At 44.5% G+C, this 47,099-nt stretch carries 36 protein-coding genes, 1 tRNA gene, 1 pseudogene and 1 riboswitch; of the genes and pseudogenes, 26 read left to right on the forward strand and 12 right to left on the reverse strand.

The features are described 5' to 3' along the window. Both IQQ51_RS05595 and melB read left to right on the forward strand, forming a co-directional pair. On the forward strand, window positions 1-1,480 hold a 1,480-nt coding region (locus tag IQQ51_RS05595; RefSeq protein WP_228012691.1), incomplete at its 5' end, for an alpha-galactosidase. 475 nt (window positions 1,481-1,955) lie between these two features. Next, a complete protein-coding gene (gene melB / locus IQQ51_RS05600; protein WP_193840563.1) occupies window positions 1,956-3,329 on the forward strand; it encodes a melibiose:sodium transporter MelB in 1,374 nt (457 codons plus the stop codon). A 290-nt stretch (window positions 3,330-3,619) separates the two neighbouring features. On the opposite strand, the gene IQQ51_RS05605 is transcribed toward melB, so the two are convergent. Next, a tRNA-Asn gene (locus IQQ51_RS05605) sits at window positions 3,620-3,695 on the reverse strand. A 509-nt stretch (window positions 3,696-4,204) separates the two neighbouring features. Between IQQ51_RS05605 and uvrB the strand changes: the two genes are divergently transcribed. The 3 genes from uvrB to luxU all read left to right on the forward strand — a co-directional run bounded on the left by uvrB (window position 4,205) and on the right by luxU (window position 8,295). Beyond that, complete coding sequence (gene uvrB, locus IQQ51_RS05610; RefSeq protein ID WP_193840564.1) at window positions 4,205-6,235, forward strand: excinuclease ABC subunit UvrB; 2,031 nt, start codon at window positions 4,205-4,207, stop codon at window positions 6,233-6,235. A 302-nt stretch (window positions 6,236-6,537) separates the two neighbouring features. Next, the gene (gene luxO, locus IQQ51_RS05615; RefSeq protein WP_004734031.1) at window positions 6,538-7,926 is read left to right on the forward strand and encodes a quorum-sensing sigma-54 dependent transcriptional regulator LuxO; all 1,389 of its coding nucleotides are present in this window, start codon (window positions 6,538-6,540) and stop codon (window positions 7,924-7,926) included. Window positions 7,927-7,950: 24 nt separating this feature from the next. Further along, the gene (luxU, locus tag IQQ51_RS05620) at window positions 7,951-8,295 is read left to right on the forward strand and encodes a quorum-sensing phosphorelay protein LuxU (protein ID WP_017066591.1); all 345 of its coding nucleotides are present in this window, start codon (window positions 7,951-7,953) and stop codon (window positions 8,293-8,295) included. 74 nt (window positions 8,296-8,369) lie between these two features. On the opposite strand, the gene IQQ51_RS05625 is transcribed toward luxU, so the two are convergent. Then, on the reverse strand, window positions 8,370-9,257 hold the full coding sequence (locus IQQ51_RS05625) for a YvcK family protein (RefSeq protein WP_050651567.1): 888 nt from the start codon (window positions 9,255-9,257) through the stop codon (window positions 8,370-8,372). Between the two features lie 194 nt (window positions 9,258-9,451). Beyond that, window positions 9,452-9,604, forward strand: a riboswitch (molybdenum cofactor riboswitch). Between IQQ51_RS05625 and moaA the strand changes: the two genes are divergently transcribed. From moaA to IQQ51_RS05680, 11 genes are all read left to right on the forward strand, one after another. Next, window positions 9,593-10,582, forward strand: a complete 990-nt coding sequence (moaA, locus tag IQQ51_RS05630; protein WP_009848642.1) for a GTP 3',8-cyclase MoaA — start codon at window positions 9,593-9,595, stop codon at window positions 10,580-10,582. It overlaps the preceding riboswitch by 12 nt. Window positions 10,583-10,668: 86 nt before the next feature. Continuing rightward, the gene (gene moaB, locus IQQ51_RS05635; RefSeq protein WP_004734027.1) at window positions 10,669-11,181 is read left to right on the forward strand and encodes a molybdenum cofactor biosynthesis protein B; all 513 of its coding nucleotides are present in this window, start codon (window positions 10,669-10,671) and stop codon (window positions 11,179-11,181) included. Between the two features lie 12 nt (window positions 11,182-11,193). Then, window positions 11,194-11,673, forward strand: coding sequence for a cyclic pyranopterin monophosphate synthase MoaC (moaC, locus tag IQQ51_RS05640; RefSeq protein ID WP_004734026.1), 480 nt, complete (start codon window positions 11,194-11,196; stop codon window positions 11,671-11,673). Further along, window positions 11,670-11,915, forward strand: a complete 246-nt coding sequence (moaD, locus tag IQQ51_RS05645; RefSeq protein WP_050651565.1) for a molybdopterin synthase sulfur carrier subunit — start codon at window positions 11,670-11,672, stop codon at window positions 11,913-11,915. Before moaC ends, moaD begins: the two co-directional genes overlap by 4 nt. 1 nt (window position 11,916) lies before the next feature. Beyond that, the gene (gene moaE, locus IQQ51_RS05650) at window positions 11,917-12,372 is read left to right on the forward strand and encodes a molybdopterin synthase catalytic subunit MoaE (RefSeq protein WP_017062176.1); all 456 of its coding nucleotides are present in this window, start codon (window positions 11,917-11,919) and stop codon (window positions 12,370-12,372) included. Between the two features lie 650 nt (window positions 12,373-13,022). Continuing rightward, the gene (locus IQQ51_RS05655) at window positions 13,023-14,654 is read left to right on the forward strand and encodes an ABC transporter substrate-binding protein (protein WP_048610543.1); all 1,632 of its coding nucleotides are present in this window, start codon (window positions 13,023-13,025) and stop codon (window positions 14,652-14,654) included. 114 nt (window positions 14,655-14,768) lie between these two features. Further along, a complete protein-coding gene (gene oppB, locus IQQ51_RS05660; RefSeq protein ID WP_017062174.1) occupies window positions 14,769-15,689 on the forward strand; it encodes an oligopeptide ABC transporter permease OppB in 921 nt (306 codons plus the stop codon). 15 nt (window positions 15,690-15,704) lie between these two features. Beyond that, entirely contained in the window at window positions 15,705-16,607 is a 903-nt protein-coding gene (gene oppC, locus IQQ51_RS05665; RefSeq protein WP_017062173.1) for an oligopeptide ABC transporter permease OppC, read from the forward strand. Window positions 16,608-16,649: 42 nt separating this feature from the next. Beyond that, entirely contained in the window at window positions 16,650-17,621 is a 972-nt protein-coding gene (locus IQQ51_RS05670; RefSeq protein WP_012603544.1) for an ABC transporter ATP-binding protein, read from the forward strand. Then, the gene (gene oppF, locus IQQ51_RS05675; protein ID WP_009848634.1) at window positions 17,618-18,604 is read left to right on the forward strand and encodes a murein tripeptide/oligopeptide ABC transporter ATP binding protein OppF; all 987 of its coding nucleotides are present in this window, start codon (window positions 17,618-17,620) and stop codon (window positions 18,602-18,604) included. Before IQQ51_RS05670 ends, oppF begins: the two co-directional genes overlap by 4 nt. Before the next feature lie 182 nt (window positions 18,605-18,786). Beyond that, window positions 18,787-19,725, forward strand: a complete 939-nt coding sequence (locus tag IQQ51_RS05680) for a glutathione S-transferase family protein (protein WP_193840565.1) — start codon at window positions 18,787-18,789, stop codon at window positions 19,723-19,725. Between the two features lie 82 nt (window positions 19,726-19,807). Here IQQ51_RS05680 and pta read toward each other — a convergent pair whose 3' ends face one another. Together pta and IQQ51_RS05690 are read right to left on the reverse strand one after the other, a co-directional pair. Next, window positions 19,808-21,973 (reverse strand): phosphate acetyltransferase, encoded by a 2,166-nt coding sequence (gene pta, locus IQQ51_RS05685; protein ID WP_017069189.1) that lies wholly within the window; start codon window positions 21,971-21,973, stop codon window positions 19,808-19,810. 146 nt (window positions 21,974-22,119) lie between these two features. Beyond that, entirely contained in the window at window positions 22,120-23,316 is a 1,197-nt protein-coding gene (locus tag IQQ51_RS05690) for an acetate kinase (protein WP_017107306.1), read from the reverse strand. 341 nt (window positions 23,317-23,657) lie between these two features. On the opposite strand from IQQ51_RS05690, the gene yfbV reads away from it, so the two are divergent. The 4 genes from yfbV (at window position 23,658) to IQQ51_RS05710 (ending at window position 29,074) form a co-directional block, all read left to right on the forward strand. Further along, window positions 23,658-24,110: a terminus macrodomain insulation protein YfbV gene (gene yfbV, locus IQQ51_RS05695; protein WP_017062168.1), complete on the forward strand. Its 453-nt coding sequence runs from the start codon at window positions 23,658-23,660 to the stop codon at window positions 24,108-24,110. Window positions 24,111-24,412: 302 nt separating this feature from the next. Further along, window positions 24,413-25,378, forward strand: coding sequence for an ABC transporter substrate-binding protein (locus IQQ51_RS05700; RefSeq protein WP_193840566.1), 966 nt, complete (start codon window positions 24,413-24,415; stop codon window positions 25,376-25,378). A gap of 190 nt (window positions 25,379-25,568) precedes the next feature. Next, window positions 25,569-27,416: a maltodextrin glucosidase gene (gene malZ / locus IQQ51_RS05705; protein ID WP_193840567.1), complete on the forward strand. Its 1,848-nt coding sequence runs from the start codon at window positions 25,569-25,571 to the stop codon at window positions 27,414-27,416. A 191-nt stretch (window positions 27,417-27,607) separates the two neighbouring features. After that, entirely contained in the window at window positions 27,608-29,074 is a 1,467-nt protein-coding gene (locus tag IQQ51_RS05710) for a GGDEF domain-containing protein (protein ID WP_193840568.1), read from the forward strand. 126 nt (window positions 29,075-29,200) lie between these two features. Here the strand turns inward: IQQ51_RS05710 and dusC are convergent, their stop codons facing one another. Next, window positions 29,201-30,157: a tRNA dihydrouridine(16) synthase DusC gene (gene dusC / locus IQQ51_RS05715; protein WP_017069187.1), complete on the reverse strand. Its 957-nt coding sequence runs from the start codon at window positions 30,155-30,157 to the stop codon at window positions 29,201-29,203. A 175-nt stretch (window positions 30,158-30,332) separates the two neighbouring features. Here dusC and IQQ51_RS05720 point away from each other — a divergent pair, with 175 nt between their 5' ends. Then, window positions 30,333-30,953, forward strand: coding sequence for an SEC-C metal-binding domain-containing protein (locus IQQ51_RS05720; RefSeq protein WP_193840569.1), 621 nt, complete (start codon window positions 30,333-30,335; stop codon window positions 30,951-30,953). A 125-nt stretch (window positions 30,954-31,078) separates the two neighbouring features. On the opposite strand, the gene dsbB is transcribed toward IQQ51_RS05720, so the two are convergent. Further along, on the reverse strand, window positions 31,079-31,588 hold the full coding sequence (gene dsbB, locus IQQ51_RS05725; protein ID WP_032545975.1) for a disulfide bond formation protein DsbB: 510 nt from the start codon (window positions 31,586-31,588) through the stop codon (window positions 31,079-31,081). 147 nt (window positions 31,589-31,735) lie between these two features. Further along, window positions 31,736-33,328: a Na(+)/H(+) antiporter NhaB gene (gene nhaB, locus IQQ51_RS05730; protein ID WP_048610560.1), complete on the reverse strand. Its 1,593-nt coding sequence runs from the start codon at window positions 33,326-33,328 to the stop codon at window positions 31,736-31,738. A gap of 640 nt (window positions 33,329-33,968) precedes the next feature. On the opposite strand from nhaB, the gene fadR reads away from it, so the two are divergent. Next, on the forward strand, window positions 33,969-34,808 hold the full coding sequence (gene fadR / locus IQQ51_RS05735; RefSeq protein WP_193840570.1) for a fatty acid metabolism transcriptional regulator FadR: 840 nt from the start codon (window positions 33,969-33,971) through the stop codon (window positions 34,806-34,808). A 193-nt stretch (window positions 34,809-35,001) separates the two neighbouring features. On the opposite strand, the gene IQQ51_RS05740 is transcribed toward fadR, so the two are convergent. Next, window positions 35,002-35,481, reverse strand: coding sequence for a DUF1456 family protein (locus IQQ51_RS05740; protein WP_193840571.1), 480 nt, complete (start codon window positions 35,479-35,481; stop codon window positions 35,002-35,004). A gap of 221 nt (window positions 35,482-35,702) precedes the next feature. Continuing rightward, window positions 35,703-37,763 carry a methionine--tRNA ligase gene (gene metG / locus IQQ51_RS05745; protein ID WP_017062160.1) on the reverse strand — a complete coding sequence of 687 codons (2,061 nt, stop codon included), beginning with the start codon at window positions 37,761-37,763 and terminating at the stop codon, window positions 35,703-35,705. A 157-nt stretch (window positions 37,764-37,920) separates the two neighbouring features. Here metG and apbC point away from each other — a divergent pair, with 157 nt between their 5' ends. From apbC to IQQ51_RS05760, 3 genes are all read left to right on the forward strand, one after another. After that, window positions 37,921-38,997: an iron-sulfur cluster carrier protein ApbC gene (gene apbC, locus IQQ51_RS05750; protein ID WP_048613198.1), complete on the forward strand. Its 1,077-nt coding sequence runs from the start codon at window positions 37,921-37,923 to the stop codon at window positions 38,995-38,997. A gap of 257 nt (window positions 38,998-39,254) precedes the next feature. Next, complete coding sequence (gene udk, locus IQQ51_RS05755) at window positions 39,255-39,896, forward strand: uridine kinase (protein ID WP_004734002.1); 642 nt, start codon at window positions 39,255-39,257, stop codon at window positions 39,894-39,896. Between the two features lie 106 nt (window positions 39,897-40,002). Further along, window positions 40,003-42,129 carry an AsmA family protein gene (locus IQQ51_RS05760; RefSeq protein WP_193840572.1) on the forward strand — a complete coding sequence of 709 codons (2,127 nt, stop codon included), beginning with the start codon at window positions 40,003-40,005 and terminating at the stop codon, window positions 42,127-42,129. Window positions 42,130-42,351: 222 nt separating this feature from the next. Here the strand turns inward: IQQ51_RS05760 and cobO are convergent, their stop codons facing one another. Further along, on the reverse strand, window positions 42,352-42,957 hold the full coding sequence (cobO, locus tag IQQ51_RS05765; protein ID WP_048610567.1) for a cob(I)yrinic acid a,c-diamide adenosyltransferase: 606 nt from the start codon (window positions 42,955-42,957) through the stop codon (window positions 42,352-42,354). 84 nt (window positions 42,958-43,041) lie between these two features. Here cobO and IQQ51_RS05770 point away from each other — a divergent pair, with 84 nt between their 5' ends. Continuing rightward, on the forward strand, window positions 43,042-43,491 hold the full coding sequence (locus tag IQQ51_RS05770; RefSeq protein WP_193840573.1) for a low molecular weight protein-tyrosine-phosphatase: 450 nt from the start codon (window positions 43,042-43,044) through the stop codon (window positions 43,489-43,491). Window positions 43,492-43,605: 114 nt separating this feature from the next. Here IQQ51_RS05770 and IQQ51_RS05775 read toward each other — a convergent pair whose 3' ends face one another. Together IQQ51_RS05775 and IQQ51_RS26695 are read right to left on the reverse strand one after the other, a co-directional pair. Continuing rightward, complete coding sequence (locus IQQ51_RS05775; RefSeq protein ID WP_019823563.1) at window positions 43,606-45,153, reverse strand: SulP family inorganic anion transporter; 1,548 nt, start codon at window positions 45,151-45,153, stop codon at window positions 43,606-43,608. Window positions 45,154-45,411: 258 nt separating this feature from the next. Next, window positions 45,412-47,099 (reverse strand): annotated as a pseudogene (locus IQQ51_RS26695) (ribonuclease E); the annotation flags it as partial.

Below are 47,099 nucleotides of genomic sequence, written 5' to 3' on the forward strand. Positions count from 1 at the left end.
CGTTCACTTCGCTTGGAGTGGTAACCACAGATTGCGCGCTGATGTAAAAGCAGACGGTCGTCGCTACGTGCAAGCTGAAGTTATTTATCTACCGGGCGAGATTGCATTGGATGAAGGTGAAAGCTTAACGACACCTTGGTTGTATGCAAGTTTCAGTTCGGAAGGCCTAAATGGAATGAGCCACCAGTTCCACTCCCATGTGCGTGGTTCCATCTTGCCGGAGTCTTTCGTACAAAAGCCTCGACCTATCCATCTTAATACATGGGAAGGCATCTATTTTGACCATGATCCTGATTATATTATGTCGATGGCTAGCCAAGCCGCTGATATGGGAGTAGAGCGCTTTATCATTGACGATGGTTGGTTCAAAGGGCGCTGCGGAGACAAGGCTGCACTTGGGGATTGGTTCTTAGATGAAGAAAAATACCCAAATGGTTTAGAGCCGATAGTTGAACACGTTAATCAATTGGGTATGGAGTTTGGATTGTGGTTCGAACCTGAGATGATCAATAAGGATTCTGACTTATACCGCGCCCATCCAGACTGGTTGCTTGCGGTTGACGGCTATGACCAACCAACGGGTCGCAATCAATATGTTATCGATCTTCAGAATCAACAAGCATTCGACTTTCTGTTTGAGCGCCTTGACCACTTCTTAAGTCAGTACAACATTGCTTACATTAAGTGGGATATGAACCGAGAGGTTGTACAACCTGCACATCTAGGCAGGGCTGCGGCTCATCAACAAACCGCTCGTTATTATGAGTTGGTCGATAAAGTCCGAGAGAAGCACCCAATGGTTGATATTGAATCTTGCGCGGCTGGTGGTGGTCGTATCGATTTTGAGGTTCTTAAGCGTACGCAACGTTTTTGGGCTTCAGATAATAACGATGCCTTAGAAAGACAAACGATTCAGCGCGGGATGAGTTACTTCTTCCCTCCTGAGGTAATGGGAAGCCATATTGGCGCGAGCCACTGCCACAGCACTCGTCGTCGTCATAGTATTGAGTTTCGTGGCCTAACAGCACTGTTTGGTCATATGGGAATTGAATTAGACCCTGTGAAAGAAGTTCAAGAAGAGAAGCAGGGCTTTGAACACTACATCAAGCTACATAAGATGCTGCGCCCGTTACTGCATAGCGGGAGAACTTGGCGAGTTCCAACGGACGATAGTGCCCATCAAATCCATGCGGTCGTCTCCGAAGATGTGTCAGAAGCTGTGGTGATGATTGCACAGATGGCGATGCCAACCAATTCGTTGAGTGGTCATTTGCGTATACCTGGGCTAGATCCACAAAGTTTATACAAGGTATCTGTGATTGATAAACCGTCAAATTACGATGATATTGTGAATTATCAACCGCCATGGACAGAGTCTGGCTGTGAATTATCAGGTGCTTGGTGTGCCGAGGTGGGGCTGACGATGCCAATACTCGATGCAGAAACAGCAATGTTAATTAAGTTTGAACGTATCGAGTAAGTTTTAGCATAGGCCTTATATTTGATGAACCGCGTAGGTGAAATTACGCGGTTTTTTATTGCCTTTAATAAGTCGTCATGAACTATCTAATCAATTTGATGTGCCCTTAGAGATCGGAGATCTGTAGGTATTCCCACCGCGACACTGCACTTATGTAATCGTTCTCATGCCTCACTTCACACTACGAACTGTTTTTAGCACTTTAATTAGCGATATTCTCTGTCAATTCGAGGGTTTTATTGTTCGATCTCTCACTTTAGATATTTGACTGAAAACGTTTCCATTGAATGGTTGTTGATCACAGTATCTGTGCGTTGGAATGGTTACATTAGCGTCGGACTTGATACTTGAGTGTTTTAAGAAGCGACCACAGAGTGGCTCTAAAACAGAACTTGAGTGGATAAATTATTATAAATAAAAGGTAAGCGTTTCAACGTCTGTTAGGAGATGAAGTTACGCGCCTGAAGGAAATACTATGTCTGATCAAATTACTCTACAAACCAAATTATCGTATGGACTTGGGGCTTTAGGTAAAGACTTTGCCTGTGCTCCAATCTACATCTTTTTAATGTTTTACTTCACTGATGTTGCTGGGCTGTCAGCGGCGTTCGTGGGTACTATCTTTTTGGCCGCGCGCATTATCGACGCGGTGACCGACCCAATGATGGGCGTTATCGTTGATAACACGCGCTCTAAGTTTGGTAAATTCCGTCCTTGGATAGTGATTGGAACTCTGTTGAATGCTGTAGTGCTTGTTGGCCTTTTTAGTACGCATATGTTTGAAGGCACTACGTTATACATTTATGCAGCGGCTGCTTATATTCTGTGGGGCCTTACCTACACTATTATGGACATTCCATACTGGTCTTTGATTCCTGCACTATCGAGCTCTCGTCAAGAACGTGAAAAGCTGGTTGTTTGGCCACGATTGTTTGCTAGCTTGGCGTGGTTTATTACGGGTACTTACGGGCTACACATTGTCGGTAAACTGGGTGATGGCGACCAAGGACAAGGTTTCTTCAACGTTGCTATGTTGATTGCTGTGCTGTTCGTGATGAGTGCATTCTTGATTGCTCGCAACGTAAAAGAAAAATCTGCACCAGCAAATGCCAAACCAGCTGAGCGTTTCAGCTTTAAAGATGTAATGGTTATCATTGGTAAGAATGACCAACTAAAAGCACTTATTGGTACCGTATTGTCGTTCCAAATAGCAAACTTGCTGGTGGGTGGTTTTGCGATTTACTACTTCTCTTACGCTTTAGGCAACGCTGACTTGTTCCCCGTTTATATGATGGTGGCAGGTATCGCTGAAGTTGCAGGTGTATTCTTGTTCCCTCGTATTGCATCAGTGTTACCACGCAAGCACCTATGGGTTATCGCTTGTGGCTTCCCAGTGCTGTCTTGTATCACTCTACTTATCATGGGCTTTATCGCTCCAGGTAACGCGATTCTAATCGGTATCGCAGGTGCTGCTATCAAGTTTGGTGTGGGTATCGCTAACGCACTGCAAACTGTAATGCTGGCAGATGTTGTTGATTACGGTGAACATAAAACAGGTCGTCGCAGTGAGAGTGTTATCTTCTCTGTTCAAACGATGCTTGTTAAGTTTGCAGGCGCGGCTGGTGGTTTTATTGTTGGTATGGGCTTGTCTGTGGTGGGTTATGTACCAAACGTGGAACAGTCTGACAGCACTATCATGGGACTGCAGTTTATGATGGTAGGTTTACCAGCGATTCTAATGACGGTAAGTGCACTTGTTTATAAGCGCTACTACCACCTGCATGAAGGATTTGATCAAGACCAAGCCGGTAAAGAGACTCAGACGAATGTTGTTACAGCAGAAGCATAACCGTTAAAACGACGTCTAATCTAGAATAAAGCTCAGTTTAGTCACTAAGCCCAAACGCCTCCTTGTGAGGCGTTTTTTTATGGATGTGAGTTAATCAAAGCTGTGCCTGTAGGGCTTTTGTTTCGACTAAAACGCAAAAAGCCGCATCGAATGATGCGGCTTCTTTAAATTTGGCCCCCTTGTCGAGACTTGAACGCGGGCGGCTAGGTTTGTGACATTAACTTGGAACAAGTTAGTCGCAGTTATATACGAAAAAAGCCCAATCTTTCGATTGAGCTTTTTTCTGAATTTGGCTCCCCTTGCAAGACTTGAACTTGCGACATACGGATTAACAGTCCGCCGTTCTACCAACTGAACTAAAGGGGAATTGCTTGTTAGCGACGCGAATTCTAATAATTGTCCGGATTTCTGTCAATAAAAAAGATCAGAAAAAAGTAAGATAAAAAACTTTACTTTCTTGAACGCCTTATAGGATTTAGCTTTGCTTTAGTTATCCACCAAAATTGTGGATAAGTGTGTGTGTGAAACTTTAACAACAATAATCGGGATAAATCGAAAAATGTAAAAATCTTATCTAACGTAATGTATTTAAAAGATTTATAGCAAAATGTCGCAATTGTATAACTTTTGTAGATTATAAAACGAACAGTAAAACAAGCGGTATTTTTAGGTTTTTTGGGGAAAAGTAGTGGATTAAAATTCGAGTAATTTAGCAGGGGAAACTTTGCAGGGGCACGGATAATACCAAGTTCTAAAAATAAAAGCTATAACTGATCTCTGATCTTAAGATGCATTTCTCTAGATAATTGTTGCAACGACACTCCTCCTAGAGTGACAATGACCTGATTAAAAAAACAGTATGGAAATGGCGACCTATGAGTAAACTCTTTGACTTGGTATCGGACTACAGCCCGTCCGGTGATCAGCCGACAGCGATAACCAAATTACTAGACGGATTAGATTCTGGTTTGGCACATCAAACTCTACTAGGGGTAACGGGCTCAGGTAAAACCTTTACCCTTGCCAACGTCATTTCCCAATCTCAAAGACCTGCGATTCTGTTAGCGCCTAACAAGACATTGGCGGCTCAACTTTACGGTGAGATGAAATCTTTCTTTCCAAACAATGCCGTTGAGTATTTCGTTTCTTACTACGATTACTACCAACCTGAAGCCTACGTTCCAACCACGGACACGTTCATCGAGAAAGATGCGTCTGTGAACGCTCATATCGAACAAATGAGGCTTTCGGCAACCAAAGCCTTATTAGAACGAAAAGACGCCATCATTGTGGCTTCTGTGTCGGCTATCTACGGTCTGGGTGATCCTAAGTCTTATTTGAAGATGATGCTTCATTTGAGTCGTGGCGAGGTGATGGATCAGCGAGACATCCTGCGTCGATTGGCTGAGCTGCAATATTCAAGAAACGATGTCGCCTTTGAACGTGGTCAGTTCCGTGTTCGTGGTGAGGTGATTGATATCTTTCCGGCTGAATCTGACCAAGATGCGGTTCGAATTGAGATGTTCGATGACGAAGTGGACTGCATTAGTATTTTTGATCCTCTGACTGGTGCGGTGAAACAAAGAGACTTGCCGCGCTTTACGGTTTATCCAAAAACTCACTATGTAACCCCAAGAGAAAAAATCCTTGAGGCGATTGAGAACATCAAGGACGAACTGCGCGATCGTGCTCAATACTTAAAAGACAACAATAAGCTTTTGGAAGAGCAGCGTATCTCTCAAAGAACTCAGTTTGATATTGAGATGATGACTGAGCTTGGCTTCTGTTCCGGTATCGAAAACTATTCACGATACTTGAGCGGCCGTGCGGAAGGGGAAGCGCCGCCAACGTTATTTGACTACCTGCCTGATGATGGTTTGCTGATCATCGATGAGTCACACGTGACTGTGCCGCAAATTGGTGCGATGTATAAAGGTGACCGTTCTCGTAAAGAAACCTTGGTCGAGTTTGGTTTTAGACTGCCTTCTGCATTGGATAACCGTCCAATGAAGTTTGAAGAATTTGAGTCTATAGCCCCACAAACGATTTTTGTGTCGGCAACACCAGGTAATTACGAGATTGAAAAATCAGATGGCGAGATTGCTGATCAAGTGGTACGTCCTACTGGTCTGTTAGACCCAATCATCGAAGTAAGACCTGTCGCGACGCAGGTGGATGACTTGCTGTCTGAAATCAGAATCCGTTCAATGAAAGAAGAGCGTGTTTTGGTTACCACGTTGACCAAGAGAATGGCAGAAGACTTAACCGAATACCTAAGTGAGCACGGCGTTAAAGTGCGTTACTTGCACTCGGATATCGATACCGTTGAGCGTGTAGAGATCATCCGAGACCTACGTTTGGGCGAGTTCGATGTGTTAGTGGGCATTAACTTACTTCGTGAAGGTTTGGATATGCCTGAAGTGTCGCTGGTGGCGATTCTTGATGCAGATAAAGAGGGCTTCTTGCGTTCTGAGCGTTCTCTGATTCAAACCATTGGTCGTGCTGCGCGTAACTTGGAAGGTAGAGCGATCCTTTATGGTGATTCGATTACTAAGTCGATGAGAAAAGCGATTGATGAAACCGATCGTCGTCGCGAGAAACAGCAAGCCTACAACGAAGAGCAAGGTATCACGCCACAAGCGTTGAAACGCAATATTAAAGACATTATGGAACTGGGTGATCTAACCAAGTCGAAGCAGCAGCGCCAATCGAAGCAAGTTCCTTTATCTAAGGTGGCTGAGCCTTCTGAAAGTTATGCCGTACTTACGCCGCAACAGCTTGATAAAGAGATCAGTAAGCTAGAAGCTGCGATGTATCAGCATGCTCAGAATCTGGAATTTGAATTGGCCGCACAGAAGCGTGATGAAATTGAGCAGCTAAGAAAGCAGTTTATTACCAACAGCTAATCTCTCTTTTCGCTCGAGAAGTGATCCCTCTCAGCACAAGAATTGAGAGTGTTTCAGACAAAAAAACAGCCAGTAGTAAATGTTCTACTGGCTTACGTTTGTGAACACTCGGTCCACTAACAACGTCAGTTGGCTAGGTGACCCGAAGGTCATTGATACCGTTGCATCGTTCGTGCCAGATAGATAAAACATTGATTGTTTGAAGTAAGTAAAAAAACACACTACAAATATTGTGGCTAATTTGCATAATGCAAAGCGGAATGCGACTATAATAATAAATGCAAATTATAAATGGCTAGGATATGCAATCAAAAACGCTAGATAACAAATCGAAGTATTTGTTGATGGTAGAGGATACCGCTTCGGTAGCAGCTTTATATCGCTCGTATCTTACACCGCTCGAAATTGATATCAACATTGTCGGCACTGGCCGCGATGCAATCGAGAGTTTGAATCATCGAATCCCAGACCTTATTTTATTAGATCTACGTCTACCTGATATGACGGGTATGGACGTGCTATTTGCTGTAAAACAGAAGTACCCTGAAGTTCCGGTTATCTTCATGACGGCTCATGGCTCTATCGATACCGCGGTAGAAGCGATGCGTCATGGTTCTCAAGATTTCCTTATCAAACCGTGTGAAGCCGATCGACTCCGTATTACGGTGAACAACGCGATCCGCAAAGCCACCAAGCTTAAAAATAGCTCGGAACACCCGGGAAACCAAAATTACCAAGGCTTTATCGGCAGTAGCCAAACCATGCAGCAGGTTTACCGAACGATAGATTCTGCTGCATCGAGTAAGGCGAGCATTTTCATTACTGGTGAAAGTGGTACCGGTAAAGAGGTATGTGCAGAAGCCATTCATGCGGCGAGTAAGCGTGGCGATAAGCCTTTCATCGCGATTAACTGTGCCGCTATCCCTAAAGATCTGATTGAAAGTGAATTGTTTGGTCACGTTAAAGGTGCCTTTACCGGTGCTGCGACCGATCGTCAAGGTGCTGCTGAGCTTGCTGATGGCGGAACACTGTTCCTTGATGAATTGTGCGAAATGGACTTAGAGCTACAGACTAAGCTGCTGCGCTTTATCCAAACCGGTACTTTTCAAAAAGTGGGTTCTTCAAAGATGAAAAGTGTCGACGTTCGTTTTGTGTGTGCGACCAACCGTGACCCTTGGAAAGAAGTACAAGAAGGTCGCTTTAGAGAAGATTTATACTATCGTTTATACGTGATTCCATTGCACCTGCCGCCATTGCGTGAGCGTGGTGAAGATGTCATTGAGATTGCGTATTCTCTGCTAGGCTATATGTCGGTCGAGGAGGGGAAGGCGTTTGTACGTTTTGCTCAGGAAGTACTTGATCGCTTTAATCAATATGAGTGGCCGGGTAACGTTCGTCAGCTACAAAACGTGTTGCGAAACGTGGTGGTTTTGAATAACGGCAAAGAGATTACTCTCAACATGCTTCCACCACCGTTGAACCAACCGATTGAAAACAGTCTGCGATTGAAAGAGAAGCAGAATGAAGACATCACGGTAAAAGATATTTTCCCATTGTGGATCACTGAGAAAACGGCTATCGAACAAGCCATTAAAGCGTGTGATGGCAACATCCCCCGTGCGGCAGGTTTCTTAGATGTCAGTCCATCGACGATATACCGTAAGTTGCAAACGTGGAATGCGAAGCAGTAATCACCAAACAATAAGAAAATAATAATGACGAAAGTATTAAATCAGCAAAAAGTTGATGAGCTTGCCGGCGAAATTGGGCAAGAGAATGTCCCGGTTTTACTTGAAATCTTTTTAGGTGAGTTGAAAGGCTACTACGAACACCTAGAGATAAATAAAGAGTCGGATACCTCTAAGTACTTGGCTGATATCAGTCATGCACTTAAGAGCAGCGCAGCAAGTTTTGGTGCGGATTCTTTGTGTAGTTTTGCGATTAGCTTAGATGCAAAAGTGAAGCAAGCGTTGCCGGTGACAGAGGTTGATTTTCAAGATATGCAAGACCTCCTGTTATCAACGTACACTGAATATCAGCAGTTGATGACGGATCTTTAAAACGGCGAGTTATTACTGAGATAAAAAAGGAGCATGATGCTCCTTTTTTGTTGTCTGCGATTTTAACTTATGGCTTAAGCCAACTGAGCTTCAATGGCTTGTTGAAGCTTCACACGGTCGTGTCGCCAATCTCGGTTTGCAGATGCAAGATCTGTGGTCACACAATTCCATTGCCCTTCTAATTCAGGGTGTGGTTCATTGCCCAACACTATATCTATTTTTCTTGCTTTACAGGTACGTTCACACCACTCCAATTGTTCTTGAAGTGTCATTTTCCCTGCAGGGCCGTGTTCTGGAGACAGGTTTTCAATGAAGATAACTTTTGCCTTGGTGTTTTCTGAGATTGCTTTACCAATCTCTGGTAATAACAACGGAGGCATCACACTGGTTAAAAAGCTTCCAGGGCCAAGGACAATGCAGTCTGCTTGCTCAACGGCAGCAACGGCTTCTTTGGTTGCTGGCACTTCTGGAGACAAGTCCATCATGCGCAGCTTTTCCGTCATGTCATCAACGTTGGTTTCGCCGGTTACCCAGCGGCCGTCCATTGATAGAGCCGTGAGGTCTGAAGGATGCTCGGTCATCGGGACGATATTGACATCGACCTTGAGCATATTTCGAATCAGGTTAATCGCTTCCAATGGGCGAACGGAAAGGTTGTCTAACGCCGTCAGCATTAGGTTACCCAAGTTATGACCGTCTAGCTCACCTTGACCACGAAAGCGGTATTCGAACATCATCGAACTGATTGAAGGTTCTGTGATTAATTGGTTGATACAGTTGCGTGTATCTCCCCATGCGATGCCACCTTGGCAATCTCGAATACGTCCGGTGGAACCGCCGTTATCTGTCGTTGCAACAATGCCAGTTGCGTTGTTACCAAAGTCTTTTAATGCAGCTAACATGCGACCTAAGCCATGGCCACCGCCGATTGCTACGACTTTCTTTGAAGAGTAAATATTCATTTATTGTTCTTGTTAGGTTATTACCAACTATAATTTAGGTTAAATGCTTCTCGCTATATACTCAACAAGAGTTATTTTGAGCGTTTGATACGTTTTTTTTGCCGATGTGACCCGTTTTTTACCATCAGAGCTAGATTCACGTACAAATATTAAGTATTTTATTACTCAGCTACTGCGCGTGTGAATATAACGCTCAGTTGCCATAACTCCGAGCTCTCGTATGCTAAGTCGCACAGTGGTATTTGCTGTACCGATACGCATCAAGAGCCAGTGACATGTTGTCACAAGGGCTTAATTGGAAATGATTATGCCTCCCGTGTTTGGAAAGGTGTTCCGTGGCGCAACAATTCGAAGATAGATTCCATCGCAAGTTTTATTACTTGCGCTTGTCGGTTACAGACGTCTGTAACTTTAAATGTACTTACTGCTTGCCAGATGGCTATAAACCGTCAGGGCAAAAAAACTCGTCTTTTTTAAGTGTTCCCGAGATCAAACGCGTTGTTAAAGCGTTTGCAGATTGTGGTACCTCAAAGATCCGCATTACAGGCGGAGAGCCGAGTCTGCGTAAAGACTTTCCTGAAATCATACATACCGTTGCTTCTACTCCAGGCATCGAAAAAGTGGCCACCACAACCAATGGCTACCGCATGGAGAAACAAGTAGGGCAGTGGCGTGATGCTGGTTTAACCCATATAAACGTGAGCGTGGATAGTTTAGATTCGCGCATGTTCCATCAGATCACTGGTGAGAATAAGTTTACTGAGGTTATGCGAGGTATTGATAAAGCGTTTGAGGTTGGCTTTGAACAAGTCAAAGTAAACGTTGTATTAATGAAAGACCTCAACAGTCAGGAATTACCAGCCTTCCTTAATTGGATCAAAGACAAACCTATTCAATTACGTTTTATCGAGCTGATGAAAACCGGCGAGATGGACGAGTTGTTCGATAAACATCATGTGTCTGGCGTTGCGATTCGCAACCAGCTTATTGCTAATGGTTGGCTGTTAAAAGTCAAAGCCGTTAACGATGGCCCGGCGCAAGTGTTTGTCCATCCAGACTACAAGGGTGAAATCGGTTTGATCATGCCTTACGAGAAAGACTTTTGTGAGAGTTGTAACCGTCTGCGCGTTTCTGCTACCGGTAAGCTTCACCTATGTCTGTTTGGCGACCATGGTGTTGAACTGAGAGATCTGATTCAAGAAGATCAACAAGAGCAAGAGCTCATTGATCGAATTCAGGCTCAGCTTCAAACCAAGTCCGTTAGCCACTTCTTACATGATGGCAACAGCGGCATGACTCCAAACTTGGCGTCAATCGGCGGTTAACCCGCTATATAGTCTAAAGCATTTTATCGCTCAGCTTCTTTAAGCTGGGCGAATCAGTCTAATGAAAAATTTATATAGGTGAACAAATGGGTCACGCAGAAAGCAAATTCCAAGCAGCAAACATCGCAGTACTAACGGTTTCAGATACGCGTACAGAAGAAAATGACACGTCAGGCGGTTACCTAGCAGAGCATGCTAAAGAAGCGGGTCACAACGTGGTTGATAAGCAAATTGTTATCGATGACATGTACAAGATCCGTGCGATCGTATCTAAGTGGATCGCTGATGAGAGCGTACAAGCTATCATGATCACGGGTGGTACAGGTTTCACTTCTCGTGATAGCACGCCTGAAGCGCTTAAGCCACTATTCGACAAAGAAGTAGAAGGCTTCGGTGAGCTATTCCGTCAAGTATCTTACGAAGAGATCGGTACTTCGACAATTCAATCTCGTGCGATTGCGGGCTTTGCTAACCACACAGTAATCTTTGCGATGCCAGGTTCTACAGGTGCCTGTCGCACAGGTTGGACTAAGATCATTAAGCAACAAATGGATGCTAGCCACCGCCCTTGTAACTTCATGCCACACCTTTCTGTATAAGGCGGTTTGAGTATGAGCCAATTTACACACATTAACGCGTCTGGCGAAGCAAACATGGTCGATGTATCGGCTAAAGCGGAAACGGTACGTGAAGCGAGAGCGGAAGCTTTCGTACAGATGTCTGCTGAAACGTTAGAGCTGATTGTTTCTGGTAGCCACCATAAAGGTGATGTTTTCGCAACGGCACGTATTGCGGGTATTCAAGCGGCTAAGAAGACGTGGGATCTGATTCCACTGTGTCACCCTCTGCTATTAACTAAAGTAGAAGTGCAGCTTGAAGCTATCGAGTCTGAAAACAAGGTTCGCATCGAATCTGTTTGTAAGCTTGCTGGTAAGACAGGTGTAGAAATGGAAGCGCTAACGGCTGCTTCTGTTGCTGCGTTAACGATTTACGATATGTGTAAAGCTGTTCAGAAAGACATTGTTATCGAGAATGTACGCCTGTTAGAGAAGACGGGTGGTAAATCTGGTCACTTTAAGGTGGAATCATGATTACAGTACTTTTTTTTGCTCAAACTCGTGAACTTGTTGGTGTGGACAGCGTTGAAGTTGATGCACAGTTCAAGACGATTGAAGCGATTCGCAGCCATCTTGTAGCACAAGATGGCAAATGGGATATCGCTTTGGAAGAGGGCAAGCTTCTGGCGGCGCTTAATCAATCTATCGTGCCTTTGACGACTGAAGTGAAAGACGGCGATGAAGTCGCTTTTTTCCCACCAGTGACTGGAGGCTAGCATGGATCCAAGAGTATTAGTGACAGCAGAGGACTTCTCTGTAGGCGACGAATACGACTACTTGGCTCAAGGTACCGCTGCCGGAGCGATTGTGACGTTCGTTGGTAAAGTTCGCGACATGAACCTTGGCGACAATGTGATTGGTTTGTCTCTGGAGCACTACCCGGGTATGACAGAGAAATCACTGAGCGAGATCTGTGATCAAGCTGAGGCACGCTGGCCAATTCAAAAGATGCGAGTTATCCATCGTGTTGGTGACCTAGATATCGGCGACCAGATTGTTTACGTTGGTGTATCCAGTGCGCATCGTGGCGCTGCCTTCGAAGCGTGTGAGTTTGTTATGGACTTTCTGAAAACCAAAGCGCCGTTTTGGAAAAAAGAACGTACCACTGAAACAACTCGCTGGGTTGATTCTCGCGATTCAGATACAAAAGCTGCGGAGCGTTGGGAGAAATAATTCTCGCAATATGATGCTGCTTCAAAAATTCGCTCTGTTGATTGAGACAGTAAAAAGCCGACTATTAAGGTCGGCTTTTTTGTACGTGTTACAAAGTCATTTATAAATAAGCGCTGTATTAATAAATGGTTAGTCATTCATGTTGCATATAAATTCGGAGCGTGATTTTGTCTGTCTTGGTGCATTTCTAAATCTGTTTTGGTGCAGTGCTTTATGCTGTTTTGTATAAAGTGATAATCCTCACAAATAGTAGAGTCTATTTAGGGGATATGTGATGTGCAATTAGATTTCATGTGGCATTAATGTTAATTTGCCGTCTGTGTTCTAGCATAAGATGCTAAAAAAAAGTATCAATACAGATACATCAACACTAAAGGCTGTTTTTTAATTAATCCCTATGTGTAACTCACTATTCATTAGGTTTTTATTAGAGATTTACACTGTTACCTTAAGTAATTCGGAGAATTATCCGATTTTTTGCGACTTGTTTATGGCAAATTACTTCAATGGTTGATAGTGTGTGCCTCAATCTTTGTAAGGTTTTAGATTTTTATGCTTAAATTTTGAGCTAAATAAATCTAAATCACTGCCGTTCAGTGAACCTAGCAAAGAAGTCATGGATGCAATACGAAAAACTTGGAGTTTATTAAATGTACAAGAATAAAATCACTCAGGCCCTTCTTCTAGGTGCTGGTTTGGCAGTGGCTGCCACTTCTACTCTTTCTATCGCTGCTGAAGTTCCAGCAGGTACAGAACTAGCAAAAGTTCAGGAACTTGTTCGCGGTAACGGTACTGAAGTTGCGACTATCGACCCACACAAATCTCAAGGTGTACCAGAATCTCACGTAATTCGTGATCTTCTAGAAGGTCTAGTGAACCAAGACGGCGAAGGTAATACTATCCCTGGTGTTGCTGAAAGCTGGGAAACGACAGACAACAAAACATTCACTTTCCACCTACGTAAAGACGCAAAATGGTCTAACGGCGATCCTGTAACAGCTGAAGATTTCGTTTACAGCTGGCAACGTGCAGTTGATCCTGCAACGGCTTCTCCATACGCTTGGTACATGGAATATACCAAGATGGCGAATGCGAAGGACATCGTAGCGGGTAAGAAAGACAAGAGTGAGCTAGGCGTTAAAGCTGTAGATGCAAACACGCTTGTTGTTGAATTAGAAACAGCGGTACCATACTTCGTAATGATGATGGGCCACACAACAATGAAGCCAGTACACAAGGCGACTGTTGAAGAATTCGGTGACCAATGGACTAAGCCTGACCACTTCGTTGGTAACGGTGCATTCTCTGTTGATAAATGGGTTGTTAACGAGCGTTTAGTTCTAAAGCGTAACGACCAATACTGGAACAACGATAAGACGGTTCTAAATAAAGTAACCTTCCTACCAATCGAAAACCAAGTAGCGGAAATGAACCGCTTCCTATCTGGCGAAATCGATTTCACAAACGAACTTCCAACTGAGCACTTCAAGCGTCTTCAAAAAGAGTACGCGGAAGATGTATCTGTAGCGGGTAACCTATGTACTTACTACTACATCTTCAACACGAAGAAAGCACCATTTGATGATGTTCGTGTTCGCCAAGCAATCTCTTACGCAATCGACCGTGATATCGTAACAGGTGCTATCCTAGCGCAAGGTCAAAAACCTGCATACTTCCTAACGCCTGAAATCACAGCTGGCTTCGATCCTGAGCTACCAGCTTACGGCAAGATGTCTCAAAAAGAGCGTAACGCAGAAGCAGAACGTCTTCTTGAAGAAGCAGGTTACGGTAAAGATAACCCACTTAAATTCAACCTACTTTACAACACTTCAGAGAACCACAAGAAGATTGCTGTAGCGCTAGGTTCTATGTGGAAGAAAACACTGGGTCTTTCTGTAACACTTGAGAACCAAGAGTGGAAAACGTACCTATCTTCTAAAGATTCTGGTGACTTCGAAGTAGCACGTGCTGGTTGGTGTGGTGACTACAACGAAGCGTCTTCGTTCCTAACACTAATGAAGAGTAACAACACTACCGGTGGTGTTCACTACGACAGCGCGGCTTACGATAAGATCATCGATAAAGCACTTAACTCAACTTCAGAAGAAGAGCGCAAAGCACTTTACCTAGAAGCTGAGGCGCTAATGGCAAACGACATGCCAATCGCTCCTATCTACCAATACGTGAAATCACGTCTACTTAACCCGCATGTTGGTGGTTTCCCAATCAACAACGCGGAAGACAAGATCTTCTCGAAAGACCTATACATCAAAGCTCAATAATAAGCTTCGATTCTAAAAAGTTAATATAACTATAACGATACAGACACTACATGCGCAGGGCGCGCATGTAGCGTCTTTCTAATTTTAATTGTCACAGACTGAAAGAGTGAGTTTATGCTTAAATTCATTATGAAAAGGATATTTGAAGCGATTCCAACCATGTTGGTGTTGATCACTATATCTTTCTTTCTCATGCGTTTCGCACCGGGTAACCCGTTTTCAAGCGAGCGTCCATTACCGCCAGAAGTTATGGCTAACATCGAAGCTAAATACGGCTTAGATAAACCAGTATTTGAACAATACACCACGTATTTGACAAATATCTTACAAGGTGACTTCGGTCCCTCTTTTAAATACCAAGATTACACAGTAAATGAGCTGATCGCGGTTGCACTTCCAGTATCTGCGAAGGTAGGTTTCGTTGCCTTTATCTTCACACTATTGATGGGGGTCACCGTCGGGACGATTGCCGCCTTGAAGCACAATACCTGGGTCGACTACACCATAATGTCGACCGCCATGCTCGGGGTGGTGATGCCATCCTTCGTGTTGGCACCGGCGCTTATTTACCTTTTCTCCCTGCACTGGAACATATTCCCAGCAGGTGGTTGGCATGGCGGTACATTCATGTACATCGTGCTGCCTGTTATCGCGATGTCTCTTCTTTACGTAGCAACCTTTGCTCGTATTACTCGCGGTAGCATGATTGAAACGCTAAACAGTAACTTTATCCGAACTGCTCGTGCAAAAGGCCTAAGCTACCGTTATATCATTCTAAAACATGCACTTAAGCCAGCAATGCTGCCTGTTGTTTCTTACATGGGACCTGCGTTCGTAGGTATCATCACAGGTTCAGTTGTTGTTGAAACCATCTTCGGCCTACCAGGTATCGGTAAGCTGTTTGTTAACGCTGCGTTTAACCGTGACTACTCGCTAGTAATGGGTGTAACCATCTTGATTGGTTTCCTATTCATCTTGTTCAACGCAATCGTTGATATTTTGCTAGCGCTTATTGACCCGAAAATTCGCTACTAACAGGGACGCATGGTTATGTTGAAGAAAAAAGAAAATTTAGAAGCGATCGAAAAGTTCTCTGAGAGCTTAGAGATTGAAGGTCGTAGTTTGTGGCAGGACGCGCGCATTCGTTTCATGCGAAACAAAGCTGCGATGGTGAGTCTGTTCATTCTTACGCTTATGGTACTGGCAGTTATCTTCTTACCAATGCTGGCTCAGTACACTTATGATGATACTGATTGGTACGCAATGCACGTTGGTCCGAATGCGGATCACTGGTTCGGTACTGATAGCTTAGGTCGTGATTTGTACGTTCGTACTCTTGTCGGTGGCCGCATCTCATTGATGGTTGGTGTGATGGGTGCCTTCGTAGCGGTACTGATTGGTACGCTTTACGGTGCAGCTTCAGGCTTCATCGGCGGTCGTACTGACCGAGTGATGATGCGTATCCTAGAGATCTTGTACGCAGTACCATTCATGTTCCTAGTAATCGTACTGGTAACGTTCTTTGGTCGTAACATCGTCCTAATCTTCGTTGCTATTGGTGCGATTGCTTGGCTAGATATGGCGCGTATTGTACGTGGTCAAACGTTGAGTTTACGTAGTAAAGAGTTCATTGAAGCTGCACACGTATGTGGTGTAAGTAAATGGAAGATCATTACACGTCACATTGTGCCGAACGTACTGGGTATCGTAGCGGTTTACTCTACGCTGCTTATTCCAAGCATGATCCTTACAGAATCATTCTTATCTTTCCTTGGTCTTGGTGTTCAAGAGCCTATGACAAGCTGGGGCGCATTGCTTCAAGAAGGTTCGCAAACAATGGAAGTTGCAATCTGGCAATTAACATTCCCTGCGGCATTCATGGTAGTTACGCTGTTCTGCTTTAACTACGTAGGTGATGGTCTGCGCGACGCGCTTGATCCAAAAGACAGATAACGAAATAGCAATTAAAAGCTATAAAAGATTAAGGAAGCAATAATGAGCTTATTAGATGTCAAAGATCTGCGCGTCGAATTTACCACGCAAGATGGTATCGTAACCGCAGTAAACGACTTGAACTTCTCACTTAACCAAGGCGAAACGCTGGGTATTGTTGGTGAGTCGGGTTCAGGTAAATCACAAACGGTATTTGCACTGATGGGGTTGCTGGCTAAGAACGGCATCATCTCAGGCAGTGCAAAGTTTGAAGGCAATGAAATCCTCAACCTGCCTGAAAAAGCGCTGAACAAGGTTCGTGCTGAACAGATCGCGATGATCTTCCAAGATCCAATGACCTCACTGAACCCTTACATGAAAGTAAGTGATCAGTTGATGGAAGTACTTATGCTGCATAAAGGCATGGGTAAAGCAGAAGCGTTTGAAGAATCAGTACGCATGCTTGAAGCGGTGAAAATCCCTGAAGCTCGTAAACGTATTACCATGTATCCGCATGAATTTTCGGGCGGTATGCGTCAGCGTGTGATGATCGCAATGGCACTGCTGTGTCGTCCTAAATTGCTTATCGCTGATGAACCAACAACTGCACTGGATGTAACCATTCAAGCGCAAATCATGGAATTGCTGAACGAACTTAAAGATGAGTTCAATACGGCAATCATCATGATCACCCATGACTTGGGTGTTGTTGCTGGCTCATGTGACAAAGTACTTGTGATGTACGCGGGTCGTACAATGGAGTACGGCACGGTTGATGAAATCTTCTACGAGCCAAGCCACCCATACGCGGAAGGCCTGCTTAAAGCGATTCCTCGTTTGGATACCGAAGGTGAAATTCTACCGACGATTCCAGGTAACCCACCTAATTTACTTCGCCTACCAACAGGTTGTCCTTACCAAGACCGTTGTCACCGTGTAATGGACCGTTGTAAGCAAGAAGCACCGATTTTGCAGCCATTTGCTAAAGACCGTCAGCGTGCTTGTTTTTCAGATTGGGAGACTTGGACAAAATGAGTAAAGAATTACTATTAGATATTAAAGACCTGAAAGTTCACTTTAGCATTGCGGCTAAGTCTGCTTGGCCTTGGGCAAAACCATCAAACCTTAAAGCGGTTGATGGGGTTGATGTTCACCTTTACGAAGGTGAAACACTAGGCGTAGTAGGTGAGTCTGGTTGTGGTAAATCAACTTTTGCCCGTGCGATTATCGGCTTGGTTGAAGCAACTGAAGGTCAAGTGATGTGGTTAGGTCAAGACCTGACTAAGATGCAGGAAGTGAAGCGTCGTGAGACTCGTAAAGAGATTCAGATGATCTTCCAAGACCCGCTAGCGTCGCTTAACCCACGTATGTCAGTAGGCGATATCATTGCTGAGCCTCTAGAGACGTTCTTCCCTGAACTTTCTAAACAAGAAGTGAAGGACAGAGTTAAAGAGATGATGGCAAAGGTTGGTTTATTACCAAACGTAATCAACCGTTACCCACATGAATTCTCTGGTGGTCAGTGTCAGCGTATTGGTATTGCACGTGCGCTTATCTTGAAACCTAAGATGATCATCTGTGATGAACCTGTTTCTGCACTGGATGTATCTATCCAAGCTCAAGTAGTTAACCTTCTGAAAGAGCTACAGAAAGAACTTGGTTTGTCTTTGGTATTCATCGCGCACGATTTGTCAGTGGTTAAACACATCTCTGACCGTGTATTGGTGATGTACCTAGGTAACGCGGTAGAGCTTGGTGAATCAGATGCCTTATTCTCTGATCCTAAGCACCCGTACACCAAAGCGTTGATGTCTGCGGTTCCGATTCCAGACCCTCGTCTAGAGCGCAACAAAACGATTCAGATGTTGGAAGGTGATTTACCATCGCCAATCAATCCTCCATCAGGTTGTGTGTTCCGTACACGTTGCCCACAAGCAACAGAGGCGTGTGCGCAAACTAAGCCAACTATCCAAGGCGATGACGTACACGCAGTATCTTGCTTGCACGTACAAGTCTAGAGCCTATTTAAACCGGTTCAGCCTGTGACAGGCTTAAGCGCAACTTGTTTATGAGTTGCGCTTTTTTTGTGTCTGAGCAAGCCTCCTTCAAATAATTCGAACAACTAGGCCAACTTCTTCTAGTTTTGAAAAAGTTGGCTTTTTTTATACTAGAGAAAAGCTTGGATGACAGAGGTTTGGATATGGGTAAGTTAGTTGAAGGTGTTTGGCACGACGTGTGGTACGACACCAAAGAAAGCGGTGGTAAGTTCGTTCGTGAAGATGCGGGCTTTCGTCACTGGGTAGAGAACAAACCGGGCGCGCAGTTTCAACCGGAAAGCGGCCGTTACCACTTATATGTATCATTGGCTTGCCCTTGGGCGCACCGAACCCTTATCTTCCGCGAGCTGAAAGACCTAACCGATCACATTGACGTGACAGTCGTTTGCCCAGACATGATGAGTGAAGGTTGGCAAATGGGGTTACCTGAACCTCTGTTTGGTCATACCCGAATGCACCAAATCTACACTCAAGCCAAACCGGATTACTCGGGCAGAGTAACGGTACCTGTGTTGTGGGATAAGAAAACCAACACCATTGTGAGTAACGAGTCGTCTGAAATCATTCGTATGTTTAACTCAGAGTTTAACGAGCTAACAGGCAACACCGATGATTACTACCCTTGGGAGTTGTCCAAGAAGATTGATGAGTGGAATGATTATATCTACCCAACCATCAACAACGGCGTTTATCGCACTGGCTTTGCGACAACACAAGAAGCGTACGAAGAAGCGTATGACGCCTTGTTTGAAGCCTTAGACAAAGTAGACGCTCACCTTAGCGAACATCGCTATTTAGCGGGTAGCGAGATTACAGAAGCGGATTGGCGGTTGTTTACGACCTTGGTTCGATTCGATGCAGTGTATGTGGGTCACTTCAAGTGTAACAAGCAGCGAATAGCGGACTACGCAAATATTCAGGGTTATCTAAAAGAGCTGTATCAGATCGAAAGCATCAAAGAGACGACCGATTTCTATCATATCAAGCGTCACTACTACTACAGCCACACTGGTATCAATCCGACTCAAGTGGTACCCAAAGGGCCAGAGCTAGACTTAGAATCGCCACATGGCCGAGGCTAGGGTTACCAGTCAGTTCCTTTACTCCAGACATAAAAAAACCCTAGATAAACATCTAGGGTTTTTGCTTTCTACTAAAGAAAAATTAGTTAATTACTTTTTCTTCAGCTTGAGCAGCTTGGTCTGCTTGGATAGCCGTTAGAGCTACTGTGTAAACGATGTCGTCTACTAGAGCGCCACGAGACAAGTCATTTACTGGCTTGCGCATCCCTTGAAGCATTGGACCGATAGATACTAGGTCTGCTGAACGCTGTACAGCTTTGTAAGTCGTGTTACCCGTGTTTAGATCTGGGAATACGAATACTGTCGCTTTACCTGCAACTGGAGAGTTAGGCGCTTTAGAAGCGGCTACGTTTTCCATGATTGCTGCATCGTACTGTAGAGGACCGTCGATCACTAGATCAGGACGTTTCTCTTGAGCAAGTTTCGTTGCTTCACGTACTTTATCTACGTCTGCACCTTTACCAGATTCACCAGTAGAGTAAGAGATCATAGCAACGCGTGGGTCGATACCGAATGCCGCAGCAGAATCTGCAGATTGGATAGCGATTTCAGCAAGCTGTTCAGCTGTTGGATCTGGGTTGATCGCACAGTCACCGTATACAAGAACTTGATCAGGCAGAAGCATGAAGAAGATTGAAGATACGATAGAGGCATCAGGAGCAGTCTTGATGATCTGGAACGGAGGAACGATTGTGTTCGCCGTTGTGTGAACAGCACCAGAAACTAGGCCGTCAACTTCGCCAGCTTCAAGCATCATAGTACCTAGGAATACTGAATCTTCTAGCTTCTCGCGAGCAACAACTTCAGTCATACCTTTAGCGCCACGAAGTTCTACTAGACGAGCTACGTAGTTTTCGCGAACTGATGCAGAATCGATGATCTCAACGCCAGCGCCAAGCTCAACACCTTGCTGCGCTGCAACGCGACGGATTTCTTCAGGGTTACCTAGAAGTACACACGTTGCGATACCGCGCTCAGCACAGATAGCCGCAGCTTTAACTGTACGTGGCTCATCACCTTCAGGAAGAACGATGCGCTTAGCCGCTTTACGAGCAAATTCAGTTAGCTGGTAACGGAATGCTGGTGGGCTTAGACGACGGATGCCTTGAGTACCTTCAGATAGAGAATCAATCCAAGGGCCATCAATGTGGCTTGCAACGTGATCGTTAACGAACTCGATACGCTCTTTATCGTCTGCAGGAACTTCTAGGTTGAAGCTCTGTAGGTTTAGAGACGTCTGCCAAGTGTTACCTTGAGCCTTGAAGATCGGTAGACCTGAAGCGAATGCTGGTGCACAAAGGTTAGCAATGCTTTCTGGAATGTCGTAACCGCCAGTAAGCAGGATTGCGCCAATCTCAACACCGTTTTTCGCAGCAAGAGCCGCAGCAACGATAACGTCAGGACGGTCTGCAGAAGTTACTAGCAGTGAACCTGGTTTGAAGTGCTCAATCATGTGCGGTAGAGAGCGTGCACAGAAAGTGATGCTCTTAATACGACGAGTTGAGATTTCACCTTCATTAACGATTTCAGCGTTAAGGTGCTTAGCCATATCAACCGCACGAGTTGCGATTAGGTCGATGCTCCAAGGCACGCAGCCAAGAACACGGATAGGGCTAGAGTTGAAGATTTGCATTACTTCAAGGTTCGCTTGCTGAGCGCTGTCTGCATCATCAAAGATTTCAGATAGGTCAGGGCGAGTACGGCCAGCTTCATCAACAGGAGCGTTAAGCTTGTTGATGATTACGCCTTTGATGTTTTTGTTCTTAGTACCGCCGAAGTTAGAACATGCTACTTCGATACGCTCTTTAAGTTGCGTAGGGTTGTCAGTACCAGGAGTCGCAACGAATACGATCTCCGCGCCAAGTGTTTTAGCGATTTCCGCGTTCACTTGGTTAGCAAATGGGTGCTTACGAGTAGGTACTAGACCTTCGATTAGCGTTACTTCTGCGTCTTTGTTGATTTTGTTGTATTGCTCAACAACAGACTCAAGAAGCTCGTCCATTTTTTCGCTACCGATCAAAGCTTCAGCTTTAGTCATTGCGATTGGCTCACCAATCTTAATGTCGCTGTTTGCGCTGATGATAGTAGACGTTAGATCTGGTTGGTTACCACCGCTGCGAGGCTGAGCGATTGGCTTGTAGAAAGAAACACTTACGCCCTTACGCTCCATAGCGCGAAGAACACCCATGCTAACACTAGTAAGACCAACACCAGCGCTTGTAGGGATAAGCATAATAGTACGTGACATTGACGAACACCTTTGACTATTGGAAATAAAAAAGCTCAACTGCTATTCCCACCGATATTTAAATTGGGGTAGGAATAGAAGTTGAGCCCCATTTTCTTGATATGAAAAACTGACTAGCTTCGAGTGAAGCTAGTCAGGAAAATCAATTAAAGACCTGCTAGTTTCGCAGTGTCTTCAGCAATTACTAGCTCTTCGTTAGTAGAGATAACCATTGCAGGGATACGGCTGTTAGCTGTAGTGATAGTACCTTCGCCTCCGAAACGAGCTTTAAGGTTAGCTTCACCGTCAACTTCGATACCGAAGATGCCTAGGCGGTTAAGAACCATTTCACGGATTGGGCCTGAGTTCTCGCCGATGCCGCCAGTGAAAGTGATTGCGTCTAGACGACCTTCTAGAGTTGCAGTGTAACCAGCAACGTACTTAGCTAGACGGTGACAGAACACGTCCATTGCACGAGTTGCTTCTTCTTTCTCACCGTAGTTGTCTTCAACGAAACGACAGTCAGAAGTCACTTCAGTTAGACCAGCAAGACCAGACTCTTTAGTTAGCATGTTGTTGATTTCTTCAACAGAGTAACCAAGAGCGTCGTGTAGGTGGAAGATGATCGCAGGATCTAGGTCACCACAACGAGTACCCATTACAAGACCTTCAAGAGGAGTAAGACCCATAGAAGTATCTACAGATTGACCGTTCTTGATTGCACAAACAGAAGCGCCGTTACCTAGGTGACAGTTGATGATGTTAACTTCTTCAACTGGCTTGTTTAGTAGGCCTGCAACTTCGCGAGTGATGAATAGGTGAGAAGTACCGTGCATGCCGTAACGACGAATGCCGTGCTCTTTGTACAGGTTGTACGGTAGAGCGTATAGGTAAGACTCAGAAGGCATTGTTTGGTGGAACGCAGTGTCAAAAACAGCAACGTTTTGTAGACCAGGGAAGTTCTGTTGAGCCGCTTCGATACCGATAAGGTGAGCTGGGTTGTGAAGAGGTGCGAAAGTCGCAGCGTCTTGAATACCCTTAAGAACTTCATCAGTGATAAGTGCAGAAGAAGTGAACTGCTCGCCACCGTGTACGATACGGTGACCGATAGCGCCAAGGTTAGCTTTAAGCTCAGGCTTAGAAGCAAGAATAGTTTCTACCATGAAAGATAGTGCTTCTACGTGAGCTGCGCCCGCGCCTAGTTGTGCTTCATGCTTGCCATCAAGTTTCCACTTCATACGAGCTTCTGGAAGACCTAGACACTCAGCAAGACCAGTTAGGTGCTCTGCACCAGTTTCTGCATCAACAACAGCGAATTTAAGAGAAGAACTACCACAGTTTAAAACTAAAACTAGCTTAGACATTAATGACTACCTGTTTATTTTTCTGATCGAAATCAGTTAAGGATGAAAATTAATCTCAAGAATAGACGAAGCACATAGGCTTGCGTACTAACCTTGGTCAAAAAAACGTTAATTTCCGTATAAAGTGAAAGCGCTCTTTATCAAAAAGAGGCTTGTGCATTCCTTGCAGAAGTCTTCTCAAAGTTGCTTAAATTGTAAATAAGGGCAACAATGAGATTGAGGTCTGCAAATAATAGCGATATTGTGCAAATATAACAAAAAAATTTGAAAGAATATTATTTTTCGTCAAATTTTTGTGTTTTTAGTTGATGGTTTCAACTTTTTTTTAATGGGAGACTCATATGAGCAATAGAGTTGGTTTAGCTAGTAGTTTAAAAGATGGCCAAAAGTACATGGATCTCTGGCCCGTCCGAAAAGAGTTAAACGCGATCTTCCCAGAACAGCGCATTATTAAAGCGACCCGTTTTGGCGTGAAAGTGATGCCTGCGATTGCCGCTATCAGTGTTCTTACACAAATGGTCTTTAATAATTACCAAGCGATGCCACAGGCTGTGGTTATGGCTTTGTTTGCAATCAGCTTGCCGCTTCAAGGTATGTGGTGGTTGGGCAATCGCTCAAATACACAACTTCCGCCAGCGCTAGTATCGTGGTACCGCGAACTGCATGAAAAGATCACTGAAACGGGTTTTGCGTTAGAGCCTATGAAGCCGCGCCCTCGCTATAAAGAATTGGCAATCATTTTAAATCGTGCCTTTCGTCAGTTAGATAAATCCTCAATGGAGCGTTGGTTCTAAAGAATCCCAGCTCTCCCTCTTGTCTGAGAACAGCTATTCATCATCTATAGATTGTTCTCAGATTTGCTCCTCTCCTTGTTACCTCGCTTGCTTTCCGTTTAGCTTACCTGTCCTTATTCACTTGGTTTCTTACCTTCCTCCGAAGTCAATATAACCTTTCTCACATAACTCGAGCCTTGTTGTATTTTTGTTAAATATCACTTCAAGTTATCAATGGTTACTGGTAATAATGTCAATAGTGATTTTGATGTTGTTCTCTTTGAGCGAGTAATGACGGGTAGAGCTTGACTCAGGGAGCGATAATGAGTTCTGTAAGAAAGGTATTGGCAGCGGTTTTAAGCTGCTTGATGTTGTTATGGGCTGGGAATGCAATGGCAAACGTTGCCAAAGTGTCGGTTTCACAAGTTGTCGACCATCCAGATTTGAATGCGACACGTTTAGGGCTTCTTGAAGGATTGAGAGCCAAGGGTTATGAACCCGGTAAGAACTTAGAATTCTCCTATGAAATGGCGAATGGTAACCCGGCTCAGGCAGCCAAGATTGCCAGAGAGCTCGTCAGTGAAAATCCCCATGTATTGGTAGGCATCGCGACACCGACGTCACAAGCCTTAGTGTCGGCGACTCGATCTATTCCTATCGTGTTTACCGCGGTAACCGATCCTATCGGCGCTAGGCTGGTCAAACAGCTAGAAAAGCCGGGCCGAAATGTCACGGGTCTTTCTGATCTCTCTCCAATCATTCAACATGTCTCTTTGATCAAAGAGCTTCTTCCTAAGGCAAGTTCAATCGGTGTGGTTTATAACCCTGCTGAAGCGAATGCCGTTGCGTTAGTTGGGTTATTGAGAAAGGCGACCCGAGATTTCGGTTATACACTTCACACGGAAAAAGCGTTGACCGTTGACGATGTCGAAGCAAAAGCAGAATCCATTGCTAAGAAGTCTGATGTTATCTATGCCTTGACCGATAATACGGTTGCAAGCGGCATGGAGGGGTTGATAGACGCTGCAAACCAAGCTGGCACTCCTGTGGTTGCAGGAGCAACGTCTTATGTCGGGAAGGGAGCGATTGCTGGTTTAGGTCTAGATTATTATGATGTTGGGGTTCAGACCGCGGATTATGTCGCAGCCATTCTGGAAGGACAGAAGCCCGGGAAGTTGAGTGTCAAAACTGCGCAGAGTTCTCAGCTGGTGGTCAACCTAGATGCTGCACGTGAGCTTGGCGTGACAGTGCCTCAGTCTGTGATTGATCGTGCGGTCATTAGCCGCTGATGGCGCAATTCCAAATTTGATATCCCTTTCTCAAATGGGTGACTCAATTGATCATTTTGAGAGAAATCGACTTACTGTATACAAAGTGGATCTACAAAACGTGATCTACTTTAACGGATGTTATTTTTCTCATTGTGGTCAATGAAATTTTTCATATCTTAAGCAAATTGAACATTGCTCGAGAACCGCTATGAAACCATTTATCTTTCATGCTCAAACTTCTGATTACTTCCACGAAAACGATGGCGTATTGACCGTAACATTATTGTCTGAACGCAATGACTGGAATAAGGTTCAGTTGAGGCATGAGCCAGATAATGAAGAGTATCTGCTCGATATGACAAAGGTGGGTACACAAGGCCGGTTGACGCTTTGGCAGGTCTCTTTTCCTGTTAATACCGACAGAAGTGTTACGCACTATGCGTTCAAGCTTGTCGATTCAAAGGGGCAATACTGGCTGGATGCGAAAGGCGTTCACAGCCGTGTTTCGAGTCGCGAATTTCACTTTAAATTTAATAGCCAACATCAGCCACCAGAGTGGGTGTCAGAGCAAGTCTTCTATCAAATCTTCCCTGAACGTTTTTGTAACGGAAACCCGAGCATTAGTGTCAAAGCTGGGGAATATCGCCTAAAAGAAAACACCTTAGATGTTGTGGTGAAAGAGTGGGGCGACTCTGTAGAAGGACACAATGGAACGGGGGCTGCAGAGTTCTTCGGTGGTGACCTCGCAGGCATTCATAGCAAGTTAGATTATCTACAAGCTCTAGGCATCACCGCGCTGTATCTCAATCCAATTTTTCAGTCGCCTAGTAATCATAAATACGACACAACGGATTACTACAACATCGACTCGCATTTTGGAACCAATGACGAGTTCGCTGCACTTTCAGAGGGCATCCACAAGCGTGATATGAGAGTCGTTCTGGATGCTGTGTTTAACCACACCTCTGTCGAGCACCCTTGGTTCGATAAGCTGAAAGTGACAGGCTCGGGTGCCTATGACCACCCAGGCTCGGCATTTCACGACTACTACTTTTTCGACCCTGACAACCCTCTGCAATATGTCGGTTGGAAAGGGATCAGTTCGCTTCCAGTCTTAAACTTTTCTAACGCTTCCGTACGAGATTACATATATCAGTCGCCAGACTCTGTGATAAAGCATTGGTTGAAAGCGCCTTATAATGTCGATGGTTGGCGCTTCGATGTGATTCACATGTTAGGCGAGGGTGAGGGCGCTTATAACAATGCGCATTATGTAGAGGCATTTCGGAATTCAGCGAAAGCAGAGAACCCTGAGACCTACATCTTGGGAGAGCATTTCTTTGAGGCCACATCATGGCTACAGGGCGCACAAGAAGATGGGTCTATGAACTATTATGGCTTCGCTCACCCAGTTCGTGCGCTGTTGGCGAAACAAGACATCGCGTACGAGCCGATTGACATTGATATGTTCGCTTTCTCTGATTGGTTAGCTGAAGCGAGAGCGAAGGTTCCTTGGTTGAATCAGTTATCGCAACTGAATCAACTGGATAGCCATGATACGGCTCGCTTACTGACGCTGTTAGGGGGCGACCAAGCTAAGCAAAAGCTGGCTTTGACGTTACTGTTTACCTATGTTGGAACTCCGTGTTTATACTACGGAACAGAAGTCGGTTTAGAAGGGGGACAAGACCCAGATAACCGCAGGTGCTTCCCATGGGGAGAGGAAGAGTCTTCGTCTTGGTTCCCATTCCATCAAGCGTTGATAAAACTGAGAACAGAACGTCGCAGCTTACAAAGTGGTGCGTACCTCGAGTTGTATTGTGACGCTGAGACGTTAGTGTTCGCCCGCAGCCTCAACGGTGAAAAAACACTGGTTGTTCTCAACCTATCCCAAGACGAAAAGGTATTGTCTTTGCCTGTGTGGATGCTTGGACAAGAGCAAGGAGAGTTGGTTAATTTGCAAGCCAAGGAGAAGAGCTTGCCGATTGCTAACGGTGCCGTTGATATTCTTGTTCCAGCGATGCAAGCAAAGATTTTTGATGTGGTAAATCGTTGAATTTTAAAATGACTTAAATAATCTCATCTAGCCCTGCTTAATGCAGGGTTAGTTTTATAAAAGGAATTGTCTGTTCAATACTTAGGCTCGATTCATATCAATTTACACTCTTTTACCTCGAGGAAAATAGCAATTAATGTAATAATATTAATGGGGTAAATGAAAATAGCTGAACGCTAAGAGCACATTATATGAAAGTAAATAGGCACTTTAGCCTAACCTTTGTCTTCGGGTTTCCCGCTGTGATCGCCGCAATGTTACTTGGCCTAATAGGAAAGAATCATTTTGATTTGGTGAAGAAAGACATCAGCAGCGAATTCCAACGTATTGAAGAGGTGTTCAAACGAACCACAAAGGTGGTGACAGCGCTAGACTACAGCTTCTCCAACTACTACAAATCAGGGAACCCTCTCTTTCTTGATCACAACAAACAAGTTGTGGATGGCCTTTGTCAAATTTGGCCGATCGACGTGTTACTTCTCGCTGATGGTAAAACCTCAGATATCCCTTCTGTCGATATCGACTATATGTTGGTCGGCGAAGAGTCCCTTTGTTCCGAAACCAGTGACAGCTACAAAAGTGCATCTGAGAAGATTGCTCTTGCGCCAATTCTTTCATTCTTATCCCAACTTGATGAGTTCCATAACGGTGTGCACTTTATTGATACGCGTGGTTATGTGATCTCTTCGCCTGAAGGGTTTGCTAAGAAACTGAGCAAGGAATTGCTTTCAACCATAAAAAGTCGTCCCTATTGGCAAAAAACAGCCAACAATCCAGAACAATTAACACTAACTGGCCCTGCTTATCTATTTGAGTCTCTAGATCGAATGATCAGTATGACGATCCCAGTGTTCCACCAAGGTGTGCATCAAGGGATGCTTTCGGTTGATATTGATGCTGACAAGCTGCTTGCAAACTCTAATGAACATCTTGCAGGTCGGATTGATATCATTGATACCACTTTAGCGACCCCGGTAGATTCTGCGGCTTTTTATCACGAGATCAAACTGGATGGTGTCGCGTCTCACCATGCGATGTATTACGAGTTAGACATCGCGAAAGAGGTTGAGCACTTTTTCGTCTACGAGAAAGACAGCCTTATTGTTGCCATCATTGTGTATCTGTTCTCTGTAACCATCTTCTTCTACGTCAATTCCAATATTGAACGTGGTTACTTCAAAGATCTCGCAGCCAAAGACCCTATGACAGGGTTATTGAATCGTCGCGGCTTAGAAGCGTTCTGGCGCAGCGTAGAGCACGATCAACTGTTTGCCTTAACCGTCTTCGATATCGATGATTTTAAGTCAATTAACGACACCTACGGCCACGATAAGGGGGATGATGTGATTCGTTATATGTCGCGTCAGATCAGCAACAGTATTCGAAGCAGTGACGTTGCAGCACGGTTTGGCGGTGAAGAGTTTGTCGTTTACATGAAAGGCGAAGATCGTGAAACTCTGATGAGAACATTAGAGCGAGTGAAGAATGCGATTTGTTCCACTTCAGCTGACATTATTCCAAATGGATTTACGGTATCTGGTGGTGTCTGCATTGTAGAAACAGAGCAAAGTAAGCTTAACTTCGAAGAGATATTTAAGTACGCCGATGAAAAGCTGTACGTGGTCAAGACGACGGGTAAAGACCGTCTTGAATTTTAACTACGTTATTGAATCGATGCTTTGTATGAAAATGAAAAAGGGAAGAGCGAACGTGTCTACCAAGCAAAGCTTATTTGCACCGGTAAACACGTTTGTATCGTTAGGGGCTTAACCCTAAACATAATCTTAAACAGGTTGGCGGCGTTCTTCTTGATAACGCTGAAGGCGTTCTACAATCGGCGGCGCCTTCTTGAAAGTACGAATTTCTTTAAACAGTTCGTTTGCTTCAGGGTAGCCTTTACTTAGATAAACAAACCACTGCTTCACTCTATTGGGGTAGTACATGCCTTTGTCCCCTTTAATTTGAAACTCTGAATAGCGCAGCAAAAGTTCAATGACTTTATCCCACGGCATTTTCTGGTGGTTGTGCTTAACGACGTTACCAAGGTTTGGAATATTGAAAGCACCACGGCAGACCATCAATGAATCGACGCCTGTTGCTTCTATGCAATCTTGACCATCTTGATAGTTCCAGATTTCCCCATTAGCAATCAACGGTAGAGACGTTTTTTCTCTTATTTGATTGATGAAATCCCATTTGATTTCGCTGGCTTTATAGCCGCCAACTTTGGTTCTTGCATGCACGGTCAGTTCGTCAGCTTTTGCTTGTTCGATGGCATCGACGATTTCAAAGCACTCTTCCGGATGCTCCCAACCTAATCGAATCTTTGCGGATACAGGAATGTGTGCAGGTACTGCTTCTCGACAGGCATTCACCACTTGATAGATGAGCTCTGGTTCTTTTAGCAGTGACGCACCACCATTACTTTTGTTGACCGCCTTTGCTGGGCAACCAAAATTAAGGTCAATTCCTTTAGCGCCTAAGCTAGCAGCTTGAAAAGCATTCTCGGCCATCCAATTTGGGTGTTGACCTAAAAGCTGGAGATGGATTGGCACACCAGCCATGGTCTGAGAGCCTTGATGTAGCTCAGGGCAAATACGGTGGAACACATGCGGGGGAAGAAGTTGATCCACGACGCGCACAAACTCTGTCACACAGAGATCGTAATCATTAATCTCTGTGAGAATTTCACGCATTAGGTGGTCTAGAACGCCCTCCATAGGGCCAAGTATTACGCGCATGCTGCTTTACCGAAACTGAGTGAACCGAAAAATTCGAGGCGTGATTGTACGGTGTGCTTACAGGATTGTCACTATGAGTGTAGTGTATGTCTTAATGATGGTTTCGTCTCTTAATAGCGACATCTTGGGGAGGATGGCGTTATAATATCGAAAATGCCCAATATCCAGAGCTTTCATGACATATCAATTATTAAGCCTACCAGAATCAATCACTGACATTACTCCGCAGTTTATGGAAGGTGCAATCCTTGCCTCCAACTTAGCGACCAAACCACTTGATCCAGAAGAGTGGCTGGCTATCGTTGCGCCTGAAGCGGGTAAAAAGCTGGTCACAGCGGTGACAGAACAGATTAATCGCCAACACAATCTGATTCAGCGTAATGAATATCTACTGACAGACGTACTGGCTGAAGGTGACTTTAACGAACAGTTCGCCGATTTTTCTGAAGGCTTCATGATGGTTTGGCCAACAGTGGAAGAGCAGTGGCAGAGCGTGACAGTCGCGGATGGCACTCTACGCATGTTGCAAGCGCTTCTAACAACCTTGATGCTTGCGATTGATGAAGAGCAAACTCAGCAGCAAATGATCGCTGCAGGACTTACTAACCCGCCATCGCTTGCCGATTTAGTGGGTCAAGTCGATCTGATGATCTCAGAAGTGGCAATGGCAGCGGATGAAGCTATGTTGGGCAATAAGTCCCAGAGCGTGAACCCGTTTAAAGACATTGGTCGAAACGACCTTTGCCCTTGTGAAAGCGGCAAGAAGTTTAAACAATGCTGCGGTAAAAACAGCTAGTCACGGCTTGTTGAGCAACTTAGCTTGAGTGAGTAACAGACTTTCTTAAGTGATAAAAAGTTTAAGTAATAAAAAAGTCGACCTTTGGGTCGACTTTTTCGTTTCTGGACATGATGAGTTAATTGTTAGTCATTCTTTGATTTAACGAATTGAGAAATAACCACAAAACCGAAAGCAACTAAGTTGCCCGCGAAGATAATCACCAGCCACTGTGGCATTGAAAGCTCTAAGAACTGCCACACAACTTTGCTGCAGTCGCCGTAAGCCTCAAACATCCACGGAGCCCATTGATTTAAAGGAGCCCAGCTTGGGAAGGTCACGAACAGATCACAAGTAGCAAAAGGAGACGGATTAAACTGGTAGTCAACGTGTTCTAAAGCCAGCGTTAAACCTTTATATGCGCCAAATCCCCAGCCAGCAAGGCCTAACCAACGTGATATTGGGTTATTCGGGGCAATAGCACCAATCATGGCGGCAACACCGATAGCGAGCATAGCAACGCGCTCATAGATACACATCACGCAAGGGCCAAGCATCATCACGTGTTGGAAGAAGAGAGCGCACGCTTCAAAAAAGACAATAAAAGCCAGCAGTAAAAGCCAAGATAAACGTCCCTTAGAGAAGTCTTTAAGCATTGCAAAAAAGTTCACGAATTTAATCCCGTCTATAAAATGAAAAAGCCCTGATTACTCAGAGCTTTTTATCTTGGATAAGTTTCCTAATCAACTAATATTTTTGATTAGTTAGTTATACTTAATGTCGTTTGCGACACCGTGTTTAGCTTAGTGACCACCAGAGACAACTGGAGCAACAGCTTCACCAGTGCGCTGAATGATCCAACCTGCATCATAGAACCATGCTGTCATTGGCTCTACGAAGAACACAATGCCTGCTAGGCCAACAAGTGCCAATACGATGGTGTATGGCAACGCCATGATAACCATGCGGCCGTAAGACAATCGAATTAACGGAGCAAGTGCTGATGTTAATAAGAATAGGAATGCGGCCTGGCCGTTTGGCGTAGCAACAGAAGGTAGGTTAGTACCTGTGTTGATAGCAACAGCAAGTAGGTCGAACTGGTCACGAGTGATGATGCCTTCAACCAGTGCAGTTTTCACTTCATTGATGTAAACCGTACCGACGAACACGTTATCTGAAACCATCGATAGAATACCGTTGGCCACATAGAATAGTGCGAGCTGTGCGCCTTTATCTTCAACGTGAAGTACTGCATCGATCACTGGCTTAAATAGCCCTTGATCAATGATTACCGCAACGACAGCGAAAAAGACAGCAAGAAGTGCAGTAAATGGCAGTGCTTCTTCAAAGGCTTTACCCATCGAGTGCTCTTCAATTACACCAGTAAATGCCGTTGCTAAGATGATCACTGAAAGGCCAATCAAACCCACTTCAGCGACGTGAAGCGCAAGGCCAACAATCAGCCAAACTGCGATTGCACTTTGAACCCATAGTTTTGCTACGTCTTGTTTGGTGCGGTTTGCACGTTCTTTGTTGTCAAACTCAACCAAGATTTGGCGAACATTCATTGGCAGCTCAGCACCGTAACCAAACACTTTGAATTTCTCGACAAGCGCACAAGTTAAAATACCGCAGAAGAAAACAGGCAGTGTTACTGGCAGCATACGGATGATAAATTCACCGAACTCCCAACCTGCTTGCTTAGCAATTACCAAGTTTTGTGGTTCACCTACCATGGTCATTACACCACCCAGTGCTGTACCCACACCAGCGTGCATTAGCAGTGAACGTAGGAAAGCACGGTAGTTTTCTAGGTCATCACGAGTTAGCTCTGAGATCTCTTCATCATGAGTATGATCGTGCGAAGACGTTGTGCCCTTGCCTGATGCAACCTTGTGGTAGATAGAGTAGAAGCCGACCGCAACGCTAATAACTACGGCGATTACTGTTAGTGCATCTAGGAATGCTGATAAGAAAGCGGCAGCAACACAGAAGGCAACAGAGAGTAAAATTTTAGATTGGATGCCAAGCAAGATCTTCGTGAAAATGAACAAAAGCAGTTCTTTCATGAAGTAAATGCCAGCAACCATGAATACGAGCAAGAGTAATACAGGAAGGTTTGCTTGCAGCTCGTGATAAACCATTTCTGGTTTGGTCATGCCAATGGCGACTGCTTGAATAGCTAATAGACCACCCGGTTGAAGTGGGTAGCATTTGAGAGCCATAGCTAGAGTGAAAATAAACTCAACCACCAATAGCCAGCCCGCAACAAATGGGTCAACTAGGAAGAAAACAAACGGGTTGATGATTAAAAAGGAAATGATGGCAAGTTTATACCAATCAGGAGCTTTACCAAGGAAGTTCTTGATAAAAGCGTTTCCGAGAGACATCGGCATGTTAATACTCTTTTATGTTGATTATGAATAGACAAGCAATACAACATTTTGAGAATCGAGCTATAGAAATTGTTAAAAACTATAACTAACAGTGACTTAGAAAAACTACATTCCATGTAATGTTCTGTGGTCTTGCCAAGTCACTCCCTTAGAAACTCAAGCACTGCTTATTTTTGAGCGCAACTCTACTCTTAGATAACATTTAGTCAACAGGAAAAGCCCTGTAGCACTAAAAATACCTCTTTTTTGTTGAGAAACGCGATCAAAGTAGCGCAAGCATACCACTTAAAATGTGATAAAAACCGACTAGAATCAATATTTCAGCGAAATGATTGAAAATTACAGAATAACGACGGCTTATATATGATTATTACAACTTAATATTGCAAATTAATAGCTTTAAAAATATGACCAATCTCATTGATTTTAAAGAAAATTTGTTGTGTTAACGGTTTGTTGAAATGGTGGTTTAGAGTCGCTTGCTTTACAAACCTGAGGTGCAAACGTGTGCCGAACTTTAGAGTTATAACTCTAATGGTATTTAGGGTGAGTAAAATTTTTGAGGGTGTTTCCGCTAGGTGTGAACTAGTGGTATGATGAGTAAATTAGAACAGAATAATTAAATTGGATTGAAGTGTAGATGGTCATTAAGGCGAAGAGCCCGGCAGGATTTGCAGAGAAGTATATCATTGAAAGTATTTGGAATGGCCGTTTCCCTCCAGGTTCTATCTTGCCCGCAGAGCGTGAGCTTTCTGAGCTGATTGGTGTTACACGTACTACGCTTCGTGAAGTACTACAACGTCTTGCTCGTGATGGTTGGTTGACAATCCAACACGGCAAACCCACTAAAGTTAACCAGTTTATGGAAACCTCAGGTCTTCATATCCTTGATACGCTAATGACGTTGGACGTTGATAACGCAAGCAAAATGGTAGAAGACCTGCTTGCTGCTCGTACTAATATCAGCCCGATCTTTATGCGTTATGCATTCAAAGCAAACAAAGAAGCTTCAGAGCGTACTATCAGTAACGTAATTGAATCTTGTGAAGCGCTACTTGCGGCACCAACTTGGGATGAGTTCCTAGAATCGTCGCCATACGCTGACAAGATCAAACAAGCGGTAAAAGAAGATTCAGAAAAAGACGAAGCGAAACGTCAGACGATCTTAGTCGCGAAGACTTTCAACTTCTATGATTACATGCTTTTCCAACGTTTGGCATTCCACTCAGGCAACCAGATTTATGGCCTGATCTTTAACGGTGTGCGTAAACTGTATGACCGTATCGGTAGCTACTACTTCTCTAACCCAGAAGCACGACGTTTAGCGATGGACTTTTATAAAGAGCTGTTCATTATCTGTGAAAGTGGCGAGCGAGAAACTTTGCCATTAGTGATTCGTAACTACGGTATCGCAAGTGCACAAGTTTGGAATGAAATGAAAACGACATTACCAACGAACTTCACTGAAGACGACAGCTAAGCCATAGATTTACTATTGTTGTTCCTGTTTAGTCAGTGACGTAAAGAAAACGAAAAAGCGGCGAGATAATTCAATTATCTCGCCGCTTTTTATTTATCTGTCGTTGCTAGAAAATTATCCGTGGGTCAGTTACTTACCTATGACGAGTAATTTATCTATGTGTAGCAACTTAAAATTTATCTAGGATAGTAACTTACCCCGCAAACTCTTCTGAGTCTGGGCGGTTGGTAAATTGCACGCCGTTTAGAAAATCGCAAAGTAGTTGGTCTTCACACACTTTGTAGTTTTTGTTTTCTGGCTTGCGGAAGTAAGCGCCGATTTCGTATTTGCTCAAGCTAATGCCAACCACTTCTAGTACGTCCAAAACATCTTCTGCTTTCATGTTTAATGCGATACGAAGCTTCATGAAAATCATGTTGCTCGTCAGCGCAACTTCAGGTTTAGGTTGCTCGCCTTCTTTTTTGCCACGCTTAAGGTTGATAAAACCATTTAGGAATACCGCTAACTCTTTATCTTTCATCTTAGAGCATGACTTGTCGTTGTCGTCTTTTAGCCAGTTAATCACTTGGTCATGAGCAACGGTCACATCAGCTTGTTCGATAGCTTTGATGATTTGTGCATTTTTAAGGTTTAGTGCGTGTTGAATACGACGCAAGATTTCGTTGTTAGTCACTGGGAATTCCTAAAAAGGGTTTTAGAGTAAAGAGGTGTTGGTTTAGCCTATTTTTGTCGACGAACCAATTTCTACTCTACATAGCATAGTTGACGGCGACTCTAACAGAGAACGCTAATTTTCGGTAGATATAAAAAATCCCCAATGCTGATTCACTCTTTCAAGTCAAAAATGCATTAGGGATTTAGTGATGGGTGCTTGTTATCTGACTGGAGTCAGAATTACATTACACGCATACCAGGTTGAGCACCTTCGTGTGGCTCAAGGATCCATAGGTCGCTGCCGCCAGGGCCCGCTGCTAGGATCATGCCTTCAGACATACCAAACTTCATCTTACGAGGCTTTAGGTTGGCTACCATTACAGTTAGCTTGCCTTCTAGCTCTTCAGGTTTGTATGCTGATTTGATACCAGAGAATACTTGGCGAGTCTCACCACCGATGTCCAGTTGGAACTTCAGTAGTTTGTTCGCTTTTGGTACTTCTTCACAAGAGATGATACGAGCAATACGCATGTCTACTGCTGCAAAGGCATCGAACTCAATCTCGTCTGCGATTGGCTCTTTGTCTAGCTCAGTTTGGCTTGCTTGCTCTTTTTCAGCTTCTGCTTTTTCTTTCGCTGCTGCTTCAGCGGCTGCATCTTCTTTAGAAGACTCAACCATTGCTTCCACTTTCTTAGGATCAATACGGTTGAATAGCGCTTTGAACTTAGTGATCTCGTGATCAGTTAACGGAGTAGCAATCGCTTCCCACGTTAGCTCTTCGTTTAGGAAAGCTTCAGTGCGAGCTGCAAGCTCTGGCATTACTGGTTTCAGGTAAGCCATCAGTACGCGGAATAGGTTAATACCTACAGAAGAAACTTGTTGAAGCTCAGCTTCTTTGCCTTCTTCTTTTGCAAGAACCCAAGGTGCTTTTTCGTCGATGTACTGGTTAGCTTTATCCGCTAGTGCCGTGATTTCACGGATAGCACGGCTGAATTCACGAGTTTCGTATAGCTCACCGATACGCTCAGCAGCAGCAACGAATTCGTTGTATAGCTCAGGCTCTGCAAATTCAGCAGCTAGCTTGCCTTCAAAACGCTTAGTAATGAAGCCAGCGTTACGAGAAGCTAGGTTAACAATCTTGTTTACTACGTCAGCGTTTACACGTTGAGTGAAGTCTTCAAGGTTAAGGTCAAGGTCATCGATGCGGCTGTTTAGTTTCGCAGCGTAGTAGTAACGTAGACATTCAGGGTCTAGGTGGTTTAGGTACGTGCTTGCTTTGATGAATGTGCCTTTCGACTTAGACATCTTCGCACCGTTCACTGTTACGTAGCCGTGTACGAATACGTTGTTTGGCTTACGGAAGCCTGCGCCGTCTAGCATTGCTGGCCAGAATAGGCTGTGGAAGTAAACGATGTCTTTACCGATGAAGTGGTAAAGTTCAGTTGTGCTGTCTTTCTTCCAGTATTCATCGAAGTTTAGATCGTCACGCTTGTCACATAGGTTCTTGAAAGAAGCCATGTAGCCAACAGGTGCGTCTAGCCATACGTAGAAGAACTTGTCTTTTTCGCCTGGGATTTCAAAGCCAAAGTAAGGTGCATCACGTGAGATATCCCACTGTTGCAGACCAGACTCAAACCATTCCTGCATTTTGTTTGCAGTTTCATTCTGTAGAGAGCCAGAACGAGTCCACTCTTTAAGCATGCTTTCGAACTGAGGTAGGTCGAAGAAGAAGTGCTCAGAGTCTTTCATTACTGGAGTTGCGCCAGAAACCGCTGATTTAGGGTTAATTAGCTCAGTTGGGCTGTATGTCTCACCACAGTTATCACAGTTATCACCATACTGGTCTTCTGACTTACACTTAGGGCAAGTACCTTTTACGAAGCGGTCTGGTAGGAACATCTCTTTCTCAGGATCGAAAAGCTGAGAAATAGTACGGCTAGAAATGAAGCCGTTCTTTTTCAGTTCTAGGTAGATGTGCGAAGCCAGTTCACGGTTCTCTTCGCTGTGTGTGCTGTGGTAGTTATCAAAGCTGATATCAAAGCCAGCGAAGTCTTTTTGGTGCTCTTCACTAACAGCAGCGATCATCTCTTCTGGCGTGATACCCATCTGTTGAGCTTTAAGCATAATTGGCGTGCCGTGAGCATCGTCAGCACAGATGAAGTTTACAGTGTTGCCACGTAGACGCTGGTATCGAACCCAGATATCAGCTTGGATATGCTCAAGCATATGGCCAAGGTGAATAGAGCCGTTAGCGTACGGAAGCGCACAAGTTACCAAAAGTTGTCTTGGATCAGTTGCCATACTTAATAATTCGCTTTTTTGATAGGTATAAATTTGAGAGGTAATACTACTTTATAACGTGTGATACGCCAAGGTATCAGACAAAGGATTCCCCTAGTTTTTTAGGGGTTCAGTCTTCATCTCGTGGGTGATAGCATAAATAAAAAAAGGAGCCCCAATGCGTAACTTTACTTCTAAGCAAGATTTCTGTTCATGGTTGAATGAGTTCGAGTCACCAATCCTCATCCCAGAGTGGGCGCTACACCAAAATATTGTATCGGTTGATCCGCGTGGATCATTTGTTATCACCTTGCCTTTTGCTGCTAATCAGCTTGCGGTTGAATTGGAACAGTGGATCCACTCTCAGATTGAACAACAGCTTGTTAGCGCTTTTCAGTTTGAAGTAAAAGTGAAGCCGTCTGCGCTAGAAACCACAGTCGCGACGCCATTGAAGGGTGTTAAGAATATTATCGCTGTGACGTCGGCAAAGGGTGGGGTGGGTAAATCAACGACTTCAGTAAACCTTGCGCTCGCGTTATCTAAGTCTGGTTCAAAAGTGGGTTTGTTGGATGCGGATATCTACGGTCCATCAGTGCCTATGATGCTCGGCCAACTAGACGCGAAACCAGAAGTACAGAACAACAAATGGATGATGCCAATCGAGGCACATGGCATTTTCACTCACTCTATTGGCTATCTTGTGTCGAAAGACGATGCGGCAATCTGGCGTGGCCCTATGGCAGCGAAGGCTTTGGGGCAGCTAGTTAATGAAACTGTATGGCCAGAGTTGGATTACCTTGTTATCGACATGCCACCGGGCACCGGTGATATTCAGCTGACGTTATCGCAACAGATCCCAGTGACGGGCGCAGTAGTGGTGACCACTCCTCAAGATTTGGCATTAGCGGATGCGCGTAAAGGCGTAGCGATGTTCGATAAGGTAAGCGTGCCAGTGGCAGGCTTAGTTGAAAACATGAGCTATCATATTTGTAGTCACTGTGGTGAGAAAGAGCATATCTTTGGTGCTGGTGGTGCTGAAGCCATGTCAGAAGAGTTTTACCTCGATATTTTGGCACAGATCCCTCTTCATATTGATGTGCGAGAAGACATCGATGCAGGTTGTCCGACGGTGATTCGTCGTCCAGACAGTGAGCATACACGTCACTACCTAGAGCTTGCTGAGAATGTGGCTGCGAAGATGTTCTGGACCGGTAAGGCGAGACCAGAGGCGATTAACTTTTCTTTGGTTGAATAGCGAAAGATAATCAAAAAGTTGTGTTAATCATGTTGGATTAGATAAACAACGCTTGGATTTAGGCTGATAGCCATTGGGGTTGTGCAAATAGTTGTAGGCAAGTTATTTGAAAGCAAACGATTGTATTCATTAAATGCATTGATATCATCAATTTGACTGCAATTAGCTAAAATGGCGACTAGAATCTATGTGCTTTAGCCCCTATAATCAGGCGGTTTATCTCTTCCCACCACCAAACCATATCGGGTGCAAAATTAATGTCTGATAATAATCAATGTGTCATCGTAGGTATCGCTGGCGCTTCAGCTTCAGGAAAAAGTCTGATTGCTAGTACAATTTATAATGAATTGCGCGAAAAAGTAGGCGACCATCAAATTGGTGTTATCACGGAAGATTGCTATTACAGCGACCAAAGCCACTTGAGTATGGAAGAGCGTGTTAAAACTAACTACGATCACCCAAATGCACTAGATCATGATCTTTTATGTGAACATCTACAGCAGCTAATGAGTGGCAACGCCGTAGAAGTTCCTGAATACAGCTACACAGAGCACACACGTACTTCTGAAACGACTACACTTACTCCAAAGAAAGTGATCATTTTAGAGGGTATTCTGCTTCTAACAGACCCGCGTCTTCGTAAACTAATGCACGCAAGTGTGTTTATGGATACACCATTAGACATCTGTCTACTACGCCGTGTTAAGCGTGATGTAGAAGAGCGTGGTCGTACAATGGACACTGTACTTAAGCAATACCAAGAAACAGTTCGTCCAATGTTCATGCAGTTTATCGAGCCTTCAAAACAACATGCAGACATCATCGTTCCTCGTGGTGGTAAAAACCGTATTGCGATTGATGTACTAAAAGCGCACATTGCGAAGTTGTTGAAGTCTTAATCGAATAAAATTTTGCCTAAGTGACTCACTTAGCTTTATTTTTTACCGAATCAGTGGCACTTTTATAGTGCCACTTTCTTTTGGAATCTAAGCAAGGAATATGCGGATGAAGAAACTACTCATTTTCATAGCTGTACCAGTGTTTGTTGTCGTTGCAGCAATTCTGGCACTAGTGCTGTTAGTGAATCCCAACCAATTTAAGCCATTAATTGTCGAACAAGCCCAAAAACACACAGGCCTAGAGCTCGTGATCGAGGGTGATATCAGCTGGCAATTCTTCCCATCCATTGGCTTTGAACTTGGTCAAACTGAATTACGTAACCCTGAAGGGTTCACCCAACCAAACCTATTTAAGGTTGATACGGTTGGCGTTGATGTTTCTGTTACTCCGCTATTTAGCAACCAACTAGAGATCGGCAACATTACTCTAGATGGTGCAGAATTCTATTTAGAAACGCTTAAAGATGGTCGTAAGAACATTGATGCACTAACGCAAGCGTCAGCGCCTCAAGAATCTGAGCCAGCAGTAGACACAAGTTCTGAATCAGCGCCTGCCCTTCAAGAGCAAACTACCACAGACGCATCGGGTTGGACGATCAACCTTGCAGGTGTAACTGTATCAAACGCATTGTTTGAAATGGACGACAAGCAAGCGGGTTCATTCACTAAGCTATACGATGTGTCTTTGAATCTTTCTGAGTTTGCCGTTGATACATGGACAACCGCGACGTTTGCGGCTTCTGGTGAAAACAACCAACAGAAGTTCTCTGCACAAGGTAGCGCAGAATTCAAGTTAGCTGAAGGCTTCGCAAGTTACGCACTTCGTAATATTGACTTAAACGCTAAGTTCAATGATCCATCGACGTCGATTGAGTCAGCAAAAATTGGTTTGAATACGTTTGAGTTCGATAAGGTAAACCAACTGACTTACGCTGTAATCGGTAACGCGGCTGGCCTTGACCTTGATCTTAAAGGTGGCGGTGAACTTACGGTTGATAGCGCGATTTCAAAAGTAACGCTGAACAAATTAACGTTAGACTCAACATTCAAAGGCGACACGCTTCCTCAGTCTCCAATGAAAGTCGACATGCTGTCTGACTTAAGCTTCGATCTTAACAAGAGCCACCTGAGCTTTGTGTTAGAGAAGCTACAAGCTAACGCTATTGCATTAGATGGTAAAGCAGACGTAACCCTATCTGAAATACCAAAGGTTCGTTTCTCTCTTCATAGCCCGAATATTGATTTAGATGAATTCCTAGGCTTAGGCAATACAACAGAAACAGCGAGCACTGCTCCTTCTGGTTCTGCTGGTGGCTCAACGTCAAACTCTGGTAGTTCAGCTCCTGCTAAAGAAGTGGAACCTGATCTGTCGGCTCTGAAAACGTTAGACGTGAAAGGTGACATCACGATTGATAAGTTCAAGGCGAACAACGCGAAGATGCAGAATGTTAAAACGGCATTTTCGGTTAACCGTGGTATCGCAGAGCTAACTTCATTCACCTCGAATCTTTACCAAGGTTCTATTTCAGCTACGGCTAAGCTAGACGCTCGTAAAACACCAGCGACTTACACGGCTAAGAAGAAAATCAAAGGCGTGAAAGTACAACCGTTACTGGTTGATGTTGCAGATAACGATATGCTGGAAGGTACCGGTAATATCGATGTTAACGTGAAAGGTAAGAGCTTAACTCCAACAGGAATCAAGAAGAACCTTGTCGGTACTATCGCGATTAACTTTGAAGATGGTGCGGTTAACGGCATCAACGTAGCTCAACTGATTCGAGAAAACTACGCTAAGATCAAGGGCGAGAAAGTTGAAAGCACAAATGAAGCTCAAAAAACGGACTTCAGTGCAATGAAAGCGACACTGAAAGTGGATAAAGGTTGGGTTTCAACGAACGACTTGTCGGCACAATCACCACTACTGCGCGTTACTGGTCAAGGTAAAGCAAACTTCATCAATGAAACGGTCGATTTCCTTGTACGTACATCAATTGTGGGTTCACTTGAAGGTCAGGGTGGTAAGAGTATCGACGACCTGAAAGATGTGACGATCCCAATTAAGGTAACCGGCCAATGGGCTGACCCGAAATTTGCACTTGTTTTTGATGATGTGTTGAAGCAGAAAGCGCAGAAAGAAATTGACCGTGGTGTGAACAAGCTAACGGACAAGATCAAAGACGAGAAAACCAAAGAAGCAGTTGATGGTTTATTGAAAGGTTTCTTTAACTAAACGTTTCTAACTCGTATATAAAAGAAGCGCCATTCCTACTGTAGGAATGGCGCTTTTGTTTGGGTGCTTATAATACTTTCGAGAGATTCCCTATGACACGCGTCACTCGTTCTAGGGGATGACGACAGGTCTAATCCTTTGTTCAAGGGCGAGACAGCGCCTAGTAGTCGTCATCCTAAAGAGGGAAGAATGACCGAGTCGGGGATCTCTGGTTGAGTGCGATTACCAGTCAACGCCTTGAAGCGCTTTTACACCAGACTCGAAAGCGTGTTTAACGTTACGAACTTCAGACACGGTATCGGCCATGTCCGTTAAAGTGCGGTGCGCTCCACGGCCAGTAATGATCACGGACTGCATTTTCGGACGGTTGTTTAGAGCTTCTACTACTTCATCCAGTTCAATGTAGCCGTAACTCACCATGTAAGTCAGTTCATCAAACAGAATCACATCAATTGACTCATCGGCTAGCATACGCTGACACTCTTTCCACACGCGCTGTGCGGCTTCGATATCTTGAGCCTTGTTTTGAGTTTCCCAAGTAAAGCCAGTGCCCATCACTTGGAACTCTACATCGAGCTTTTGGAGAACGTTCTTTTCGCCGTTATCCCATGTTCCTTTTACAAACTGAGCGACGGCACACTTCTTACCATGACCAACCGCACGCGTAATCGTACCAAAACCGGATGTTGATTTACCTTTACCGTTACCAGTGATAACCAGCAATAGGCCTTTTACTTCTTGTGCTGCAGCGACACGAGCATCGACTTGTTCTTTTACTTTCTGTTGTCTTGCTTTGTGGCGTTGTTCTTTGTTGTCTTCAGTCGACATAACAAATCCTTTTAAGTTGTGATTGCGCCTATCATAGCCTAACTTAACGATAGCAAAAACCATCGGAAGAACAGGTGATTAGGGATGAAAAAGATACTCGTAGTTTGTATGGGGAATATTTGCCGTTCGCCAACAGGTGAAGCGGTGCTAAGGAAGAAAGCGCAACAGCTGGGTATTGATGTTGTGGTCGACTCTGCAGGGACGATTGGTTTTCATCAAGGCAACCCGCCAGACTCGCGTTCGAAATTTGCAGGAGAGAAGCGAGGCTACAGCTTTAAGGGGATAACTTCTCGTAAAGTGGTAGATAATGACTTCGAAGAATTTGACCTGATACTCGTGGCCGATAGGGCGAATCTAGATGACTTAATGAGCCAGTGCCCAGTTCACCTCCAATACAAGCTTGCGCTATTTTTGAGCTTTGGAGAGTCACAATATCAAGAGATCCCCGATCCGTATTATGGTGAGGGAAATGGCTTTGAATTGGTGTTGGACTTAATCGAAGAGTCTAGCGAAGCGATACTGCGTTCAATGTAGTGTAGGAACAATGTTCGTCTTTTGGTGATCAGCGCAAGGGCTGACCGATAGGTATAAAAAAGGCCGACATTGAATGTCGGCCTCTCTAAATCTAACTTAAAGCTACAGCTAAGATTACTTAGACATTACTTTGTAGATTGGGTCTTCTGCAACGTTCGCTTCAACTAAGCTACCTGCCTTGTGCAGCATAGCAACACAGTCTTGGCTTAGGTGGCGAAGGTGAAGTGTTTTACCTAGCGCCGCGTAACGGTCAGCAATCGTGTCGATCGCTTCAATAGCAGAGTGGTCAGTCACGCGTGAGTTTGCGAAATCAACGATTACATCTTGTGGATCGTTGTAAGCGTCAAACAACTCTAGGAAGTTAGCCGTCGAACCAAAGAAGATTGGGCCGTTAACTTTGTACTCTTTTGAGCCTTCAGCGTTTACTGATGTATCTGCGTAGATGTGTTTAGCATGTTGCCAAGCGAACATTAGCGCTGAAGCTACAACACCAACACCTACTGCTACAGCAAGGTCAGTCAGTACGGTTACCACGGTAACAAGAACGATAACGAAGAAGTCTTGTTTCGGAACGCGACGCGCAAGCTTGAAAGTAGCCCACTCAAATGTGCCGATAACAACCATGAACATTACGCCCACAAGTGCTGCTAGAGGAATCATTTCAATCAGTGCAGAACCGAACAGGATGAACATCAGTAGTGCAACTGCCGCTACAATACCTGAAAGACGACCACGACCACCTGAGTTCACGTTGATCATCGATTGACCGATCATCGCACAACCACCCATCGCACCGAATACAGAACACGTTACGTTAGCCATACCTTGACCAACACATTCACGGTTTGATTGACCACGAGTGTTTGTCATTTCGTCTAGTACTGTCAGTGTCAGCAGAGATTCAATCAGGCCGATAGCCGCAAGGATAATTGCGTAAGGCAGGATGATCTGTAGTGTCTCTAAAGAAAACGGAACAGCAGGAATTGAGAATGTTGGTAGAGAGCCCGCTAGCGTAGCAGCTTCGTCACCAGACATGGTACGTAGGAAGTCGACAACAGTGCGAGTTTCAAGGTCAAGACCCACAACCAAAGCCGTTACTGTAACAATAGCAACCAATGAAGATGGTACTGCTGTTGTTAGCTTAGGTAGGAAGTGGATGATAGCCATTGTAAGGGCTACTAGACCTAGCATTAGTGTCATTTGACCGCTTGGTAACCAAGTCAACGCACCTGTTACGTCTGGCGCTTTAAATTGACCAAGTTGAGCTAGGAAGATAACAATGGCCAAACCGTTCACGAAACCAATCATTACTGGGTGTGGAACGATACGGATAAATTTACCTAGTTTAAATACACCCGCTGCAATTTGCAGAAGGCCAGCCAGCATAACGGCTGCGAATAGATATTGAACACCATGGGTTGCCACTAGGCTCACCATTACCACGGCCATTGCGCCAGTTGCACCAGAAATCATACCTGGACGACCGCCAAAGACAGAAGTGATTAAACCTACGATGAATGCTGCGTAAAGACCAACCATTGGGTCAACGCCAGCAACAAAGGCGAATGCTACAGCTTCAGGTACCAGAGCTAGGGCTACTGTAAGACCTGAAAGCACGTCATTCTTTACAGAGTGCTTTGAAAATTGTGGGAATTCGAACATGTTTGCTCAGCTATGCTTAAGATGGATTTACCGACACGGGTGTATTGCGTAGCCAAACAGTGATGGAAAAGAGCGGCAATAGCGAAGTGTCGAAAAGATAAGTGCGCGAATGCTACCCAAAAATGTGATTAAGTTCAAGGTTGAACCTAACTTTGAGTAATATATCTGTTAATTTTTATTCGATTAGTAGATATGAAAAAGGCTGCTTTAATAAGCAGCCTTTGATTCTATTTACTTGCGATTATCTATCAGTAATCACTAGTAGTTTGGCTTAGTCATCGCCGCGCCAGCTTTGTTCGACGCTGCCTGACTGCCTGCACCTTTCGATACAAAACGTTCAGTGCGGAACGGAGCTGCAATCACTTCAATCTCTTTGATCTCTTGAGGACCAGGAGCTTTAGTCATTGGTGAGCCGGCTTGCTTCTTAGCAACTGCTGCCTTTGGTGCCGCTTTAGGAGCTTCTGTTTTTACAACAGGTGCTTCTTCAACTTTTGCACTTTCAGCTTTAGGCGCTTCAGCTTCAACAACTGGGGTTGCTTCTGCTTGCACAGCTTCGGCTACAATAGGCGCTTCAACTTTCGTCACTTCTGCAATCACTGGAGCTTCAACTTTCGCAGTTTCAACAACCACTAGTGCTTCTTCAACGACTGCAGGAGCTTCAACTACAGCAGGAGTCTCAGCTACTTGAGCTTCAACAGCAGCTTCTTCGCGACGGATAATCACTTTGCCCATAGCTAGTTCAGGACATGCGAAGCCGCCAGCCATTGCTACGTTGCTTTGTGGTGCCGTCTCTAGAGCAGCATTCTGCTCTTGAACAGATGTTTGAGCTTCAGCTGCTACTTGAACTTCAGCCACTTCAGGTTTTGCCTGCTTGTGGTGAGGTTTTGGAATGAAGCGAGGCATCACTTTACCCATAGCCATCTCTGGAGAAGCTACACCACCTTTACGTAGGCGGAATGGGTTAGGGCGACGATCACGACCGCGACGACGACGTTGACCACTTGCACGTAAGTGACGTGGAGAACGACGGTTACGACGTTGTTTCGGCTCTTCCTGTTCAGTTTGCTCTGCATTCGCTTGAGTTGCTTCTACTTGTTCCGCAACTTTTTGCTCTTGAGCTACTGACTGTTCTTTTGAAGCAGATAGTTCTTTAGCAATAACCTGCTCTTTTGAAGCATTATCTTCAGCTTGAGCTTGTTGGTCTTTAACACGAACTTGCTTGTTCAGTTTACGACGCTGACGACGCTCTTTAATCTTAGCTGCTTTCGCTTCAGGTTTAGCCTTAGGCGCTTCCGGTTTACCAGCTTGTGCTTCTGCTGCTAGCTGTAGACCTTCTTCTGCTAATTTAGATGGTGCTTGCTCTTCGCGTTGCTTCTGCTCATCACGTGGCTTGTTGCGACGGTCTTGCTTAGGCTTGCGAGGCTGACGAGTTTGCTGTGGAGCTGCTTCTTTTTGCTCTTCAGGCTTCTCATCACGAGCTGGCTTACGACGGCGTTTGTTGTCACGGTTTTCGTTACGATTGTCGCCACGTTCACCACGGTCGTTACGCTGTTCGCCACGCTCACCACGTTGGTTACGACGACGGTTATCGTTACGATCACGGCGTTGACGGTTGCCGTTGTTGCGATTGTTTTTAGGTTTCTCTTCTTCTTTCTTCTCTTCTTCTTTTTTCTCTTCTTGAGTTGAAGAGCCAAATAAGAAGCTACCGATAGCTTTGAAGAAACGACCAATTAGGCCTGGTTCTTGAGTCGCTGCTGGTTCAGCTTTCTTCGCTTCTACAGCTTTAGGTGCTGGAGCAGGGGTCGGTGCTGATTGAGCAGGAGCTGCAAAGCCTTTCAGAGCAGGTTCTTCGATCTTCTTAGGACGAATAGTCTGTTCAGCTGGCTCTTTGCTTTCAGCTTCTTTTAGAGCTTCTAGCTTGTTAGGCAGCAAGTAAGACAGTAGAT

The sequence above is a fragment of the Vibrio sp. OPT18 genome (assembly GCF_015163615.1).
GTDB classification, from domain to species: domain Bacteria; phylum Pseudomonadota; class Gammaproteobacteria; order Enterobacterales; family Vibrionaceae; genus Vibrio; species Vibrio coralliirubri.

Excerpts from the sequence above, each read along its gene's own strand:
- melB (WP_193840563.1), top strand. The coding sequence starts at position 1,956 with ATGTCTGATCAAATTACTCTACAAACCAAATTATCGTATGGACTTGGG.
- uvrB (WP_193840564.1), top strand. The coding sequence starts at position 4,205 with ATGAGTAAACTCTTTGACTTGGTATCGGACTACAGCCCGTCCGGTGAT.
- luxO (WP_004734031.1), top strand. The coding sequence starts at position 6,538 with ATGCAATCAAAAACGCTAGATAACAAATCGAAGTATTTGTTGATGGTA.
- luxU (WP_017066591.1), top strand. The coding sequence starts at position 7,951 with ATGACGAAAGTATTAAATCAGCAAAAAGTTGATGAGCTTGCCGGCGAA.
- IQQ51_RS05625 (WP_050651567.1), bottom strand. The coding sequence starts at position 9,257 with ATGAATATTTACTCTTCAAAGAAAGTCGTAGCAATCGGCGGTGGCCAT.
- moaB (WP_004734027.1), top strand. The coding sequence starts at position 10,669 with ATGGGTCACGCAGAAAGCAAATTCCAAGCAGCAAACATCGCAGTACTA.
- moaC (WP_004734026.1), top strand. The coding sequence starts at position 11,194 with ATGAGCCAATTTACACACATTAACGCGTCTGGCGAAGCAAACATGGTC.
- moaD (WP_050651565.1), top strand. The coding sequence starts at position 11,670 with ATGATTACAGTACTTTTTTTTGCTCAAACTCGTGAACTTGTTGGTGTG.
- moaE (WP_017062176.1), top strand. The coding sequence starts at position 11,917 with ATGGATCCAAGAGTATTAGTGACAGCAGAGGACTTCTCTGTAGGCGAC.
- IQQ51_RS05655 (WP_048610543.1), top strand. The coding sequence starts at position 13,023 with ATGTACAAGAATAAAATCACTCAGGCCCTTCTTCTAGGTGCTGGTTTG.
- oppB (WP_017062174.1), top strand. The coding sequence starts at position 14,769 with ATGCTTAAATTCATTATGAAAAGGATATTTGAAGCGATTCCAACCATG.
- oppC (WP_017062173.1), top strand. The coding sequence starts at position 15,705 with ATGTTGAAGAAAAAAGAAAATTTAGAAGCGATCGAAAAGTTCTCTGAG.
- IQQ51_RS05670 (WP_012603544.1), top strand. The coding sequence starts at position 16,650 with ATGAGCTTATTAGATGTCAAAGATCTGCGCGTCGAATTTACCACGCAA.
- oppF (WP_009848634.1), top strand. The coding sequence starts at position 17,618 with ATGAGTAAAGAATTACTATTAGATATTAAAGACCTGAAAGTTCACTTT.
- IQQ51_RS05680 (WP_193840565.1), top strand. The coding sequence starts at position 18,787 with ATGGGTAAGTTAGTTGAAGGTGTTTGGCACGACGTGTGGTACGACACC.
- pta (WP_017069189.1), bottom strand. The coding sequence starts at position 21,973 with ATGTCACGTACTATTATGCTTATCCCTACAAGCGCTGGTGTTGGTCTT.
- IQQ51_RS05690 (WP_017107306.1), bottom strand. The coding sequence starts at position 23,316 with ATGTCTAAGCTAGTTTTAGTTTTAAACTGTGGTAGTTCTTCTCTTAAA.
- yfbV (WP_017062168.1), top strand. The coding sequence starts at position 23,658 with ATGAGCAATAGAGTTGGTTTAGCTAGTAGTTTAAAAGATGGCCAAAAG.
- IQQ51_RS05700 (WP_193840566.1), top strand. The coding sequence starts at position 24,413 with ATGAGTTCTGTAAGAAAGGTATTGGCAGCGGTTTTAAGCTGCTTGATG.
- malZ (WP_193840567.1), top strand. The coding sequence starts at position 25,569 with ATGAAACCATTTATCTTTCATGCTCAAACTTCTGATTACTTCCACGAA.
- IQQ51_RS05710 (WP_193840568.1), top strand. The coding sequence starts at position 27,608 with ATGAAAGTAAATAGGCACTTTAGCCTAACCTTTGTCTTCGGGTTTCCC.
- dusC (WP_017069187.1), bottom strand. The coding sequence starts at position 30,157 with ATGCGCGTAATACTTGGCCCTATGGAGGGCGTTCTAGACCACCTAATG.
- IQQ51_RS05720 (WP_193840569.1), top strand. The coding sequence starts at position 30,333 with ATGACATATCAATTATTAAGCCTACCAGAATCAATCACTGACATTACT.
- dsbB (WP_032545975.1), bottom strand. The coding sequence starts at position 31,588 with ATGCTTAAAGACTTCTCTAAGGGACGTTTATCTTGGCTTTTACTGCTG.
- nhaB (WP_048610560.1), bottom strand. The coding sequence starts at position 33,328 with ATGCCGATGTCTCTCGGAAACGCTTTTATCAAGAACTTCCTTGGTAAA.
- fadR (WP_193840570.1), top strand. The coding sequence starts at position 33,969 with ATGGTCATTAAGGCGAAGAGCCCGGCAGGATTTGCAGAGAAGTATATC.
- metG (WP_017062160.1), bottom strand. The coding sequence starts at position 37,763 with ATGGCAACTGATCCAAGACAACTTTTGGTAACTTGTGCGCTTCCGTAC.
- apbC (WP_048613198.1), top strand. The coding sequence starts at position 37,921 with ATGCGTAACTTTACTTCTAAGCAAGATTTCTGTTCATGGTTGAATGAG.
- udk (WP_004734002.1), top strand. The coding sequence starts at position 39,255 with ATGTCTGATAATAATCAATGTGTCATCGTAGGTATCGCTGGCGCTTCA.
- IQQ51_RS05760 (WP_193840572.1), top strand. The coding sequence starts at position 40,003 with ATGAAGAAACTACTCATTTTCATAGCTGTACCAGTGTTTGTTGTCGTT.
- cobO (WP_048610567.1), bottom strand. The coding sequence starts at position 42,957 with ATGTCGACTGAAGACAACAAAGAACAACGCCACAAAGCAAGACAACAG.
- IQQ51_RS05770 (WP_193840573.1), top strand. The coding sequence starts at position 43,042 with ATGAAAAAGATACTCGTAGTTTGTATGGGGAATATTTGCCGTTCGCCA.
- IQQ51_RS05775 (WP_019823563.1), bottom strand. The coding sequence starts at position 45,153 with ATGTTCGAATTCCCACAATTTTCAAAGCACTCTGTAAAGAATGACGTG.